The organism is Spirochaetota bacterium (genome assembly GCA_035477215.1).
In the GTDB taxonomy this organism is placed as follows: domain Bacteria; phylum Spirochaetota; class UBA4802; order UBA4802; family UBA5368; genus MVZN01.
Genome location: DATIKU010000037.1, coordinates 1 through 56,943, shown reverse-complemented (window position 1 = coordinate 56,943; position 56,943 = coordinate 1). Strand labels below are relative to the sequence as shown.

Annotated in this window: 58 protein-coding genes; 37 read left to right on the top strand and 21 right to left on the bottom strand. The window is 58.0% G+C overall.

Annotated elements, in window-relative coordinates; all coding sequences use genetic code 11:
* Positions 1-54: 54 nt before the first annotated feature.
* The 17 genes from VLM75_08980 (at position 55) to VLM75_08900 (ending at position 16,043) form a co-directional block, all read left to right on the top strand.
* Complete coding sequence (locus VLM75_08980; GenBank protein HSV97053.1) at positions 55-3,243, top strand: chemotaxis protein CheW; 3,189 nt, start codon at positions 55-57, stop codon at positions 3,241-3,243.
* 7 nt (positions 3,244-3,250) lie between these two features.
* On the top strand, positions 3,251-4,303 hold the full coding sequence (locus tag VLM75_08975) for a chemotaxis response regulator protein-glutamate methylesterase (GenBank protein ID HSV97052.1): 1,053 nt from the start codon (positions 3,251-3,253) through the stop codon (positions 4,301-4,303).
* A gap of 128 nt (positions 4,304-4,431) precedes the next feature.
* On the top strand, positions 4,432-4,791 hold the full coding sequence (locus tag VLM75_08970) for a response regulator (protein ID HSV97051.1): 360 nt from the start codon (positions 4,432-4,434) through the stop codon (positions 4,789-4,791).
* A 51-nt stretch (positions 4,792-4,842) separates the two neighbouring features.
* The gene (locus tag VLM75_08965; protein ID HSV97050.1) at positions 4,843-5,664 is read left to right on the top strand and encodes a segregation/condensation protein A; all 822 of its coding nucleotides are present in this window, start codon (positions 4,843-4,845) and stop codon (positions 5,662-5,664) included.
* Between the two features lie 128 nt (positions 5,665-5,792).
* Positions 5,793-6,332 (top strand): SMC-Scp complex subunit ScpB, encoded by a 540-nt coding sequence (gene scpB, locus VLM75_08960; protein ID HSV97049.1) that lies wholly within the window; start codon positions 5,793-5,795, stop codon positions 6,330-6,332.
* Positions 6,333-6,336: 4 nt separating this feature from the next.
* On the top strand, positions 6,337-7,383 hold the full coding sequence (gene pheA, locus VLM75_08955) for a prephenate dehydratase (protein ID HSV97048.1): 1,047 nt from the start codon (positions 6,337-6,339) through the stop codon (positions 7,381-7,383).
* Between the two features lie 48 nt (positions 7,384-7,431).
* On the top strand, positions 7,432-8,448 hold the full coding sequence (gene aroF / locus VLM75_08950) for a 3-deoxy-7-phosphoheptulonate synthase (GenBank protein ID HSV97047.1): 1,017 nt from the start codon (positions 7,432-7,434) through the stop codon (positions 8,446-8,448).
* Positions 8,448-9,302, top strand: a complete 855-nt coding sequence (locus VLM75_08945; GenBank protein HSV97046.1) for a prephenate dehydrogenase — start codon at positions 8,448-8,450, stop codon at positions 9,300-9,302. The genes aroF and VLM75_08945 overlap by 1 nt, the downstream gene beginning before the upstream one ends.
* Positions 9,302-10,009, top strand: a complete 708-nt coding sequence (gene cmk / locus VLM75_08940; protein ID HSV97045.1) for a (d)CMP kinase — start codon at positions 9,302-9,304, stop codon at positions 10,007-10,009. The genes VLM75_08945 and cmk overlap by 1 nt, the downstream gene beginning before the upstream one ends.
* Before the next feature lie 125 nt (positions 10,010-10,134).
* Entirely contained in the window at positions 10,135-11,805 is a 1,671-nt protein-coding gene (locus VLM75_08935) for a S1 RNA-binding domain-containing protein (GenBank protein ID HSV97044.1), read from the top strand.
* Between the two features lie 11 nt (positions 11,806-11,816).
* Entirely contained in the window at positions 11,817-12,521 is a 705-nt protein-coding gene (locus VLM75_08930; GenBank protein HSV97043.1) for a tetratricopeptide repeat protein, read from the top strand.
* Positions 12,522-12,694: 173 nt separating this feature from the next.
* On the top strand, positions 12,695-12,895 hold the full coding sequence (rpmF, locus tag VLM75_08925; GenBank protein ID HSV97042.1) for a 50S ribosomal protein L32: 201 nt from the start codon (positions 12,695-12,697) through the stop codon (positions 12,893-12,895).
* 242 nt (positions 12,896-13,137) lie between these two features.
* Positions 13,138-13,374, top strand: coding sequence for an acyl carrier protein (locus VLM75_08920; GenBank protein HSV97041.1), 237 nt, complete (start codon positions 13,138-13,140; stop codon positions 13,372-13,374).
* Between the two features lie 35 nt (positions 13,375-13,409).
* Complete coding sequence (gene rnc, locus VLM75_08915) at positions 13,410-14,156, top strand: ribonuclease III (protein HSV97040.1); 747 nt, start codon at positions 13,410-13,412, stop codon at positions 14,154-14,156.
* Positions 14,153-14,608, top strand: coding sequence for an NUDIX hydrolase (locus tag VLM75_08910; GenBank protein ID HSV97039.1), 456 nt, complete (start codon positions 14,153-14,155; stop codon positions 14,606-14,608). Before rnc ends, VLM75_08910 begins: the two co-directional genes overlap by 4 nt.
* The gene (aroB, locus tag VLM75_08905) at positions 14,593-15,690 is read left to right on the top strand and encodes a 3-dehydroquinate synthase (protein ID HSV97038.1); all 1,098 of its coding nucleotides are present in this window, start codon (positions 14,593-14,595) and stop codon (positions 15,688-15,690) included. The genes VLM75_08910 and aroB overlap by 16 nt, the downstream gene beginning before the upstream one ends.
* 2 nt (positions 15,691-15,692) lie before the next feature.
* A complete protein-coding gene (locus tag VLM75_08900; GenBank protein HSV97037.1) occupies positions 15,693-16,043 on the top strand; it encodes an STAS domain-containing protein in 351 nt (116 codons plus the stop codon).
* A gap of 5 nt (positions 16,044-16,048) precedes the next feature.
* Here the strand turns inward: VLM75_08900 and VLM75_08895 are convergent, their stop codons facing one another.
* From VLM75_08895 to VLM75_08885, 3 genes are read right to left on the bottom strand one after another with little or no spacing between them, the layout of a single operon-like run.
* Positions 16,049-16,810 carry an ABC transporter ATP-binding protein gene (locus tag VLM75_08895; GenBank protein ID HSV97036.1) on the bottom strand — a complete coding sequence of 254 codons (762 nt, stop codon included), beginning with the start codon at positions 16,808-16,810 and terminating at the stop codon, positions 16,049-16,051.
* Positions 16,803-17,708 (bottom strand): iron chelate uptake ABC transporter family permease subunit, encoded by a 906-nt coding sequence (locus VLM75_08890; protein HSV97035.1) that lies wholly within the window; start codon positions 17,706-17,708, stop codon positions 16,803-16,805. The genes VLM75_08895 and VLM75_08890 overlap by 8 nt, the downstream gene beginning before the upstream one ends.
* A complete protein-coding gene (locus VLM75_08885; GenBank protein ID HSV97034.1) occupies positions 17,692-19,152 on the bottom strand; it encodes a tetratricopeptide repeat protein in 1,461 nt (486 codons plus the stop codon). Before VLM75_08885 ends, VLM75_08890 begins: the two co-directional genes overlap by 17 nt.
* A gap of 152 nt (positions 19,153-19,304) precedes the next feature.
* Between VLM75_08885 and murJ the strand changes: the two genes are divergently transcribed.
* Positions 19,305-20,852, top strand: a complete 1,548-nt coding sequence (gene murJ / locus VLM75_08880; protein ID HSV97033.1) for a murein biosynthesis integral membrane protein MurJ — start codon at positions 19,305-19,307, stop codon at positions 20,850-20,852.
* A gap of 16 nt (positions 20,853-20,868) precedes the next feature.
* Here murJ and VLM75_08875 read toward each other — a convergent pair whose 3' ends face one another.
* The 5 genes from VLM75_08875 to VLM75_08855 form a co-directional block, all read right to left on the bottom strand.
* Entirely contained in the window at positions 20,869-21,666 is a 798-nt protein-coding gene (locus tag VLM75_08875) for a transglutaminase-like domain-containing protein (protein ID HSV97032.1), read from the bottom strand.
* A complete protein-coding gene (locus VLM75_08870; GenBank protein ID HSV97031.1) occupies positions 21,663-22,352 on the bottom strand; it encodes a hypothetical protein in 690 nt (229 codons plus the stop codon). Before VLM75_08870 ends, VLM75_08875 begins: the two co-directional genes overlap by 4 nt.
* Before the next feature lie 53 nt (positions 22,353-22,405).
* Positions 22,406-22,846 (bottom strand): hypothetical protein, encoded by a 441-nt coding sequence (locus VLM75_08865; GenBank protein HSV97030.1) that lies wholly within the window; start codon positions 22,844-22,846, stop codon positions 22,406-22,408.
* Between the two features lie 7 nt (positions 22,847-22,853).
* The gene (gene gltX / locus VLM75_08860) at positions 22,854-24,296 is read right to left on the bottom strand and encodes a glutamate--tRNA ligase (protein ID HSV97029.1); all 1,443 of its coding nucleotides are present in this window, start codon (positions 24,294-24,296) and stop codon (positions 22,854-22,856) included.
* Positions 24,297-24,385: 89 nt separating this feature from the next.
* Positions 24,386-24,619, bottom strand: a complete 234-nt coding sequence (locus VLM75_08855; protein ID HSV97028.1) for a YgiT-type zinc finger protein — start codon at positions 24,617-24,619, stop codon at positions 24,386-24,388.
* A 668-nt stretch (positions 24,620-25,287) separates the two neighbouring features.
* Between VLM75_08855 and VLM75_08850 the strand changes: the two genes are divergently transcribed.
* Positions 25,288-26,481, top strand: coding sequence for a hypothetical protein (locus VLM75_08850; GenBank protein ID HSV97027.1), 1,194 nt, complete (start codon positions 25,288-25,290; stop codon positions 26,479-26,481).
* Positions 26,482-26,874: 393 nt separating this feature from the next.
* On the opposite strand, the gene VLM75_08845 is transcribed toward VLM75_08850, so the two are convergent.
* The 3 genes from VLM75_08845 to VLM75_08835 all read right to left on the bottom strand — a co-directional run bounded on the left by VLM75_08845 (position 26,875) and on the right by VLM75_08835 (position 31,407).
* Positions 26,875-27,465, bottom strand: a complete 591-nt coding sequence (locus VLM75_08845) for a transposase (GenBank protein HSV97026.1) — start codon at positions 27,463-27,465, stop codon at positions 26,875-26,877.
* A 220-nt stretch (positions 27,466-27,685) separates the two neighbouring features.
* Positions 27,686-30,346 (bottom strand): c-type cytochrome, encoded by a 2,661-nt coding sequence (locus tag VLM75_08840; protein ID HSV97025.1) that lies wholly within the window; start codon positions 30,344-30,346, stop codon positions 27,686-27,688.
* Positions 30,343-31,407: a hypothetical protein gene (locus VLM75_08835; GenBank protein HSV97024.1), complete on the bottom strand. Its 1,065-nt coding sequence runs from the start codon at positions 31,405-31,407 to the stop codon at positions 30,343-30,345. The genes VLM75_08840 and VLM75_08835 overlap by 4 nt, the downstream gene beginning before the upstream one ends.
* Before the next feature lie 334 nt (positions 31,408-31,741).
* On the opposite strand from VLM75_08835, the gene VLM75_08830 reads away from it, so the two are divergent.
* From VLM75_08830 to VLM75_08760, 15 genes are all read left to right on the top strand, one after another.
* A complete protein-coding gene (locus tag VLM75_08830) occupies positions 31,742-33,913 on the top strand; it encodes a PAS domain S-box protein (GenBank protein HSV97023.1) in 2,172 nt (723 codons plus the stop codon).
* The gene (locus VLM75_08825; GenBank protein HSV97022.1) at positions 33,906-34,568 is read left to right on the top strand and encodes a response regulator transcription factor; all 663 of its coding nucleotides are present in this window, start codon (positions 33,906-33,908) and stop codon (positions 34,566-34,568) included. The genes VLM75_08830 and VLM75_08825 overlap by 8 nt, the downstream gene beginning before the upstream one ends.
* A 225-nt stretch (positions 34,569-34,793) precedes the next feature.
* Positions 34,794-35,210, top strand: coding sequence for a response regulator (locus VLM75_08820; GenBank protein ID HSV97021.1), 417 nt, complete (start codon positions 34,794-34,796; stop codon positions 35,208-35,210).
* 37 nt (positions 35,211-35,247) lie between these two features.
* Positions 35,248-35,622 (top strand): response regulator, encoded by a 375-nt coding sequence (locus tag VLM75_08815; GenBank protein ID HSV97020.1) that lies wholly within the window; start codon positions 35,248-35,250, stop codon positions 35,620-35,622.
* Positions 35,623-35,646: 24 nt separating this feature from the next.
* Positions 35,647-36,030, top strand: a complete 384-nt coding sequence (locus VLM75_08810) for an STAS domain-containing protein (protein ID HSV97019.1) — start codon at positions 35,647-35,649, stop codon at positions 36,028-36,030.
* Positions 36,031-36,039: 9 nt separating this feature from the next.
* The gene (locus VLM75_08805) at positions 36,040-36,654 is read left to right on the top strand and encodes a CheR family methyltransferase (GenBank protein HSV97018.1); all 615 of its coding nucleotides are present in this window, start codon (positions 36,040-36,042) and stop codon (positions 36,652-36,654) included.
* On the top strand, positions 36,651-37,265 hold the full coding sequence (locus VLM75_08800) for an MBL fold metallo-hydrolase (protein HSV97017.1): 615 nt from the start codon (positions 36,651-36,653) through the stop codon (positions 37,263-37,265). The genes VLM75_08805 and VLM75_08800 overlap by 4 nt, the downstream gene beginning before the upstream one ends.
* 62 nt (positions 37,266-37,327) lie before the next feature.
* Entirely contained in the window at positions 37,328-39,511 is a 2,184-nt protein-coding gene (locus VLM75_08795) for a methyl-accepting chemotaxis protein (GenBank protein ID HSV97016.1), read from the top strand.
* Between the two features lie 81 nt (positions 39,512-39,592).
* Complete coding sequence (locus tag VLM75_08790) at positions 39,593-41,776, top strand: chemotaxis protein CheA (protein HSV97015.1); 2,184 nt, start codon at positions 39,593-39,595, stop codon at positions 41,774-41,776.
* Positions 41,777-41,784: 8 nt separating this feature from the next.
* The gene (locus tag VLM75_08785) at positions 41,785-42,309 is read left to right on the top strand and encodes a chemotaxis protein CheW (protein HSV97014.1); all 525 of its coding nucleotides are present in this window, start codon (positions 41,785-41,787) and stop codon (positions 42,307-42,309) included.
* A 34-nt stretch (positions 42,310-42,343) separates the two neighbouring features.
* Positions 42,344-43,186 (top strand): CheR family methyltransferase, encoded by an 843-nt coding sequence (locus tag VLM75_08780; GenBank protein HSV97013.1) that lies wholly within the window; start codon positions 42,344-42,346, stop codon positions 43,184-43,186.
* Positions 43,183-43,668, top strand: a complete 486-nt coding sequence (locus tag VLM75_08775; GenBank protein ID HSV97012.1) for a chemotaxis protein CheD — start codon at positions 43,183-43,185, stop codon at positions 43,666-43,668. The genes VLM75_08780 and VLM75_08775 overlap by 4 nt, the downstream gene beginning before the upstream one ends.
* Positions 43,647-44,711, top strand: a complete 1,065-nt coding sequence (locus VLM75_08770; protein ID HSV97011.1) for a chemotaxis response regulator protein-glutamate methylesterase — start codon at positions 43,647-43,649, stop codon at positions 44,709-44,711. The genes VLM75_08775 and VLM75_08770 overlap by 22 nt, the downstream gene beginning before the upstream one ends.
* A 12-nt stretch (positions 44,712-44,723) precedes the next feature.
* A complete protein-coding gene (locus VLM75_08765) occupies positions 44,724-46,541 on the top strand; it encodes a hypothetical protein (protein HSV97010.1) in 1,818 nt (605 codons plus the stop codon).
* 10 nt (positions 46,542-46,551) lie between these two features.
* A complete protein-coding gene (locus VLM75_08760; GenBank protein HSV97009.1) occupies positions 46,552-47,040 on the top strand; it encodes a chemotaxis protein CheW in 489 nt (162 codons plus the stop codon).
* Positions 47,041-47,052: 12 nt separating this feature from the next.
* Here VLM75_08760 and VLM75_08755 read toward each other — a convergent pair whose 3' ends face one another.
* The 3 genes from VLM75_08755 to VLM75_08745 all read right to left on the bottom strand — a co-directional run bounded on the left by VLM75_08755 (position 47,053) and on the right by VLM75_08745 (position 50,324).
* Positions 47,053-47,547, bottom strand: coding sequence for a response regulator (locus VLM75_08755; protein HSV97008.1), 495 nt, complete (start codon positions 47,545-47,547; stop codon positions 47,053-47,055).
* Positions 47,548-47,683: 136 nt separating this feature from the next.
* Entirely contained in the window at positions 47,684-48,937 is a 1,254-nt protein-coding gene (locus tag VLM75_08750) for an HDOD domain-containing protein (GenBank protein ID HSV97007.1), read from the bottom strand.
* A gap of 76 nt (positions 48,938-49,013) precedes the next feature.
* Positions 49,014-50,324 carry a fibronectin type III domain-containing protein gene (locus tag VLM75_08745; GenBank protein ID HSV97006.1) on the bottom strand — a complete coding sequence of 437 codons (1,311 nt, stop codon included), beginning with the start codon at positions 50,322-50,324 and terminating at the stop codon, positions 49,014-49,016.
* Between the two features lie 518 nt (positions 50,325-50,842).
* Between VLM75_08745 and VLM75_08740 the strand changes: the two genes are divergently transcribed.
* Positions 50,843-52,198 carry a glutamate-1-semialdehyde 2,1-aminomutase gene (locus tag VLM75_08740; protein HSV97005.1) on the top strand — a complete coding sequence of 452 codons (1,356 nt, stop codon included), beginning with the start codon at positions 50,843-50,845 and terminating at the stop codon, positions 52,196-52,198.
* 27 nt (positions 52,199-52,225) lie between these two features.
* Here VLM75_08740 and VLM75_08735 read toward each other — a convergent pair whose 3' ends face one another.
* The 5 genes from VLM75_08735 to VLM75_08715 form a co-directional block, all read right to left on the bottom strand.
* Entirely contained in the window at positions 52,226-52,441 is a 216-nt protein-coding gene (locus VLM75_08735) for a type II toxin-antitoxin system HicB family antitoxin (GenBank protein ID HSV97004.1), read from the bottom strand.
* A 55-nt stretch (positions 52,442-52,496) separates the two neighbouring features.
* Positions 52,497-52,940 (bottom strand): PIN domain-containing protein, encoded by a 444-nt coding sequence (locus tag VLM75_08730; protein ID HSV97003.1) that lies wholly within the window; start codon positions 52,938-52,940, stop codon positions 52,497-52,499.
* Complete coding sequence (locus VLM75_08725; protein HSV97002.1) at positions 52,931-53,140, bottom strand: hypothetical protein; 210 nt, start codon at positions 53,138-53,140, stop codon at positions 52,931-52,933. The genes VLM75_08730 and VLM75_08725 overlap by 10 nt, the downstream gene beginning before the upstream one ends.
* 259 nt (positions 53,141-53,399) lie before the next feature.
* Positions 53,400-54,272, bottom strand: coding sequence for a hypothetical protein (locus VLM75_08720; GenBank protein HSV97001.1), 873 nt, complete (start codon positions 54,270-54,272; stop codon positions 53,400-53,402).
* Positions 54,273-54,476: 204 nt separating this feature from the next.
* Positions 54,477-55,400: a porin OmpL1 gene (locus VLM75_08715; protein ID HSV97000.1), complete on the bottom strand. Its 924-nt coding sequence runs from the start codon at positions 55,398-55,400 to the stop codon at positions 54,477-54,479.
* Between the two features lie 538 nt (positions 55,401-55,938).
* Between VLM75_08715 and VLM75_08710 the strand changes: the two genes are divergently transcribed.
* Positions 55,939-56,166 (top strand): type II toxin-antitoxin system HicB family antitoxin, encoded by a 228-nt coding sequence (locus VLM75_08710; protein ID HSV96999.1) that lies wholly within the window; start codon positions 55,939-55,941, stop codon positions 56,164-56,166.
* Positions 56,166-56,405, top strand: coding sequence for a type II toxin-antitoxin system HicA family toxin (locus tag VLM75_08705; protein ID HSV96998.1), 240 nt, complete (start codon positions 56,166-56,168; stop codon positions 56,403-56,405). The genes VLM75_08710 and VLM75_08705 overlap by 1 nt, the downstream gene beginning before the upstream one ends.
* Positions 56,406-56,471: 66 nt before the next feature.
* On the opposite strand, the gene VLM75_08700 is transcribed toward VLM75_08705, so the two are convergent.
* Together VLM75_08700 and VLM75_08695 are read right to left on the bottom strand one after the other, a co-directional pair.
* The gene (locus tag VLM75_08700) at positions 56,472-56,750 is read right to left on the bottom strand and encodes a PIN domain-containing protein (protein HSV96997.1); all 279 of its coding nucleotides are present in this window, start codon (positions 56,748-56,750) and stop codon (positions 56,472-56,474) included.
* Positions 56,741-56,943: hypothetical protein (locus VLM75_08695; GenBank protein ID HSV96996.1), on the bottom strand; the 203-nt coding region annotated here is incomplete at its 5' end. The genes VLM75_08695 and VLM75_08700, both read right to left, overlap by 10 nt.

Sequence of the window (56,943 nt, the reverse complement as noted above, 5' to 3'; positions counted from 1 at the left end):
ATTCGTGACGTCGGAGGGAGCGGACGATTCTACAATAATGTGCGGGGTGTGGCCATGGCGTTTTCCCTGGGTGAATATCAGGACATTTTCCTTGAAGAAGCTGACGAACAGCTTCAGGAGCTCAACCAGAACCTTCTTGAGCTCGAAAAGAATCCCGACAACAACGACATAATCAATAATATTTTCAGAGCGGCGCACTCGCTGAAGAGTTCGGCGGCATTTGTCGGCCTTAACGATCTGAGCGATCTGGCCCACAAGATGGAAAACCTGCTGCAGGGGATCCGTGACCGGACCATGCAGGTGACGCCGACGATCGTGGACGTACTGTTCAGTTGTTTCGACGTTATAAGCTCGGTCATTGATACGGTCGGTTCGGGGGAAAAGCCCGACCATGACCTTTCGGAGATCATCGCGCGGATCAGGGAGATCGGCGCGGGTGTGGCGGCGGCATCGCCCGCGGAACGCCCGGCAAAAGCCGGGCCCGAGATCGGGAACATTCCAAAGACGACGCTCACCGCCGCGCAGATGCGGCAGGTTAAGGACGGGCTTGAGAACGGCATATCGTGCTGTGAGGTGATCGTTTTCGTCGATCCGTCCGCGCAGATGAAGTGGATCAAGGCGCAGCTTATCCAGGCCAATCTCGAGAAGATAGCCGCGATCGTTGCGATGATGCCGTCGCTGGACGTGCTTCGCGAAAACAACGAAAATGATATATTCAAGATGGTGATCCTTACGACGGTAACGGTGGAAGACGTTCGCAGGGCCTGTGAGATCGACCAGGTTGCGCGTATAGATCTTAAAAAGATAAGCCTTAGCCAAAAGAACGACAAGATGGTGCTGAAGTTCCATGAGAAAGAGACTCTTTTCAGCGAGGAGTCGAAAGGGAGAGAAACCCCGGCCGATTATCTCGCCGAAAAGGAAGCCGACGATGATGAAGAGGAAGAATACAAGATAGATACGATCCGGAGAAAGGACGAGCGCAAGACCGCCGCCATCAGGATCGTTAAGGTATCGGTGGACAAGCTCGACCTGCTGTTGAACAACGTGGGAGAGCTGGTCATCGCCAACTCCGGTTTCTTCCGCCTCCATGAAGAGATGCGCAAGGCGAATTTAGACAAGTCCGTCACCAACGAATTCAAGAACCGCATGGACCAGATGTCCCGGATCGCGAAAGACCTGCAGGGCGGCATCATGAAGACGAGGATGGTGCCCGTGGGCCAGGTGTTCTCACGGTTCAACCGCCTTGTGCGCGACCTCGCCAGGGAGTTCGGGAAGCTGGTGGCGCTGCAGATAAAGGGCGAAGAGACCGAGCTCGACAAGAAGGTCATTGACGCCATCGGCGAGCCGCTGATGCATCTTATCCGCAACGCGATCGATCACGGGGTGGAAACCGCCGAGGAGCGCAGAAAGCTCGGCAAACCCGACGTCGCGACGGTGGCGCTTAACGCCCACCAGTCCGGGAACCAGATATTTGTGGAAGTGAGCGACGACGGTCGGGGACTGAATGCCAGCCGGATCAAAAAAAAGGTGCTCGCAAAGGGGCTCGCATCGCCGGAGATGCTGGCGAACATGGACAACGAGGAAATTTATAATTTCATCTACAATCCGGGTTTTTCGACCACCGACGTGGTGACCGATATCTCGGGGCGCGGCGTCGGCATGAACGTCGTAAAGGAGATCGTCTCCGAGCTGAACGGCAACGTGACCATCGAGACCGAGCCCGGTATGGGGACCCGATTTTTGCTTTCCTTCCCCCTGACACTGGCCATCATTCCCGCGATCATGGTCAGGGTTCGTCACGAGCTGTATGCCATTCCCCTTTCGGACGTTATCGAGACCATAAAGATTTCGTACGCCGATATAACTACGATCGAGGGGCACGAAGTCATCAATCTCAGGGGAGAGATCCTTTCGCTTCTGCGGCTGAACGAGTTCGTCGGGACCGAAAGCGGTATCGAGGACGACCGCAAGGTGCCGGTGGTCATTGTGGGCTACGGCACCAGAAAGATCGGTCTCATCGTCGACCATCTCGAAGGCAAACAGGAGATAGTGATCAAGTCGCTGGAACAGAACTACGCCAACGTCGAGGGGCTATCCGGAGCGTCCATACTGGGTGACGGAAGCATCTGCCTCATACTCGATATCGCATCCATGATCAACAGGGTGATTACGGATCAGGACCGGCTTTCCCGGATGCAGCGTCAGCGCGCCATGGAGAAGAAGTCGGCGCAGGTTGTTGAAATCAAAGAGATCACCGACCTGCAGCGTTCCGCCGCGGAGCGAAGGGAGAGGGATTTTCAGAAGACCGTCGCGAAAAATGAGACGGCATCCCCCGCGCCTCAGGCAAAGGAGATTCCCTCGCGACCGGAGGCCGCCCGGACCGAGAAGGCCCCGGTCGAAAAGATAAAGGAAGATATCATATTCGAGCGCCGGGATACGATTCCGACCGCGCCGTCGAAGGCTGGTTCGGCTTACGCACCGGCGAAAAGCACCGCGCCGGCCGGGGAAACCGCTAAGGCCGGGGAAGACGAATCGGCGATTGATGCGAAGGTGCGTGATGCTCTCAGATCGTTCAAAGACGAGTTAAAAAACAGTATACGGGCCACCGTCGAGAGCGGTGAGCCCGACGGCCATATCAAGAAGTCGCTGGGAATCACCTGGGAGGACATGGAGCGCGTGCAGGTGCTCGCCAACGTGGGCATCACCAACGCCGCGGAATCGCTATCGAAGATCCTCGGCAAGCAGATCGACCTTTCCATCCCCACGGTCGAGCTCCTTCCCGTGGAAAAGGTCCCGGAGAATTTTGGCGAAGTGGACAACATCTATATCGGCGTCTACATGCCCCTGGTGGGGGACATTAAAGGTACGATACTTTTCGGCCTGGCGGAGGAGGCCGGTTTTGAGCTCATCGACATGCTGTATGGAATCGAAAGCGGCAAAACGCGCGAGCTCGACGAGGACGGCGAATCGGCCCTCAAGGAGGTGACGAACATCGTGGGGTCGTCCGTGGTCAACGTCATCTCCGAAAAGACGGCGATAGCGATAAAGCCCACGGTGCCGACCATCGTGCATGATTTCATGCAGTCGATACTGGATTCGATCCTGGTCCTGCACAATATCTCCAACGATTACGTGCTGGTGATGGACACGGAGTTTTACTACCGGAACGACAGGGTCATCGGGAAGCTCATGGTGCTCCCCGAGACGGAGTCGCTGAAGAAGATTGTGGAAAAGTTGAGATAAGGGGCCCATGCCGGAAAAGATAAAAGTTCTGGTGGTGGACGATTCTGCGCTGGTAAGAAAGATCGTTTCGGATATATTGCGGAAGGACCCTGATATAGAGGTCGTTGGGACGGCGAATAACGGCAAGACCGCCATCTTCAAAAACCAGACGCTGAACCCGGACGTCATTACGCTCGACATCGAGATGCCCATTATGGACGGTCTCGAGGCCCTGCGCCGAATTGTCGAGACCAATCCAAAGCCGGTCATCATGATGAGCGTGCTGACCCAGCACGGGGCGGAGGCCACCTTTCGGGCGCTTGAATACGGAGCGGTGGATTTTATCCCGAAGCCCTCAACCGCTATTTCGATTTCGGTGGACGAAATTTCCGACCTTCTCATAAGAAAGGTCAAATCGGTCCATAAGTCAAAAATCAAGCTTCATCCGGGCGGACATCTCGAGCGCCGGGAGCCGGAAGCTCGGAAAACGGAAGGCCGGCGCCCCAGGGAGCCGGTAAACAGGGTGGTGGCCATAGGCACATCGACCGGAGGCCCGTCGGCGCTCCTGCAGGTTTTTCAGAAACTGCCGACCGATTTCGGCTCGCCCGTGCTGGTGGTGCAGCACATGCCCGAGGGATTCACGCGCGCCTTCGCCGAACGGCTCAATGTGAATTCCGGCTTGAACGTCAAAGAGGCCGAGGACGGAGACAGGGTGCGTCCGGGTTTTGGGTATATAGCGCCGGGGCATTCGCATATGCGGATAGATAAAAGCACCGGCGGGGGGGTGTTGCGGGTATTCAGGGGCGAGAAGGTTTCCGGGCACCGCCCGTCGATCGACGTTCTGTTCGATTCGGTCGCAGAATCCTACGGAAGCGATTCCGTGGCGGTGATAATGACGGGAATGGGAAGGGACGGCGCCGACGGTATATCCAGTATCAAGAAAAAGGGCGGATACACCATCGCCCAGGACGAAGATACATCGGTAGTTTACGGAATGAACAGGGTTGCGGTGCAGGCCGGGGTGATCGACGAGGTGGCTTCGCTGTACCGGATCGCCGAAACGATCATGGAACACGCCTGAGCGGTATGGCGGAGGACGGAATAAATTCCACCGGTATCGTAAATTTTTCTTGAACACTTGAGCTGTCGTTTGTAGACTGCGATGTCGGGAGTATAGTGGACGCTAATGCCTTGATATGGAGTGGGGAAATGGCTACGATCCTTATTGTTGATGACGCGAAATTCATGAGGACGCTCGTGAAGGACGCCCTGGTGCCAAGGGGACATGAGGTTATAGGCGAGGCGGAAAACGGCAATCAGGCGGTCGAGCTCTATAAAAAGATGAAACCCGATCTGGTTACCATGGACATCACGATGAGGGAAAAGGATGGAATCCAGGCCGCGGAGGAGATCCTGACCCTTGATCCGAAGGCCAGAATTATAATGGTAACGGCGCTGGGCCAGGAAAATCTTCTTACGCGGGCGATAAAGATCGGCGTGAAGGATTTTGTCGTTAAGCCATTTCCTCCCGAAAGACTCCAAAAGGCCGCCGAAAAGGCCCTGGCCTGAACCAATAAACCGGCGCGCCTCCGCGGCGGCCGGACCCCCGCTTGACGAAGCATGCAGCACAGGGCGGAGAGGAGGCTCTCCGCCCGTCATTACGAAGAGGTGACGGTTTTTCCCTTCATGCAGGAAAACGAAAGAGAGTCCATCCCAGGGAAGGACGATGGCCGTCCGGTCATACATATCGAAAACTTCGATGGCCCGCTCGATCTCCTCTGGGGCCTGATCAAGAAGGCCCGGATCGAAATTACGGACGTATCGATCTCGAGCATTACCGAACAGTACATAGCCTATCTCAAGCTTATGGAGCAGATGAACATCCAGGTGGCGTCCGATTTTATCGTTATGGCGTCGGAACTGCTTTATTACAAGTCCAGGGCGCTTCTGCCGGGCGGGGAACTGGAGGACGAGTATTTCGTGCCGCCGCTGCCGCCCGAGCTGGTGCAGCGGCTGCTGGAGTTTAAGAAATTCCAGGACGCCTCCAGGAGTTTTCGGCGCATGTTCGAGCTTCAGGCCGACGCCTACTCTCGCGTCAATCCCGTTGAAACCGGGGGGGGCGAGTTGATCGAGGTATCGCTTTTCGATCTTCTGAGCGCTTTCGCCGAGGTGATGGATTCGACGCGGGAGATCGAGCGGAAGGAAATTGTATTTGACGAAATACTGGTGAGCGACAGAATCGCGCTCATTACCGAATTGCTGAAAGAGAAAGAGCAGGTTCTCTTCGCGGAGATATTTAATCGGAAGCCGTCTCGGGTCGAGATCGTGGTGACCTTCCTTGCCGTGCTCGAGATGGCTAAAACCAGAAAGCTGAAGATAATGCAGCACCGGGTGTTCGGAGATATCCGCCTGCTGCGCGCGGAAGCGGAACAACCGGCGTAGGCCGAACCGGATGTAATATGGGCGACAGTGACGAGCTGACCGATAACCTGAACGCGGAAGCGCCGGCCGAGACCGGGCCGGGCGACGTTGCGGCCGAACAGACGGACGAAGACCGGGATACAGCGCCGCTGGAAGAGCTCGACCTTGCCGCTCTCTTCGAGGCGCTGTTGTTCCTTTCGAACGAGCCGCTGCCGCTCTCCTTTTTCGTGAAAAACCTCGGCATTGACGCCCAGCAGGCGAAGATAATACTGGACTCGCTGGTGGACGAGTACGAGGAGCGGGATGGCGGAATAAAGCTTTTCGAAATTTCGAACGGCTACCATTTCATGACCAGCAGACGCTACTCCGCTCAGATTCGACGGATTATGGGCTATGCCAGGCGAGAGGGGCTTTCGAAGGGAATGCTGGAGACGCTTTCCATCATCGCGTACAAGCAGCCGATCGTACTCGCCGAGGTCGAGGAGCTCCGTGGCGTTTCGTCCCGCATGATGGTTGCGAACCTAATGAAAAAAAACCTCATCAAGCCGGTCGGGAGAAGGGAACTGCCGGGGCGGCCGCTGTGCTACGGCACCACCGACGAGTTCCTGCGATACTTCGGCCTCAACCGTCTGTCCGACCTTCCGAAGCTTTCCGAGATTAAGGAATTTTCCTTTGAGAACGAGGAATAGGGCGATGAACAAGCGTATAATGGAACTCGATAAAAAAATCGTGGAGCTCCTCGCCGAACGCTGTAAAATCCAGATCGAGGAGCTGAAAAAACTCCCGCCGGGAGAAAACCTCTTCTCCGCGGCGCGGGTGAAAGAGCTCGCCTCCTTCCTCGAGTCGCTCGACGCGGGACCGCTCTCGCGTGATCTTGTAAAAAAAATATTCGGCGACCTGTTGGCCTTCTCGGTGAGCGCCGTAAAGCCAACGGTGGTGGCCTACCTGGGACCGGAGGGAACTTTTACGCATTCGGCCATGCTGGAGGTCTTCGGCGTTTCGGCGGCGGGCATTCCCGTAAAAAGCATACACGATGTTTTCGTGGAGGTGGAAACGGGCCGCGCGGATTACGGCGTAGTACCGGTCGAGAACAGTACCGAGGGAGCGGTGACCTACACGCTCGATGAGCTGATGGAAACCGAGCTGAAGATCACCGCGGAGAAGTACCTTCGCGTGTCGTACAGCCTGGTGTCGGTCTCGAAGGACATTAAAAGCGTAAAAAAGCTCTACTCGCACCCGCAGTCCTTCGGCCAGTGCAAGGAATGGCTCAGGAAGAACCTGCCCGACGCCGAAATGCACAACGTGAGCTCGACATCACTCGCCGCGGAAACCGCGTCGTGGGACAAGTTCGCGGCGGCCGTTACCTCGCACGCCTCGGCGGAGATCTACGGGCTGAACGTTCTCGCCACGAACATCGAGGATTCGCGCCAGAACTACACGCGCTTTTTCGTCATCGGCGAGCACGACAATCCTCCCTCGGGGAAGGACAAAACATCGATTATCTGCGCGGTGCGCGACAAACCGGGCGCTCTCTACGATCTCCTGAGACCCTTCAACGAGACGGGAATAAACATGACTAAGATCGAATCGCGCCCGGACAAGAAAAAGATGTGGGAGTACAATTTTTTCATTGACTTCATCGGTCACAGAGATAGTACGATCACAAGGAGCGCGGTCGAGAAGATGAAGGAAGACCTCATTTTTCTGAAAATCCTCGGTTCCTATCCGGCGGAGAAGTAGCGACGTCCTCCCTGTGCATTCAACACCCCTCGGTAACCGGAGTTCATCATGCTAATAGTACTTAAGCCCAACGTCAGTCAGGAAGAAATCGATCATATCGTAGACAAGATACGATCGCTCAAACTCGAGCCGCATGTGTCCACCGGCGTTCAGCGGACCATTATTACCGTCATCGGCGACGAGGACATAATACGGGAGCAGCCGCTCGAGGCGCTCGCGGGTGTGGAGTCGGTAAAGACCATCCTGAAGCCGTACAAACTCGTATCGAGCGAAACACAGCCGGATCGCAGCGTCATCCGCGTTAACGGCATCGACATAGGCGGGAAAAATATAGTGATCATCGCCGGGCCCTGCTCGGTCGAGGGCGAGCGCGAAGTGGTTGAGCACGCGCAGATGGTGAAGGAATCGGGAGGGCACATCTTCCGGGCGGGGGCGTTCAAGCCGCGCACCTCTCCCTATTCCTTCCAGGGTTTCGGCGTCCAGGGGCTCAAGTTTCTGGCGAAGGCCAAGGCCGAAACGGGCCTCCCCATTGTTACCGAGGTGATAGACCCGCGCGATGTGGGCGTGGTTGCCGAGTACGTCGACATTCTGCAGATAGGAACCAGGAATATGCAGAATTTCAATTTACTGAAAGAGGTCGGCAGGATCGACAAACCGGTGCTGTTAAAGCGCGGCATGAGCGCCACGGTGAATGAGTTTTTAATGTCGGCGGAATATATTCTCTCGAAGGGGAACAGGAAGGTTGTGCTCTGTCCCCGCGGCATCCGCACCTTCGAGGACATAACGCGCAACACGCTCGACGCCGGGGTGGTGCCAGTAATCAAGGCGCTCAGCCACCTGCCGGTACTCTGCGATCCGAGCCACGCCATGGGGCTTAAAGACTATGTGCCCGCGGCCGCGTACGCGTTTATCGCGGCGGGAGCCGACGGGGTCATGATTGAGGCCCATCCCCGCCCCGAAGACGCGCATTCCGACGGCCAGCAGACCATCGACGCAAAGACCCTCATCGCGGTGATTGACAGGATTCGTAAAATCGCGAGGGCGCTGGACAGGGAGCTGCCCTGATGTTTCGTCGTGTGGCGGTGCTGGGCCTGGGGTTGTTGGGCGGTTCGCTCTGCCGGGCCCTTAAAGAGATCGATTCTTCCATTGACATCACCGCGTTCGCGCGCAACGTTTCACGGCTTTCTTCGGCGCTCGCTGACGGCACGATAGGCCGCGCGCTTCCCATGGATGCGCTCTCTCCCGCGGGGATGGATCTGGTGGTTATCGCATCCCCCGTGCTTTCGTCAATCGATTCGCTTAAAAGGCTCCTCGACCATCCGGACCTCGGCAACTGCGTTGTCATCGACGTCGGCAGCGTGAAGGGACCGCTTGTCGGGCTTGCGGCCGTGCATCCGCAGGGCGGCGGCTTCGTGGGCTGTCATCCCATGGCCGGGTCGGAGAAATCGGGCTACGAGCACTCGAGCGCTTCGCTGTACCGCGGGGCCTCGGTCATCATCACCCCCCACGAAAAAAACGGTGAAACGATCATCGAGGCCGTGGAGCGTTTCTGGAGATCGGTCGGTTCGCGCACCGTCCGCTGTGACGCGAAGACCCACGACAGACTAATCGCACTGACGAGCCATGTACCGCACCTGGTCGCCTGCGCCGTCGCCGATCTCGCCGCGGACGCGTCCGCCGGTACGGATGCCACACCGTTTATCGGCAGCGGTTTCCGGGACCTCACGCGCATCGCCATGGGCTCGCCGGACATGTGGGCGGACATTGTGGCGGCGAACGGCGCGAACATCGCCGGTGGGATCGACGATCTCATTAAGAAGTTGGAGTATGTTCGACGTTTTATCACGGAGGGGGGGCATGACGTGGACGGTCGGCGCTTCCTTGAGCGCGCGGGAGCTTTCAGAAGGAGCATCGGGTGATGGGCGAAAAACGGATCGTTGTGGCGGTGGATGGGCCCGCCGGTTCGGGTAAGAGCAGCGTCTCGCGGGAGGCCGCCCGCCGGCTGGGTCTTCGCTACATCGATTCGGGAGCCATCTACCGCGCGGTGACGCACTTTCTGCTGGGCCGTCCGGGAAACCTCGAAAAGGGTAAGAGCTACGCCGCCTTTCTGGACGGCCTGGAGCTATCCCAGCGCTTCGGTCCCGACGGGAGCGTGCACACCCTGGTGAACGGCGAGGACGTCTCGCGCGCGATACGGGACGAACTGATCGCGCGGAACATCGGGACCGTTTCCGACGACCCCGGTATCAGGAATTTTGTGAACGACCTTTTGCGCTCGTGGAGCAGGAGCGGGTCGATCATCATGGACGGGCGTGACATCGGGACCGTGGTGTTCCCGGACGCCGCGGTGAAAATATTTCTTGACGCTTCGGCCGAGGTGAGGTCATTGAGGAGGGCCGCCGAATATCGTGAAATGGGAAAAACTGTTGACGTAAACGAGATTAGAAACCAGATTATCCGCAGGGATCAGGAAGACACCGAGAGGCCCTTCGGACGCCTTGCAAGGGCGGAAGGTTCTTTTTATATCGATACCTCTTTGATGGATAAAGAAGAGGTCATCAAGCGGATAATTGAGCTTATAGCGGAGGTCGGCGCTCCGGGAGTGGTGGACGGCCGGCCGGAATGAGACCGCGAACGCAGCAGCGACTCACGACGCCCCGAAACATTTGATCGCAGGCAGGTATAATTCCCGTAATTCAGTGTCTTTGCTTGAACAGATTGGCTCTCAATCTTGTGCTCAGGGTGCAGTGTATGGAAAACGAAAACGAAAAAATCGACGACGGCTTTTCGATGGAAAGCATCGCAAACAGCGCGCTGGATGAGTTGCAGCCGAATAAGCTCATGCAGGGCGAGGTGGTTACCATCGACAGCGAATTCGTCTATGTCAACGTGGGGACCAAGTCCGACGGCCGGGTGCGGATTCAGGAGTTTGCCGAGCCGCCCGCGGTCGGCGCTACGATCGACATCGTGCTCGCGGAACGGCGTATGGTCGACGGGATGTACATGTTTTCCAATACCGCGGCCGTCAAGGAAAAGGGCTGGCGCAGGCTCCAGGAACTCAGAAATTCGGGTCAGGAATACCTGACCGGAGCGATAGCGGCGGTCGGTGAGAAGGGGCTTACGGTCGATTGCGGCGGCATCAGCGCCTTCCTTCCCTTTTCGCATGCTGCGGATCTACGGTCCCCCAAGACAGCGGTCCCCGGCGAGCTGTACACCTTCAAGGTCAAGAGCATCGATCCAAAGAAGCGCTCCGTGCTTGTTTCACGGCGGGAATACCTCGACGAAGCCAGGGAGAAGTTCTGGGCGGACATAGTTGATAAATACAAGGTCGGCGACAGGATAACAGGCAAGGTAACCCGTTTCGTCGAGTTCGGCGCGTTTGTGGACATCGGCGGGGTGGAAGGGCTGCTCCATAAAAACGACATTTCGTGGAAGAGAGCGTACAAAAAAAAGAACATTCTGCATGTCGGTGAGGAGCGGGAGTTCGTTATCCTCGACATTAAAAAGGATGAAGGCAAAATTTCGCTGGGCCTCAGGCAGCTCGTTGAGGACCCGTGGCTCTCGATAGGTGAAAAGTTTAAAATAGGCGCCACGATAGAAGGCCGGGTGGTGACGCTGACGGGCCAGGGCGTGTTCGTGGAGGTCGAAGACGGAGTGGAGGGCTTCCTCAGCGCTTCGGAGGTTTCCTGGACGAGAAAAACAGTGCTCATCAAGGATACATTTAAAAAGGGACAGGCCGTAACGGTAAGGATACTCGGGATCGACAGCGAAGAGCGCAGGCTGGTGCTGGGCATGAAGCAGCTCGCGGACAATCCGTGGGATGCCATCGATGAGCGCTTTCCGGTCGGCACCGTGCTGAAGGCCCCGGTACGCAAGGTCGTGAGTTTCGGCATCTTTGTTGAAATCGAAGAGGGCATAGACGGACTGGTGCATCTTTCGGACATGAGCTGGGAAGACAACGTGAAAGACCCCGCGAAGCTCTTCAAGGCGGGCGACGAGGTCGAGGTGAAGATACTCGATATCAAGAAAAAGGAGATGAGGATCTCCTGCGGCATCAAACAGCTCACCCGTTCTCCCTGGCAGGCCGTCAAGGAGAAGTTTCCGCCGCGCAGCAAGGTCGAGGGCGTGGTTTCGGGGGTTGTGCCCTTCGGTCTTTTCGTACGGTTGAGCGAAGACGTAGAGGGGCTGGTGCACATCTCCGAGGTTTCGCGCAGGAAGATCGATAATCTTGAAGAGAAATTTAAAGTTGGCGACCAGGTCCGCGCCGTGGTGCTGGGCGTCGACGTGGATAAAAAACGGCTTTCGCTCAGTATGAAGCACTTCGAGGTTATGAACGAGAAGGAGGAACTCAGCAAGATCCTCAACAACTCCGCCCCGGCAAGGGTCACGATCGGCGATATGATCAAAATGAAACAGGGATAATACTAAGCCATATGGAGACCAGGGACATAGAGATACGCAGAAACGTCGTTGAGCGGGCCCTTATGGCCGTCAAGGAGTTCGCGAAGGAGAATCTGCGACTGGTGGTGTACTGCGTGACCGGTCTGCTCGCCGCGGCAGTGCTCTTTTCGGCGGGGTACCTGTATTATGAATACCGCGAAGCGGACGAGCTGGCGCGCTTCGAGAAAATACTGGACGACTACCGGAACCTCCAGGTCGAAGGCGAGGCGGAGCGGACAGCAGCGCTCGAAAAAACGGCCGCCGAGATCATTGCCGCGTCGGACTCATCGTACTGGGGGTACGTGCGGCGAAACGGCCATTACGTGGCTGCGGGCCTCTATTATGACGCGCGAATGTACGAGAAGGCGCTGGCGTCATACCTTAAATTCGTCGAACGGTCACCCAGCTCATTTTTCGCGCCGCTCGGCCTTCAGCAGGCTGCACGCTCGCATGAGGCGATGGGCCGGAACAAGGAGGCCATAGCGGTCTACGAGCGTCTCGAGAAAGACTATGCCGACAGCGCGGTGGCCGATCAGATTCTGTATGACGCGGGCAGGTTGTACCAGATGGAGGGCGACCTTTTCAAGTCGAGGGAAAGCTTTAACAGGCTGATGACCCTGTTCCCGAAGTCACCGTTCTCCCGGAAGGCGCGCGAGCGATTGATGCTCCTCGGTCTGGTCGAGGCGAAAAAAGGCTGAGCCCGCCTCGCGGCGGCAGGCACAATGGAATAATATTGCCCGCTTGCCCGGATTTAGGTGTTGACATAACCGGGGGGCGATTGTAAAGACGACTAACTTTCTGGCTGTGATATCCCTTCAGAAAAGCGCTGGTGGCGTTGGTTTCTGATAACAAGGTAATATGGAGTTGAACCGTGGCTGTTCCAAAGAGAAGGAAATCCAAGTCTAAAACGCGTATGAGAAGATCGCACGACGCGATCGGTGTTCCCAATTTGAGGCCGTGCTCGCGTTGCGGCGCCTATGTCGCCCCTCACAGGGTATGCCCCGAATGCGGTCACTACAAGGATACTCTGGTTGTCGAGCCCAGAGTGAAAGTCAAGGATAAAAAGAAATAGCTGCCGTGCATTCGGGTGTGCCGGTGCGGTTTTCCGATCGGTAACGGTCCGGGAAGATCGCCGCTGGCCGTCGGCCTGAGATTATGGCTTGACAGGCGCCATCCGGTGCCTATAATTGCTGACAATCCGCCGGCGTGCGGAGCCGGGTAAGTCCGAGGCTGTCTGTTTTTCAATCATGTTCTCTCTGGACTTGTTCGTGAAGATTCTCGAACGAGGGAGGGTCGGATTCAGGAGGGGCTGTTATGGCGGTTGATTTCGAAAAGATACGCAAAATCATCGTTGATCAGCTTGGTGTCGACGAGTCTGAAGTGACCGAAGACGCGTCGTTCGTCGATGATCTCGGAGCGGATTCGCTCGATACCGTCGAGCTGGTGATGGCCCTTGAAGAGGAGTTCGGCATAGAAATTCCGGACGAGGACGCGGAGAAGATCATTACGGTCGGCGACGCGGTAAAATATATCGATTCCAAGCTCAAGTAGCCCGGGAAAATCCAGGCGGGCTCAACTGGTCGCGCATGATCGAGGATGATAAACACACCGACAACAAAAAGAAAAACCGCCTGCGACAGATCAACAAGCTCCAGAGCATTCTAAAAATAAAATTCAGAAACAAAAGCCTGTTGAACCGGGCGCTTACCCACCGTTCGTACCTCAATGAAGCGGGGCCGGGAGCGAGGGACAATGAGCGCCTCGAATACCTGGGCGATTCCGTGCTCGCGCTGGTAGTCAACGAGTACCTCTTCAAGCGATTCGAAAAATATCCCGAGGGTGATCTGGCGAAGATTAAATCGGCCGTGGTTTCCGAAGCGACGCTGTTCAAAGTGTCGCACGGCCTTAACCTGGGGAGCTTCCTGCTCATGGGCAGGGGCGAGGAACTCAGCGGCGGGCGGACCAGGCCATCGATCCTTGCCAACTCGCTCGAGGCGGTCATAGGGGCGCTGTTTCTCGATTCGGGGCTCAAGGACTGCAAGAAGCTGGTGCTGTCGCTGCTTAAAAGCGACATCGAGCGCATCGACAGCATGGAGACCTACCGCGACCCCAAAACGGCACTCCAGGAATACGTCCAGAAGAAGTACCGCGGGCGGCCGCAATACGAAATCATCGAAGAGAGCGGCCCCGACCACCAGAAGCAGTTTACCGTGCGCCTCGTTGTCGACGGGAAAGGTGTTACGGAGGGGACCGGCGCGAGTAAACGCAGCGCCGAGATGGAAGCCGCCCGCAAGGCCCTCGATATGATACAGGGAGGCGGACACGCGTTTTGATATTTCAAAAGCTAAACACCCGTGTACGGGTCGCAGGAGTGCTCATGGAGGACGGGAGGCTGCTCCTCATTGCGCATAAAAAGAAAAAGGACGTGTACTGGCTTCTGCCGGGGGGAGGGGTGGGTTACGGGGAATCCCTCGCCGAGGCGTTGAAGCGCGAGCTGCGCGAGGAATTGTCGATCGAGGCCGCGGTGGGCGACATCGCCTTGGTCTGTGACTCGATCGGCCCCGGACTCGAACGCCATATAGTCAATATCTGCTTTTTCTGCACGCGCGAAAGCGGTGATTTTTCACTTGGAAAAGAGAGGCGACTGCACGATTTCAACTTCTTCGACGCCGCGGGCCTTGACGACATCACCATTTTCCCTCCCATGCGGGGCGAACTTAAAAGCGTGCTTGCCGGCAGCGTCGACAGCCGCACCTATATCGGGAAACGATGGATGGAACTGTAAAAAGGGCCGCGGTCAAAACACCGGGCGGCGTGTACGACGTAGTGGTGGGCGCGGGTACGCTTCCGCTTGTCGAGGAAATGCGCGGCCTGCTTGAGCGCGACACCTTCGCCCTGATCGTCAACAAGACCGTGCTGGGCCTCCACGGCGATTATATCCGCCGCTGTTTCGGCGGTTTCCGGAATTTCGACACGTACGTCATGCCCGACGGGGAGGAGCATAAGGGCTACCGGCACGCGGAGCAAGCCTTCGACTGGCTTCTCGAAAGCGGGGTCTCGCGCCGTTCGACCATTATCGGTATCGGCGGCGGGGTTACGGGCGATTTCGCCGGGTATCTCGCGGCGCTTTTCATGCGCGGGATTTCAATCATCCACGTGCCCACCACCCTGCTCGCGATGGTCGATTCGAGCGTGGGGGGCAAGGTGGCGGTGAACCTCTCGGCTGGAAAAAACATCGTCGGCGCCTTCCATCAGCCCGAAATCGTGCTCGCCGACGTGGATTTTCTGCGGACGCTTCCAGACAATGAACTGCGCAACGGGCTTGTCGAGGCGGTTAAGCACGCCTTTATCGGAGAGGAAAGCCTCTACGCGCTTTTCGAGTCAAACGACTTCGACTCGATTAAAAGCCCGGAAAAACTAGCCGAGGTCGTATACCTTTCGGTGCGCTTCAAGTCGTCGATTGTGGAGCGGGACGAGCGCGAGGGGGGCGTGCGCGCCATACTGAATTTCGGGCACACGGTGGGACACGCGATCGAGTCGTTTCTGGAATACCGGGGCATCTCACACGGCGAGGCGGTCTCGCTGGGCATGGCGGCCGAGCTTGAGCTGTCGGTACGCGCGGGCCTTCTGGACCGCGCGCACGCAGGGCGGTGCGCGCGGCTTCTCGAGCGCTACGGTCTGTGCACCAGGCGTGACGGGCTGGATGCCGACGGGCTTATGTGTCACATGAAATTCGATAAAAAGACGTCGGGCGGCACGGCGCACTTTGCGCTGCTTGCCGGCGCCGGTGTGCCGGTGTATGACCGGACGGTGCCGGACGAACTCGTGCGCGGCGTTCTGGTCGACGTGCTCGCGGCGGGGAGGTGAACATGGGCCCCAGGCTGGAATACTCCATAGAAGAGCGCGACGCCGCGAGGGTGGTGCACCTGACCGGAAGCGTCACCGGCACGAACAGGGCGGCATTCGAGGCCCTGATAGATGACATCACCACGAAGGGCAACTGCGTTATTAACCTGAGCGCCGTTTCGATGTTGAGCACCTCGGGAATCACCGCCCTCGGCGACGTGAGCCTGAGCGCGCGGAAGAAGGGAAAGCGCGTGGTGCTGATGGGAATGCATCCCTCTATCATCCGAACCATGGAACAGCTGGACATGTACGATTACTTCATCTTCGTCGACAGCGTCGAAGAAGGCCTGCTGAAGATCCGCCATTACACCTGAGCCACTCAGGTGCCCGGGAAGAAGTGCACCTCGGGCCTGCCGTTGTAGATGTTCCTCGAAACGAGTACCTCGGTTTTGAAGTACCTGCGTATAATGTCCGCATCGAGCGACTCCGGCGGGATGTCCCCGACCACGGCGCCGCCCTCCATTACAAGTATGCGGTCGGCTGTCTGCGCCGCAAAGCTCAGGTCGCCCGACGCAAAAACAACGGTCCTGTCGCCGCTCATGGTATACCGCGCAAGGGCCCGCTGGACTATCCCCATGGAGTGTATGCCGAGGCCGGCGACGGGATCGTCCATAAGCAGCAGTTCGGAATCGCGCAGCATGCTTAATGCGATGAGCGCGCGACGCAGTGCGTCGGAGGGGAGCGTACCGAGCACCCGCGCGCGGTATTCTCCGAGATCGAACGCCTCGATGGCTGAATCGGCCGCCTGGAGGTGGTGTTCGCCGTACGGGTACAGGAAGCGCTTCATGTGCGCGCGCGCGAGCAGGAGAAAATCGTAGAGTGTGTCGCCGATGTCGGCCGGCGCACTGCCGTCGAAATACGAGATGTACAGCGGATACTCTTTTCGTGTGATGCCGCAAAGCGGGCGCCCGGCAATCCGTATATCGCCTGGCGGGGAAAAACGACGGGCCACCGCCGCGAGAAGGAGGGACTTTCCCGAACCGGACGGCCCTATAATAGCGGTAATCGAGCCCGCTTCGAACTCGAGCGAGATCGGCGTTTCCGGGCCCATGGGCAGGCGCACACCCCGGAGTTCAAGCATGCGGGAATATCCTCCTTCTGTTTTTATGGAAAAAGAACGCGCCCGTTACGACAAACCAGAGTGGCGCGATGACGATCGATCCAGTCAGCGACGAGGCCAGCAGAAGAATCTGTGAGAAACAGAGATGCTGCGCGAGCGTTGAGAGGTCGCGCGCAAGGCCGATTTTTGTTCCGCGGGGCGTCGGGCCGATGAACGCGAAGCCGCCGAACCAGCCTGCGGAGAGCACGGTGATGGAGGTGAGGATTCCCCGGGCGCAGTGGAGTGCGGTACGAGCACGCTCGTGATTAAGGCCGGCCCCCTCGAAGTATGACCGGCCCAGTGAAAGGAGCGCGAGTTCGGGGGCGGCCCTTCGCATGAGGAGATGGATCGCGACGAGCGCCGGGATGGCGGCTGCGGGAACGCCGACAGCACCGATTGATGTGCCCGCGGGGCCCGATAACAGGCCGGAGAGCGCGTCCGCGTCGAAGCGCGGATCGGCGCTCAGCATAAAGAGCGCCGGCACGGCGAAGAGTGCGTTGAGCGCGATTCCCGCAAGGACCGTGTCCCTGGGGCCGAGCGCGAGGAAGCGGCGCGTATAGAATTCGTAAAGCACGGCGAGGAAAGGCACCAGACAGAAGACAACGATGGACGAGTAAAAAAAGCGCGTAACGATAATGACACCCAGGCTGAGGAAAGCGGCGCTTCCCGAGTGCAGGTAGTCGGGCGCGGGGGGCGGTCCCGCGGCATCGATTCGCCCCAGGAGAAAGCAGGCATAGCCGCCCGCGGCGTACCAGAGGGGTGCGGCGGGGCTTTTACCAACGGCAAGTACGGTACAGACGGCGGCCGTTGCGGCCGCGAGGGCGAACGCGAAAGCCGTCAACTCGAAGGGAAAGGCCGCGCTTTCAGTTTCTGGTCTCACCGGATTTCGCTTTGGCCTCTTCCTCGATCTGGGCGAGAATTTTTGAAAGCGCGGGCTCTTTGCTCGCTTTCGTCCTGTACGTTTCGATTGACACCAGACCGGTGAGGATGTCCCGCGCGCGCTCGGTGCGGCCGGTCTTCGCGTAGAGCAGACAGAGGATATAGCGGTCCTCGTCGCCGCCCGGCGATAGGCGATCGTAGCGACGGATGGCTTCCTCGTAATCGCCGAGGTGGTAGCTCGCCCGTGCGCGCATTAGGTTCTGCTCGTGCGTACGCGCCCCTTCGGGAAGGGCGTTCATAATTTTATCGGCACGCGCGTAGTTTCTGGCCTGGAAATGGTGTTTCGCCAGGATATCGAAAGCGCGGTGATATTTCTGCGGTTTGTCGCTTTCGCCCTCGGTCAGGTCGAAGAGGCGGTCGAATTCCGCCGTGTGGCGCGCGTCGCCAAGGCGGTAATGGATGCTGCCGGTCTGGAAGATGACCTCGGTGTCGTCGGGGTCGAGTTTATGGGCCTTCTGGAGCGTTGCGAGCGCTTCGCGGTAGTTTTCCTCGCGGATGTTGATCGCCGAGAGCATGAGGAGCGCATCGCGCGAGGCGGCGTTGAGCTTGAGCGCCGAGGCGAGGTGCTCCTTGGCCTTTTCGAAATTCCGGGTATTGTACTGGGCCGTTGCGCTCTTAATGTAAACCTGGTACCGCGAGTTTTTATCGAGAAAACTGGTCTCCATGGCGCGCTCTAAATGGAAGGCCGCGTCGCGGTAGGCCTCGCGTTGGAAGTAGATGTCGCCCATGAGAAGGTGCACCTCTCCGTAAAAGGGGATGTGGTCGGCCACACGGGCGAAGTGGCGGAGCGCCTCTCCGCTTGAGCCTTTCCTTAGTTCCGCGAGGCCAAGCTCGAACTGCGGGGCGAGGAAGGACGACTCGCGGGATAGCGCTTCCCTGAAAGCGGACTCGGCCTCGTCGAAGCTTTCGGCCTTTTTAAGCTCGATACCGCGGTTGTACGACTGCTTGGCTTCTTCGTTATCGGTCCACAGGAACTTGTTGATGACCGATTCGACCTTGGTCTTGGCGCCGCCGTCGCCCGTGCGATCATAGAGCTCGCGGCAGAACCTCACCATGCCCATGTAATCGCCCGTCTGCTCGGTGAGCACGATGACGTTCCAGTAGGCGAGATTGTAATATTTGCGGTTAATGCGGCCCTTGACCGCAAGCTGGTAGTACTCGACCGCCTTTTCGAAGTTCTTATCGTTCTTTTCGATCTCACCGAGGAAGTAGTAGGCGTTGCCGTCGTTACTGGCCTCCACGGCCTTCAGGAACATCTCGCGTGCTTTGGCGTAATTGCGGTATACGTAGTAGCGGCTTCCCTGCTCGAAATAGCCGGCATGGGCGTCGACGGCGAGTAAAAGGGCGAGCAGGAGAAGCGCCGCGGAAAACAGGTTCTTTTTCATGTCAGCGTGATAAAACTCCGATTATACAAAGATAGCACGGCGCGCGCGGCCTTTTGTCAAGAGATTTCCTCCGCGACTCCATTTGCGCCTAATTATCATTTGACTTAATTCGCCCCGGCCGCTATGCAGGCGCCATTATGGCCGCGCAATCCATGCTCAGATCTGCGGGCGTCGTCATGCTCTCCACCCTCACCAGCCGCGTTATGGGCTTCGTGCGCGACATGATCGTCGCCGCCTTTTTCGGTGCATCGGCCTCGCTCGACGGCTTTTTTATCGCCTTCCGTATACCGAACCTGCTCAGGAGGCTGGTGGGCGAGGGGGCGCTTACCATCTCCTTCATACCGGTATACACCGGATACCTGGTCAACAGGGGCGACAGGGAGGCTCTGGAACTGGCGCAGAAGACGCTCTCCATATTGCTGGTGGTGCTTGCCTCTCTCTGCGCCCTTGGAGTGGCTTTTTCTCCTGAGATTGTTCGGCTTTTCGCCTACGGCTTCACCGACGAGGCGGCGCTCGCGCTCACCACCGACCTGAACCGGATCATGTTTCCCTACCTCTTTTTCGTTGGGCTGGTCGCCTTCGCGATGGGGGTGCTGAACTCGCACGGTTATTTTTTCGCGCCGTCGTTTTCGCCCGTGCTGTTGAACTTGGGCTTTATAATCGGAGCGCTCTTTTTCAGAAACCTGTTCGATGAGCCGCTCCACGGACTGGCCTGGGGTGTGATTCTTGGCGGCGTTCTGCAGACGATACTTCAGATCCCCTATCTGCTGAAGTCGGGATTTCGCTTGCGCTTTTCAATCGACTTCAAACACCCGGGCATTCGCTCAATATTCAGGCTTATCGCACCGGCGGTTTTCGGCATAGCGATATACCAGATCAATATCTTCATGAGCACGGTGCTGGCGTCCATGCTGGCCCCGGGTAGCATCTCGTACCTCTACTACTCGGACCGGCTTACCGAGATTGTGCTGGGGATATTCGTCTTCTCAATCGGTAATGTCATTCTCCCCGAGATGTCGCGCGTTTCGGCGAGGGACGACCTTGAGGCACTCAAGAGCATCTACGTGCGCTCGGTGCGCGCGGCGCTCTTTCTGGCCGTGCCGGCGGCGGTGGCGCTCATGGCGGCGGGCCTGCCGATCGTTTCGGTGCTCTTTATGCGCGGGGCTTTCACCGCGTATCATGCCGAGATGACGGCGCGCGCCCTGTTCTACGCGAGTATCGGCATCGCATCGGTCGCGGTGCTTCGCATAACCACGCCCACCTTCTATTCTCTTAAAGATACCAGGACCCCGGTCGTGACCTCGGCCGTCTCGTTCGTTCTCAATATTGGCCTGGGCTATGTGCTCATGCAGACGGCGCTCGCGCACGCGGGACTGTCTCTTGCCAATTCCATCTCGGGGACGGTGCAGGTGGGGCTGCTCCTCTGGTGGCTTTTCCGTAAAATCGGAGCGGTCGCCGCGCGGCCGCTTGTACTGCCGATTTTGAAATACTGTCTCGCGAGCGGCGCGATGGTCGGCGTTATATTGCTTGTCGCCGGCGGAGTGGATTGGACCAACGATCCGTTCCTGTACCGTGCGGGCTTCCTGGCGCTGTGTGTGGGCTCGGGCGGCGCTGTTTACCTGCTTGTATGCCTGGCGCTGGGCGTGGAGGAGATGCGCTATATTATGGATAAAATGCGGCGCGTTGCGGGAAAGCGCTGAAAAACGCACCGGGAAATCAGGGTTTGCGCTCCACGGAGAGGTTTTTTATCGCCGCAACCGCCCTGAGGTACGACAGGGGCGTCGGCGTTTTGAGATGATGATACGAAAAGGCCACGTAGCGATTGGTCTGCTTTTCGCCCGGCCGCGTGGGGTCGACCAGTACCCACCGGGCGTTCCGGTGCGCCTCCGCCCACATGTGAAAAACGAAGACGTTTCGCGCCCCCTCGAAGCTCTCACTGTATACCATCCCGACCACCGCGCGCGCCGGTACGCCGAGCGAACGCAGAAGCGCCACGGCGAGTACCGCGTGTTCGGTGCAGTCGCCTGCACGGCCGAGGGCGACCTCGCGCGCAGGGATGATGGGTATTCCGGGTCTTTTATCGGTAATGTGTGCGTGGACGAGGCGCTCGACGGCGTCGATTGTGTCGGCCCTGCCCTTGAGGCGGGCGGCAAGCGCGCGAATGGCGGGATCGTCCAGGTTTAACAGCGCCGTGTCATCGACGTTGCCGGCCCCTGGCGGATTCGCCCCGGCGACTCCCGCCTGTAGTAAAAGCTCCATCTTTCCTCCGCGGCTCTGGCGCGCTGTCACGCGCTGGAATGGGGTGTCGGGCAGGGAGAAGGCCGGGTCGGTCGAGGACAGCAGGTAGCGGCTTACGCGTTCCCCCGGGATGCGCGCCGTGTCGCCGCGCGCGGGTACGGAGAACATGGCGGGATCGAGCGCGGTCGAGTCGGTGGCCCAGAGCGGCGCAAGGACAAGGGCTAAAGCAGCGCAGAACCCTCCCGCGCCGCGGGCAATGTACGCGAAGAATCTCATTCGAGGATGAGCTCGATGGTGAGGTTCATCATCTGCACGACCGCCTTCACCATCACCCCCTTTTCGTCGAGGTACGAGTCGGCGCTCTTGATGACGTCGATAGACTGGCTGACATGAAGGAGCCTGCGCTTTGTTCCCGCGACGTCGACGATCTCCCGTCCAAGCACGCGCGTGGTTACGGGGACCAGCGCGTCGAGCTCGATGGACGGATCGTAGATGGCGCCTTTTATCTCGAGGCCCTCGCGGAAGCGGCCCTCGATGAGTTTCGCCGCAAAGAAGTTTCCATCGAGCACGAAGTCGCCATCCAGGGTGACGAGCGTTTTACGACCGCCCGAGCGGATTTCGACGTTTCTGCCGCGGAAGAGGGCTGTCGTTTCGATACTCTTCCACCCTGATGGGATTTTAATCCGGTTGCTGGTTTCGAGTTTTACCGGGGCGAACTCCGTGGTTTCGGTGACGACCTGCCTGGAAACATTGTGCATTCCGGCGATGTTCATGTTGAGCTCGGAAGTGATGACGTAGGTTTCGCCCTCCCTGCGGTTGGAGATGACGGCGTTTCCGGCGCGCGCGCCGTTGATGAAAAGCGCGTAGTTCCAGCTTCCCGTTGGTATGGTTTCGGGAACGCCGCCGCATCCGAAGCAGAACGCGAGAATAGCGGTTAAAAACGCACGGTTTGTCGGTATCATTGTGCCCTCCAGATCGAGATGTGGGTATGGCGCGATCCGCAAGGCGCGCGCCTTTACGGATCGTAGAGTCCCCTTTCGTCGCGCTCCACGTCGATCGTCTTTCCATTTCGCAGAACGGTTTCGCCGGTAACGGCAAGCTCGCCGACCGGGCTTACCCGTACTCCGTCGATGGTGATGCTCATGGTGGTGACGGGACGGCTCGGCGAGCTGAAAAGATAGCCTCCCCGCGCCGCATAGACCGGCACGGCAAGGCCGTCGGCGAGAGGCAGGGACTCCTCGATTATGAGAAATCCCAGTCCCGTATGGTCCGCGACCTCCCGCACCGCGGCGAGGATGCCGCCGGCCGTATCGGCAAGCGCGTGCGGGGCGAACATCTGGACTATACCCCGCAGAAGTGCGGATGATGCCTCCTCGCTGAGGCACGGCCCCCCGATGGCGCCGGAGAGATACAGGGTATCGCCCGCGCGGGCGCCGTCTTCGCTCACTATCAGCACGGCTTCCTCAGAGCGCAAACCGGCCGTGGATGTATTCGATGCGCTTTCTGCACTTGTCGTAACCGATGAGCGGCACCATTACGTCGAGCTCGGGCCCGTGGAGCGAGCCGGTGAGCATGGCGCGTACGGGCATGAAAAGTTTTTTGCCCTTCATACCGGTGTTCTTTTTGATCAGGCCGACCAGTTCGGCGGCGTAGGTGTTTTCGTTGAGCTCGCCGGTGATGAGGCGGTATGCCTCGGCGACGACGGCCTTCGAGTCGGCCTCTTCGAGCATGGCGATCGCCCCTTCGTCGGGCTCCATGATTTCGTCGAGGAAGAGCGCAAAGTGGCGCGGGACGTCGGAGAGCACCTCGCAGTTGCCCCGCACGGCGTCGATAACGCGCTCGAGCCATGACCGGTCGAGCCCCGCGACGTCGTACCCGGCGTCCAGGAGATGCGGTATGAAGAGATCGGTGATTTTGCCGAGGTCGAAGGCGCGGATGTACATGCCGTTCATCCAGCGCAATTTCTGAAAGTCAAAGACGGCGGCGCTGCGCGCGAGGTTTCCCATCTCGATCTGGCGGGCCATCTCTTCGATGCCGAGAATCTCCTCGCCGGACTCGGCGGCCCAGCCGAGCATGGCCAGGTAATTGACGAGCGCCTCGGCCAGATACCCTTCGCGCCGGTACACCTCGACCGAGGTGATGCCGTGGCGCTTGCTGAGCTTGGAGCGGTCGCTCCCGAGCACAAGCGACATATGCGCGTATTCGGGCACGGGGAGCCCCAGTGCCCGCGCGATGAGCACCTGTTTGGGGGTGTTCGGGAGATGGTCCTCGCCGCGGACTACGTGCGTGATCTCCATGAGGGTGTCGTCGATGATGACGATGTAATTGTACACCGGCACGCCGTCGGAGCGCACGATGATGAAGTCGCCGCCGATGTTGCCGCTCTCGAAGACGACCCGCCCCTTGATGTGGTCGTTTATGACGATGGTTTCATCCTCCGGCACGAGAAAGCGCACGGTGGGCTTTCGACCCTGTGCCTCGAGCGCGGCCTTCTCGGCGTCGCCGAGGTTCCGGCACTTTCCGGGATATACGAAGGTGCGCCCCGCCTCGGAGGCCTCGCGGCGCATGGACTCGAGCTCATCCTGGCTGCAGTAGCAGCAATAGGCCTTTTTTTCGGCGAGCAGAAGGTCCGTGTATTTTTGATAGATGTCGAAGCGCTCGGACTGCCGGTAGGGGCCGAAGTCGCCGCCGACGTCGGGGCCCTCGCCCCAGCGGATGCCGAGCCAGCGCAGGTCGTCGAGTATGGACGTTTCAGACTCGCGCGTGCTTCGCTCCATGTCGGTGTCCTCGATGCGGAGCACGTAGGCGGCGTCGTACTTCCGCGCAAGGAGGTAATTGAGCACGGCTGTGCGCGCGTTTCCGATATGCAGGTAGCCCGTGGGGCTGGGGGCGAATCTGAGTCTCATTGGGTTCTCCTTGGACTGCGTGTATCCGGAGTGGCCGGCCGGTGCCGGCAGGCGTATCCATCACGCCAGCGCTTTTCCGCCGTTAACGTTCAGTAATCGTACAGGTTGACCGACGGCCTTCCGGTGATGACTTGTGCGGCGTCGCGCTCGAGCCGGTTTTCGATTTTTTTGATGCGGTCCACGGTCTCCTCCGTGAAGAGCACGCGGCCGCAGCGCGTACACTGAAAGGCGGGGATCTCTTCCAGCATCAGGTAAAAATTATCGCGGCTCACGCTGTAGCAGCTTTTTCCCTCGATCAGCGCACCGCCGCAGCCGCATTCCATTGCATTGCTCCGTTTCAATCTTCGTGACGCGTTTGCGCCCCGGAAAGCTATATGTCGCGCCGGGAGAGTCGCGCGTAAAGTAAAATTTTAGCGCGGGGCGTGGATTTGCGGTAAATTTCGGCCCGCGGACGGGGATGCGCACGCGGGCGTATTTATGCGCCCGGTATGGGGGTGGAAGGGGTCAGAGCATGTGCGGGATGGGTTGGCCTGCCGGGGGTCGGAGTGGGGTCAGAGCATGCGGTAACATCGCGGCGAAACAGTATGCCATGATTTCATATGCTGGTTAAAATTTGTACTATCATACCATCATACCATCAGGAAAAAAGCGTTCGGTTCGTGCTTTACGCCGGCACTTTTAACATAAATTTCACCCGATCTTGATAGGAATTTCACATTGACATGCGAATTTGCCGTTCGTAGACTCGCAGCCAGCCTGTGCGTCTACCGGCCGGCGGCCGGTATTTCCACGCGGCCCCGCTTCTCTCCCGCAATGAAACGGGAGTGCGGCGGGATCCGGAGCGGTATGCGGCGTTCCGACCGAATAATGGATGTATCGCGAAACCCGGTAATGCCGTAAATTTCCGGCCCAGGGCGGGAAAGCGATGCGCATTCTCCGGTTGCGCGAAGAATCCAATCATTTACTAAAATCGTTTCAGGAGGAATTACACATGAAGTCACGCAAAGTATTAGCGCTTCTGGTTGCGGCCGTATTCGCGTTTGCCGGCGCAGCATTTGCGCAGGACGCACCCAAGGCCGAGGAGCCCAAGCCCGTCGTTGACGTGAGCGGTGTATTGTTTCTCGATTACGCGTATTACGTGAAGAGCGACTCGGGGCAGGAGAAGGCCGACAACATGCGCCTCACCCGCGCCTATCTCACCTTCGTCAAGAAGTTCGACGATGCGTGGAGCGCCAGGGTGACGGTTGACGGCGCAGGTCTTGGTACGATCAATGAGTATGCTGGAAAAGATAATGATGCCGATGACCAGTTTGACGAGCTTACTGCTTCGGAGAAAGCCAATAACATCATGTTCGTCAAGTTCGCCTACGTCGAGATGAAGCAGAATTTCGATCCGGTCGAGCTTAAGATCCAGTATGGTATCGTGGGAACGCCGGTTATCAGCATCATCGATAGCACGCATGGCGCGCGCTTCATCTACAACAACTATATCGATAAGAGCGGCGATCTTCTTGGTAAAACAGGTGACACCGCCGGTCTGAAGAGCCATTCGCTTGACGTCAGCTCGGCCGACATGGGCGTCAAGGCCGACCTCAGCGTCATGAAGATGGTCACCCTCACCGGCATGTACTCCAACGGCGACGGATTCAGGTACACCGAGGACCAGAAGCTGACCGACAAGGCCTACTGGGGCATGATCAGCATCACCCCGCTCAAGGGACTCTTCATAAACGGGTACTACCACACCCGTGACATCGTTGCTGTCGGTGCAGACGACGATGAAGTTACCTACTATGGTGGCGGCCTTGCATGGAGCGACAAGTCTTTTAAAATTGGTGCGAACTACTTAATAGGCGAGCGGGATTCTGAGAATGTAAATCAGAAGGCTGATTACACCGTCTATGAAATCTGGGCGAACATCAACCTGGCCGAAGCGGTCGGCGTTCCGGTGCTTCTCTACGGCAAGTATGCTGTTGGTGCAACCGAGAGTGATGCCGCAACTGGAGGTTTTATTCAGGATGTCGATGGTACCACCTACTATGCCGGTCTCGGGTACCAGTTCAACAAGGCCGTCCAGGCGATGGTCGTGTATCAGGCCCAGAAGCTTGAAGCGAAGCTTGTTGGCGGTGGAAAGGAAACGGCCAGGGACAACACCCTGTGGGTGAAGACGGAAGTTAAGTTCTAAGCTTTCATTCCTGTCTGTACGTACGGAAGAGCGCGGCGTTTGCCGCGCTCTTTTTTGTAGGGGCCGAGGGGGTGCTTTTAGTAGGGCTCTGACCCCTGGTGAGCTGCATAATGGTCAGAGCATGAAAATGGCTCTGACCCTAATATTCCCCTTTTCGAACTTCTTTTGCAACGTGCGTCATATCAGTGATTTTTGTAGCTATTTGCTCTCTACATAAAACCGATCCAGTCGCTTTTCTCTTAAACGAAGTGCTAAGATTCCAGGAAAGAATGTTCGGTAGAATAAAACGCGCACGGTACTGACAGTATCCGTAAATGTAAACGGAATAAGTCTGCCGGTCGGAGCAGAGGCCCGGTTCGACCGGATTCGTTATGATTGGCTGTCGTCGGTAAGTTAAAAAAGCAGCGCCAATCGCCGACGGTACGCTTCCTCGTAATAGAGAAATGCCTTCACCCGGTCCGCGAAAATATCGCCCAGCGCGAGAAAATATTCATGAAACGTTATCTTCAAAGGCGAATTGTACTCTTCTTCGAGATAGCTCCTGATGCTGCCATATGGATAGACGCGCGGATTGGATGCCAGGTTTTTCCTCACCGGATTGAAGGCAAGATACCAGAGCAACCATAACAGGTACACCATGGGTTTGTCCGACAGCTCGATCACGGTGTCCTTGAACCGCTCATTCCAGAACGGGCCGCATCTTCCGCGCGCCCGGTTGTAGTTTTCGGCAAAGCGCGCTTTAATGTACTGGATTATTGTCGAGATGGATGCCTCGTTCTCCCTTGTTTGAATGATAAAATGAAAATGATTATCCATGATCTGATAGGCGACAAGGTCGAAGCTGTATGTTTCCTGTGTTTTTCGCAATACCCGTATCAACAGGTTGGAGGCGAAGGGGGTGCGCAGGAGCGTTTTCTTCTCAATACAGCGACAGAATACGTGGTGCGTGACGCCGGGAGTCGTTATTCGTTTGGGACGCGGCATGATGACCTCCATGGCAAGGTGGTATTCACTGAATAAACGTTTGGTGTTGAGGAAAAGTTAAAAGATTTTTGCGCAGGTGCGAAAAAAAGGCTCTGACCCCTTGGAGAGGTTTCCGCTGGCCACAGACGCTTCCTCCGGGGAATTGTACCCTATGGTCATGCTCTGACCCTGGTCCACGAGGAGACAGGCTCTGACCCCTTGCCCCCTCTACCGGCGGTACTCACTGCGGCATCACGCGGCGTACCGAGCGGAGCATATTCTCGTGGTGTACCTCGTACTCTTTCTTTTCCTTGTGGCACACCTCGCACGAACGGTTGGCGCCGATGGTATACGGCATTTTACCGTACTGGAGCGGCTGGATGTTGTCGCGGCGCGCGTTGTAGGGATTGCGTGCGGGATATTCCGCGTGCGGCGAATTGTGGCATGCGATACAGCGCAGGCTCCCGGTGTTGTCGGTGCGCTTCCGGTAGAGTTCGGAGGCATCGGCGGTCCATGTGTTGAACGCGGACGGTTTGGACGCCGGCTTTTTAAAATCGACGTGACAGGTCAGGCAGTCGGGTTCGTTGATCCAGGGCTTTCGCGGATTTATTTCGGCCTTCGTTTTGACCGCCGTGGGTTCGAGGTGCCTGAGGAGCATTTTTGCGGTCCGTTTGCTTTCCTCGGCCCTGAGGAGCGAGATGGCGTGATCGGTCATCTCTCCGTGACAGTTGACACAGGTGATGCCCGCCGAAGCATGCACGCCGCGGGCGAAGCGCGTGGCTCCCGTGAGATGCGTCGGGTGGCAGAGGCCGCAGGCATCGGCGCCGCGCACGGGTATATAGCCGGCGTGCAGGCCGTGGACAGCCGCCGAAAGGTTCAGGCGTTTGCCGTCGCCGGAAGCCCCGATCGCGGGATCGGCGTGGCATGACTGGCAGAGACGCGGCTTTCCCTTCGCGGCGCGGGCGAGGAGGTCGGTGCCCTTGCCCCGGTCGTGACGGCGCAGTATGTCCTTCGCCGTGTCGTCGGCGATTCCGGAAATATTTTTCCAGCGCCAGGGGCCGCCGTGGCAGTTTCGGCAGCCCATCTCGGTCGAGACCGGCGCCACCGCTTTTGTGGCGGCCAGCACCTTGCCACTTACGGTGCTCTTCGCCTGAACCGCAATGAGTGGATAAGGGTTGAACACGCCCGTGTCGGCGTAGGGAAGCACCGGCATCTTTTCAGCGACGAACGACACGCTCTCGGCGTTATGCGTGAATGTGCCGGCAAGTCCTTTGCCCGTCAGTCCGGTGCCGGGCTGTAGTTTCTTCCCGAAATAATTTTCTGCAAAATCCCAGAAACGCACGTGGTTCGACGGGCGTTCGAATCCCGCCTCGACCGCATAGGAAATGGCCACGTTTTCGCTCACCACCTCGGGGGTCGATCCCCGTTTGATGAGCAGGGCCTCGAGGGTGCTCGCCGGCGGCAGGATGACAAACCAGGGATCACTGTCGGACACGCAGTGCATGCCGAGGTCGCTCCATGCAAGGAGCACATAGTCGTCGTTTTTCGGATCGAAGGGCGGTATGGCGGCGTCGGCGAGCGGGAGTATGTTCACCGGTTCAGGGCGCGCGTCGAGCGTGCCGCCGTTGAGGCCCTTGACGATATACGCGGCCAGGGCCTCCTTCTCGGCCTGCGTGCCGACGAACCGCGGCATGTACGGTTTGGCCTTGCCCTGGCCGGTGAGCTGGGAGCGCATGCCAAGGTAGGTGAACGAACGGGTTTTCGGGATGATGTCGTTTCGTATGCCGCCCGTTGTGTGGCAGGGGTAGCACTGCATGCGGTAGATCTCGCGTCCCGCTTCCATCGTGTTATCCGCGGTAAGGGCGCGCACGGTCGACCAGCGCGCGTTGGGAAGGACCCCTTCGCGGTTGAGGCGCTCTTCATCCTGCACGAGGATCGAGGTGGAATACATGTAGCCGCTGATGACGTACGGCTTGCGGCTGATCTCCCGCACATACTCGAATCCCCCCATCCATGACAGGCCGATGAGGACCAAAAGCGCGGTGATCGTTTTCTGAACGGTCCGGCCGCTCTTCAGCGAAAGGGCGAGCCCCGCGGCGAAGATGAGGACCGATGCGACGAGGAGCGTGCGGACGAAGGTATCCATCTCGGGATTGACTATGAAGGCGGTGTAGCGCGTGTCGGCGGGAAGCGCGTAGAAGTACCATGCGCCGGAGAGCGCAAGACCGATCATGGGATAAAGCAGCCACTTCGTGCAGTAGCGCATCATCCGAGTGCGAAACTCGCTCTCCTCCATCCGAACGGCCGTCACATGGCCGAAGAGCCCGGCGAACATGAACGCGATGAACGAGCGGAAGACGGTGGAGGGGATGAAGCCGGGGTTGAGGAAACCGTCCCAGAAGTCGCCAGTCGCCGGCCAGTCGCCGGGTGTGAGCATGAAGCTAATGATGCCGTTGACGACGAGAAGGCTCATCCATGCGAAGACGAAATAGAGGAATGCCATCTTGAGACGCAGGTGGCGCTTCATGGCGTCGAAGTAATGATGATAGATAAGGAGCGCCGCGATCTCGCCCAGGAAGAATGTCCACTCGATGCCCCAGGCGAAGACGAAGTTGTGGATGAGCGTGGAGGTGGCGGCGGGACTGACAAGACCGATGATGAACCAGATGCCGACGCCCGACACGCCGCCGAAGATCATCGTGAGCAGAAGGAAAAACCGGTTGTGCCTTCTCAGATACTCTTCGAGAGGGGCGCTCCCCTCGCGGAGGGCCTTGCGCTCGGTCAACCAGATGAACAGTCCCCCTCCGACCGCGAAGTGCGCGATATAGACGTGCAGTATGGAGATGAGGGCGATGAGCGAGCCGCCGCTTAAAAAACCGGTTTCCCATGTCGGATAGTTCACCGCCCTTTCCTCCCCTCTTCCGAGACCGGCAGCATTCCGATCATGCGCCACAGCGCGTATGTCATGCCGATGACCGCGACAAGAAAGAGCGTCATCACACCGTATTGCGGTTCGAGGTGGAGCCTGGCCGGGTCGGAGAATTCCCTGATATACGCGCTCCGGAGGTTGGCCCTGTTGACGACCATAAGGAAGATTATCGCGACCAGGGCCGCGGTTGCGGGGATGACGCGGCCGCGCAGCGCGAAAACGATGGATGCGATGGCGAGGACAACGCCGAGCGCGAGTATAATCGTAAAGATCGTGTCACCGCCGAGGAACAGAAGCATGGCTTTTTCCGGAAGGGACGCCAGGAACCAGAGCCCGGCGAAGACCTGTACGAACGTTGCGAAGGCGAATATGCGCAGGCCCTTCCGGACATCCCGGCCGACGGCCACACCCGCCGCGCGCCGGGCCATAAGCGCGCTGAAAAGCCCCGCAACGGCCACCGAGGCGATGAGAAAGTGCAGGTAGCGCGGTATTATCGTCGGATCGCCCAGGTTAAGGATTGTACCGGCGCGGTTTGCGAAAAATGCCTTCCAGACCTGCGGCTGGAGCATGAGCGTCATATTATTGACGAAGATGAACGCGATGTAAAGGAGCGCCAGGGTCGAGAAGGCGAGTGCGGCGCTCCTGAGGGCGCCGCGGCCGTCGCCACCGGTATGGATGTAGGCGCCGTAGTAAGCGACGATGAGAAGCGGGATGATAGAAATCCAGAAGGCGGCCATGAGGATAGAGCTGGTGTACAGCAGATGCCCGTAGAGCACCTGCGTAAAAAGGAGCGGCGCCACACCGAAGTTGATGCCGAGCGCCAGCGCCGTCGTGATTCCGTGCGGAATGTACGGCGATGTGTTTTCTCCGCGGAAACGCGCCGCAATGCGCGATCCGATCGCGATGAGGCTTCCGCCAACGACAATGTTGATAAATATAAAATGCACCGAAAGCGCGATGATGCCGAGCGACTCGAATAGCCACCACGGCGCGGATATCGCTTCGGCCGCGGGGATGAACGATGGTGCTTCCATGACGCGCTCCTTGTCGCTTATGGGCCGGGGCGTCCCGCCGGGGAAGACGGCCTCCGCCCTTCAATGTTTCATCGAATTATGAATAGTCAATACAATTTCAACCGCGCCCCGGCCATGAAATGATTTGACAGACCGCGTCCCGGGGGGTACACTTCGAAAGAAGCGGAAAATTTCCGCGTTATCCGTGCCGCCTGCCCGTGCCATGCGGGTTATACGGATGCGCGGGATCGCGGTTGTACGCAGTAAACAGGTCGTCGGCTCCCGCGGGGAATTTGATGGTATCTCTTATGCGCGGGAAGCCATGCGGGCCCCCGGGGAACGGGGAGGCGGGCGGATGCCGGAGGCGATGGTGCATACGGCGAACATGGAAGGGGCGGGCGTTATCATCGTGGAGGACGAGTCCATCATCGCGATGGACATCGCGGCGGTCCTTGCACAGCGGGGGTACCGTGTGCTCGCGACGGTTGCCGATGCGGACGAGGCGGTTGCGAAAACGGGCGAGCTCTCTCCCGATATCGTCCTGATGGATATCGTACTCGATAACGGTCAGAGCGGAATCGACGCGGCGCGCCGCATCAATGATCTGTATGATATTCCGGTCCTTTATGTTACCTCCCACGCTGATGAAAACACGGTGCGCCGCGCGCGGGCTGCAGGGCCTTATGGCTACATCCTCAAACCGGTCAGCGACGCGGAGCTCCTCATCTCGATCGAGATGGTCCTCTATCGTCACTCCCTGGACCGCAGACTGCGCGCAAGCGAGGAGAAATACCGCAGGCTGTTCGATAACATCCGCGACGTCTTCTTCCAGACCGATACGAACGGCACCATCGTGCTGATTTCCCCTTCGGTCGAACGGGTCGCCGGATTCCCCCCCGGGGAGCTTCTGGGCAGGGACGTCGCCACGCTGTACGTGAACCGCGACCGCCGCGCCGCGGCCCTCTGTATTCTCGGCGGGCAGGGGTATCTGGAAAACTTCGAGGCGCAGTTGCGAAAGAAAGACGGCGACATTTTCTGGGCGTCGATCAGCGAGCAGGTGGTTCGGGACGCCTCCGGCCGGGATACGGGCAGTGAAGGTTCGATCCGCGACATCACGGAGCAAAAGACCGCGGAGATCCGGATCGATGAAATAAGCCGGCAGCAGAAGGCGCTGCTTGACAATATCCCGGACATGGCGTGGTTGAAGGACTCATCGGGCAGCTACATAGCGGTGAACCATGCCTTCGAGGAAGCGAGCGGATTTCCCAGGGATGAGGTTATCGGCAAGAACGATCTCGATATATGGCCCGCGGAATACGCGGTGAAGTTTCTAAGAGACGATGCGGAGGTCATTCGCTCGGGAAGGAAGCTACTCATAGAAGAAAGAATCACCGGCCGCTCGGGCCGGGAGGTGTGGATCGAGACGGTTAAGATGCCGATTCGTAACGAACGCAATGAGGTATACGGCACCGTCGGGATCGCGCGCGACATCATGGAGCGCAGGCAGGCCGAGGAGGCCCTGCGCGAGGGCGAGCGGACGCTGCGGACCCTCATCAACGCCAATCCCGAGGCGCTCTTCCTGGTCGACGTGAAGGGGAACATCCTCGCCGCCAATAAGACGCTGGCGAAGGACCTGGGGAGAAAGCTCGATGAGCTCGCCGGCCACTGTGTGTACGACTTCATGCCGCCCGATATCGCCGAGCTGTTCAGGGGGCGGATTGAGGAGTCCCTGCGAACCGCGTGTCCGGTGCATTTCGAGCACGGAGGGGCGGAAAGCTTTTTCGATGATTACGTTTATCCGATAGAGGACCGCGACGGCTCGGTTTCCCGGCTGGCGGTTTTCGTTAAAGACATCACCGAACACCGGAGGGCGGGCGAGGAGATCAAGCGGCTGTCGCGGGAGATCATGATCTCGCAGGAACAGGAGCGGCAGAAGGTCGCGCGCGACCTGCACGACGGCGTGGGCCAGACCATCATCGCGGCCAAGCTCAATTTCTGCGCCTTTCAGAAAGACCGCCGGAAGTACGGCGATCGTTTCGAAATGGGCCTGCAGTTCATCGACAAGGCGAGCCAGGAGCTGGGGGAGGTCTATATGGGGCTTTACCCCTCGATCCTGAGCGACCTGGGGCTCGAGGCCGCAATTCGCTGGTATGCCAAGAACTATCTGGAGGCCAGCGGCATCACGACGAGCCTGAATCTCTCCGCCGGCAAGCTGTCGCACGACATCGAGGTCAACCTGTACCGCATGACACAGGAGATTGTTTCCAACATCATACGACATTCCGGTGCGGGGAGCGTCAACATAGAGCTTTCGCGTCCCGGAACGGGCGGTGCCGTGGTCCTTGCGGTGGAGGACGACGGCGTCGGTTTCGACCCGGCGCGGGTGGATGAGTTGAAAAAAGGCTTCGGCCTCTCGAATCTGCGTCAGCGCGCGGAGGCGCTCGGCGGAGAGGCGGGGTTCTGTTCCGGCCCGGGCCGGAGCACCAGGATAGCGATATGGATTCCGCTGAGGCAGGCCCATGAATAAAACGAAAATTTTTTTAGCCGACGATCATGCCATTCTGCGCGAGGGGCTCAGGTATATCCTGGGCAGCGTGACCGGTTATGAGATTGTGGGTGAATCCGGAGACGGGCGCGAGGCGCTCGGGATGATCGAAAAGCTGAAGCCCGATATAGCCATCGTCGATATCTCGATGCCGGGCATGACCGGTATCGAGATCGCCCGGCAGGTCAGGAAATACACGCCGTCCGTCAGTATTATCATCCTCTCGCGGCACGATAATGAGGAATACGTGAACGAGCTTTTAAAGCTCGGCGTGAACGGATACGTTCTTAAAGACAACGCCGGCGACGACCTGCTGCGCGCGGTGGCCGAGGTTTCGAAGGGAAATATTTATCTGAGCCCCAGGATAACGCGAAAAATAGTGACGGATTACCTGGCACCGGGTGCGCGGGAGGCCGCGAGGAGGCCCGATTCGCAGTTCACCGCGCTTTCAACGAGGGAGCGGGAGATACTCAAGCTCATAGCCGAGGGCCGGTCCAACGCCGAGATCGCGTCCACGCTCTGGATATCCGACAAGACCGTCAAGGTGCACCGTTCGAATATGATGAAGAAGCTCGACCTCCACAAGGTGGCCGACCTGGTGAAGTACGCGGTGAAAAGCGGGCTCGTGGAGCCCTGAGCCTTCCCTCGTTATGTCTCTAATTCTTTTACCGTAGACTCCCTATATCTTTTACCGTCCCGATGTAGGCATTCCCCCCTCTGACAATAGTCCCGGGTCCCGATGAGTTTACACACCCCGCCGTATTGCGTTTTGACGCTCCTGCACTATTGTACCATCGGGAAAGGTCCGTTCGAGCGCCTTTCCGATAAAAATGGAGCGGGAAACCGGTTCCCGAACAACGCAATGCCTGTATCGAAGACGGAAAAAGTATTGATAGTCGAACCCAACGACGATCTGAGAAAGACCCTGGTCGCGACGCTGTCCGAGTATTTCGCGCGCGACCATATATATGTAAGCGAAAACGGCGTCAACGCGCTATGGCAGGCGACGGACATATTTCCGGACTACGTCATCATGAACTACAACAAGATGAACGTTCAGCCGGACGAGCTTCTGCGCCGTCTGAAGTTTTCGCTTCGGAAATTTCAGGGGATCATCCTCTACGCCTCGGAGTCCGAGGAATACGAAAAGGAGCTGCGGAGGAAGCTTTCGCAGGGCGGAGAGTTCGAGGGGATTATCGCCGTCAACCTGGACGATCTCATAGACAGGGTACAGCGGATGTTCAGCGAACGCAGCAGGGAGGGCCGTACGGGCGGCTGAGCCGCATGGAATCATACCATTATTGAGAGGTGGGATCATGAGCAAGACAGTATTGATCATCGACGATTCCGAGAGCGTACGGCAGCTCCTGGCGTTCTCGCTGAAGGAGAGCGGCTACGACGTTATCGAGGCGGATAACGGGAAGACCGCCCTTTCCAAACTCTCGGGCGGAAAGATCCATCTTATCATCTGCGACGTCAACATGCCTGAGATGGACGGGATCGCTTTCGTCAAGGCGCTTAAAAACAACGAGTCCTATGCCGCCTACAGGTTTACGCCCGTCATCATGCTGACGACGGAATCCGGCGAGGACAAAAAAGCCGAAGGGAAGGATGCGGGAGTCAAGGCCTGGATGGTGAAGCCCTTTACGCCCGACCGGCTGCTTTCGGCCGTACAGAAGCTCATGGCATAAGCACGGAACGGGGAGCGTGAGAATATGGACGAGAAAGTAAAGATAAAAGCGGGCCGAAAAAGAAACAATCACGTCGCCGTCAGCGTCGAGGGAGAGGCGGGCATCTACACCGTGTCCCCGTTGAAAGAACAGCTGCTGAAACAGTTGAAATCGGTGCGATCAATGGAAGTCGATCTTTCGGACGTCAGCGAGATGGACACGGCCGGTTTCCAGTTATTCGTGGCGCTCAAACGCGAGGCGGTTAAAAGCGGGAAGTCCCTATCGCTCGTCGGGCACAGCCCCGCGGTGCTCAGGGTGTTCGACCTTTACGGCGCGATCGGATTTTTCGGGGACAAGATCAAGGTCCCGGCTTCGCAACGGAACAATTACGCGTTCAGGTACGGGCTTAAATCGAGGAGACAGGCATAGGCGACGGAGATGGCTTTTACGTATTTTTTCAGGGACATGCACGTGCTGGAGCTGGCGGTCAAGCACCTGGTCCCATACGCCTCGGGACGGAGCAGGGTGAGGATATGGGACGCCGGATGCGCCATGGGGCCCGAGCCGTACTCGCTTGCGATCCTGCTCGCCGAGGGCATGGGCCGGTTCGGCTTCAGGAATGTTTCGATCATCGCCAGCGATATCGATGAGAGCGGCGGCTTTGATAAAATTATCGCCGAAGGAATCTATCCCGAGGAGCCGCTGTCGCGCATACCGGAGGACATCTTTAAAAAATATTTCCAGCCGAATGGCCGCCCGGGTTTTTTCCGGATTGAGGAGAATACTAAAAAGTGCGTGAATTTCCAGCGCCACGATCTCCTTTCACTCGAGCCGGTCGGGGACGACTTCAGCCTTATCATCTGCAAGAACGTACTTCTCCATTTCCTGCCGGCCGAGCGCGTGGAGGTCATACGGATGTTCCATCGGGCGCTTGCGCCCGGGGGTCTGTTCGTCACCGAGCAAACGCAGAAGATGCCGGAGGAAGCGGCACATTTGTTCGAGCAGGTCGTGTCCGACGGGCAGATACACAGAAAAATCGAGGGAAGACAGTGAAGGTCATCCAGCTTAAAAGCAATCCGGACCTTTATTCGTGCAACGCCTATCTGGTGCTGGGGTCGTGGAACACCCTTGCCGACGTCAACACGCTGGTGGATATCGGACAGGACGGGTATATCGTCGACGAGATCGAAAACGTTTCGACCGGTGTCGGTAAAAAAAAGATCCAGCAGGTCGTGATCACGCATAATCATTTCGACCACGGGGCGGGATTGCGGGATATCAAGGAGCGCTTCGACCCGGTTGTGTACGCGTTTTCACCTGTCGACGGAGTGGACAGGCTGCTGGAGAACGGACAGAGGCTTAGGATGGGAGACGCGGAATTTGAGGTGATCCATATTGCCGGCCATTCCAACGACTCGGTATTCCTTTATTGCGAAGCCGAACGCGTGCTCTTTTCCGGTGACACTCCGGTGAATATCCACTCGTCGGAGGGGTCCTATACCCCCGAATTCACCGCGGTCATGGAGCGCGTCTGCGCGCTTAGGGTCGAGACCATCTACTCCGGGCACGACAGACCGATAACGGTCGGCGCGCAGTCGGTTCTGTGCCGATCGCTCGAAAATATTCGCCGCGGCGCGGGGAATCGCGCATCCCGCAACGCATAAGGGGTACCAGGAAACAAAATGACGATTTTATACTGAATAAAAAGCTTACCGAGGAGGGACAGATGCTTAAAAACATGAAACTGGGTACGAAGATCATTTCGGGATTCCTCGTGCTCACGGTGATTGCCGTGCTGGTCGGGGCGATCGGAATCAGCAACATCCTGCGCATCAGTAGTGCGGGGCAGGCAATGTATGATGAGAATGTCGTCGGCCTGGAATCAGTTTCCAAATTGGAGGCGCACGTGCTCGCCATGGAGATACTCGTAATGGAGGCGATCTACGAAAAATTCCTCCTCAATCGCGACGTCAGCCAGCGCCTGGCGGACATAGCCGAGGAGGATAAAAAATGGGAGGCCGCGCTGGAGAAATACGAGTCCATCGTTATTGCGGCCGGAGACAGGGAGATTGTTGTCGAGTTCAAGACCGAGATCATCAAATACGCCCAGGTTCGCGACGAGCTCCTCGGATTCGTAAGGGACAACAACCGAGACGACGCGGTACGGGTGCTCGGCGAGGCGGGGGGCCAGGGCGCGAAACTTCTACCCCTGCTGGAAAAACTCTTTCAAAACAAGGTGAAAGAAGCGATGGAAAGGGCGACTAACAACGGCGAACTGGCTCGTAATTCGGCCATTGTAACCCTCCTGATTTGCGTGCTGGCGGTCGCCATAGCGCTCGGACTCGGCCTGTTCCTGTATAAAAATATCGCCCGGATCCTTTTAACCCTGCTCTCCGAAACGAAGCGCCTGACCGACGCGGCCGCAGGCGGCAAGCTCGATACCAGGGCCGATCCCGAAAAGATTAATTTCGAATTCAGGCCCATCGTTATCGGGGTGAACGCGACGCTTGACGCGGTCATCGGACCGCTGAACGTGGCGGCCGAATACGTGGACCGGATATCAAAGGGGGATATCCCGGCGAAGATAACCGATTCATACAACGGCGACTTCAATGAGATTAAAAACAACATTAACATGCTCATCGAGAGCCTTAACGATTTCGTCGCCGAAATGAAAAAAATGGACGATCAGCACAAGATGGGAGAGATAGATTACTCCCTTGATCCCTCAAAATTCTCGGGCGTCTATCGCGTGATGGCAGGGGGCTTCGTGGGTACGACGAAGTTCCACGTAGAGGCCATTCTGGCCATGCTCGATATCCTGAAATCGTACGCCGAGGGCAATTTCGAACCGGTGCTCAGGAAATTCCCCGGAAAGGCCGCGATCGCGAATGAACGCTTCGACCGGCTTCGAAATTCCATGAACGAGGTCGCCGACGTGTCCGAGGCGATCGCCGGAGGGAGTCTCGACGTGGATGTCAAGGTGCGATCCGAGCGGGACCGCCTGATGCAGGCGCTGCGCAAGATGGTGGAGGCATTGACCGGGGTGGTCGTCGACGTCAAGGGCGCGTCCGACAGCGTTGCGTCGAGCTCGAACGAGTTCCAGTCGACGGCGCAGCAGATGTCAAGCGGCGCGACCGAGCAGGCCGCGGCGGCCGAGGAGGTTTCATCGAGCATAGAAGAGATGAGCGCGAACATCCGGCAGAACCTTGAAAACGCACAGGCCACGGAGGGCATTGCGACGAAGGCGGCCTCTGACGCGAAGGAGGGAGGAGCGGCGGTGACGGAGGCGGTGCGCGCGATGCAGGAGATAGCCTCGAAGATCACGATCATCGAGGACATCGCATATCAGACCAATCTACTCGCGCTGAACGCGACGATAGAGGCGGCGCGTGCGGGCGAGCATGGCAAGGGCTTCGCCGTGGTGGCGACCGAGGTACGGAAGCTCGCCGAGCGCAGCCAGGAGGCCGCGGCGGAGATCACCAAGATCTCGGGAACGAGCGTGCGCGTGGCCGAACGGGCGGGCGAGCTCCTCGCGAAGCTTGTGCCGGACATTCAGAAGACGGCGGACCTCGTTCAGGACATCAACGCGGCGTCGAAGGAGCAGTTTGTCGGCGCCGAGCAGATCAACAGGGCGATACAGCAGCTCGACCAGGTGATTCAGCAGAACGCCGGGGCGTCCGAGGAGATGGCGGCGAGCGCCGAGTCGCTCTTCGCGCAGTCCAAACAGCTGCAGGACACCATCGAGTTTTTCAAGATCGACGACGGTCGAAAGGCAACCAGGGGGGCGGCGCTTCGACCGGCCCTTCACACGGGAAAAACGGTGAAAAAACAGGCCGCTGCCCCTCAAGCGAAGGCCCATGCCGCGCATGAGGGCGACGTGGAGCATGACGACTATGAGAAGTTTTAGCGCGTCGCGCGCCGGGGCCATGCGGCGCGGCGGCCGCATGGCGGTATCGGGTTTAATTGGGACTCGCATTGGGGGGAGGCTATGAATCTTGATAGTATGAAACAGACCTACTTTACCGAATCGAGGGAGATGCTCGCCGAGATGGAGTACCTGCTCCTCGAGATCGAGAAGGCCCCGGAGGACGAAGAGCTGGTCAACGCGCTCTTCCGGGCGGTTCACACCATCAAGGGTTCGTCCGGCATGTTCGGCGTGAGATCGGTCGAAAGCTTTACGCACGTCGCCGAAAACGTACTGGACCGCGTCAGAAAGAAGGAGGTGGCTCTCGATGTCGAGCTCTCCGCGGCGCTTCTTGCGTGCCACGACCACATAACGGCGCTCCTCGATCTCCACCAGCAGGGAGCCGACGACCCGCTCGACGGGGAAACGGAGAAACGGGGCGCGGCTCTCATCGCACGGCTTGGACGCTATACCCTCGACGCGAAAACGGCGGATACTTCCGTCGATGAAATGAAGCGAAAGGAAGCGGCTGAAGCGGCGGCAGGAAACGGCCGGGAGGGGAACGTCAACTGGCACATCTCGCTTCGGTTCAACAGGAGTGTTTACCGAAACGGGCTGGATCCTTTCCCTTTCATTAATTATCTGCGCGGCATGGGGGAGGTCGTTAACCTCGTCACGGTGATCGATGGCATGCCGCCCATCGACTTGATGGATCCGGAGCAGTGCTACCTCGGTTTCGAGATAGACCTGAACGCGGAAACCACAAAGGAGACCATCGAAAGCGCGTTCGAGTTTGTGCGCGATGACTGCCAGATACGGATCATCCCGCCGAAAAGCGGCATCGATCTGTATAAAAAACTCATTCAGGACCTTCCGGAAAATCCGATGAACATCGGCGAGATACTGACGCAGAGCGGCACCATCACAAAAAGCGAGCTCGCCGCGGTGCTGGCCATTCAGAGCGGGGCGGCGGTCGAAGAGAAGGAGCCTCTCCGTATCGGGGAGATAATTGTGGAGCAGAAGATCGCTTCAAGGGAAGTAGTCGAGGCGGCGCTCGAGAAACAGAAACAGAACCGCGCCATGGAGGAAAAGAACAAGCGCTCCATGAGGATAGACGGCGAGCGGCTCGACCAGCTGATCAATTTCGTCGGCGAGCTCGTCACCGCGGGCGAAAACGTAAAGCAGCTTGCCGCGCAGAACGGCGACGGCGAGCTTATGGAGTCGGCGGACCGCATGTCGCGCCTGATCGAGGAGATCCGCGAGGGCGCCATGAACATGAGGATGGTGCAGATCGGCGAGACCTTCCGCAAGTTCGAGCGCGTGGTACGCGACCTCGGCCGCGAACAGGGCAAGGAGATCGACCTGGCGATCAGCGGAGCGGACGCCGAGCTCGACAAGACCATTACCGAGAAGATAAGCGATCCGCTCATGCACCTCGTTCGCAACGCTATCGACCATGGCATAGCGCCGCCCGAGGTCCGTCGCTCGCAGGGGCGTCCGCCACGCGGCGTCATACGCCTGCACGCCTACCACGAAACCGGAAGCATCGTGATCGAGGTCAGCGACGATGGGGGCGGTCTCAACCGCGAGCGGATCAGGGCGAGGGCGGTAGAGAGAGGGCTTATAACCGCCGGGCAGCATCTGTCTGAAAACGAAATGCTGCAACTCATTTTCAAACCGGGATTTTCAACCGCGGAGAATGTCACCAATATTTCAGGGCGCGGGGTCGGAATGGACGTCGTTAAGCGAAATATAGAGTCTCTGAGGGGCGTGGTAGAGGTGGAGAGTGGGGACGGTGCGGGGACCACGGTGAGGATACAGCTTCCGCTTACGATCGCGATTATCGACGGATTCATGTTCAGGGTCGGGGAGCTCACCTATGTCGTTCCGCTCGACACGGTGGTGGAGTGCGTTGAATTCGTCAGGGAGGATTTCGAGGGGATGAAGGGTGGAAGTTTCATGAACCTCCGCGGATCGGTCCTGCCGTTCCTCAGCCTTCGGGAATTTTTCAGGGAGGAGGGGGAGCCCCCGGCGCGCGGCAACGTGATAGTCGTTGAGTACGCGCGAAGAAAAGCGGGGCTTGTGGTCGACAAGCTGGTCGGAAAATTCCAGACGGTCATCAAACCCATGGGAAAGGTATTCAGCGGCATGCACTGGCTGAGCGGATCCACGATAATGGGTACCGGCGGGGTGGCCTATATCATCGACGTCCCCAGGATGATCATGAAGATCGAGTCGATCGTCGAGAAAGAAGGCGCGATAGCGTGAGGTGAAACATGGATGAGATGAATATGGCGGATAATGCGCGCAAGTATCTGACCTTCCTGATCGGGAGCGAGAAATACGGTGTCGATATCGTCAACGTAAAGGAGATCATCGAGTACGATCAGGTGACACGCGTGCCGATAGCGCCGCCGGCGGTGCGCGGCGTGCTGAACCTCCGGGGCAGCGTTGTGCCGATCATCGACCTCTCGGCGAGGTTCTACGGGTATCAGAGCACCATCACAAGGCTGTCGTGCATAGTGGTGGTCGAGATCGAGCACCAGGAGGAGCGCATCCCGATGGGGCTCCTCATCGACGCGCTGCGCGAGGTGGTCGACATTAAGCCCGCAAACACCGAACAGACGCCGGGCTTCGGGGCGAAAATCCGCACCGAGTTTATACAGGGAATAGGGAAGACCCACGGCAGGTTTGTCATATTGCTCAATCTCGACCGTGTGCTCGACATTGCGGATATACAGGCCGAGGGAGATGTTCCCGTCCGGGCGAAAGCGACGTCGGGGGCGGCGGGCGGCGCATGATCGCCGCGTCAGCGACAGGAGAAGGTGCGATGCGATGAACGGACTGATTCCTCTTTCAGAATCGTCGGTGCCCGGGTGGCGCCCCTTGAGCAACGCGGAGTTCGCGCGTTTCAGAGACCTGTTGTACCGGGAGATGGGTATACATCTGTCCGACGAGAAAAAATCGCTGGTCGCCGGCAGACTGATGAAACGGCTGCGCCACTACCGGCTTTCGAACTACGCGGACTATCTCGAGATGGCGCATAATACCGGAAACGACGATGAGCTCCGCGTTTTATTAAACCTGCTGACAACCAACGAAACGCATTTTTTCAGGGAGGCGGACCATTTCGCGTTCCTTTCCGGGAGGGTGTTGCCCGCCCGCAATGACGGCGGCACGTTCAGGGCCTGGAGCGCGGCCTGCTCCACGGGAGAGGAGGCGTACAGTATCGCGATGGTGCTGGACAATGCCCTCGCGGGGCGCCCGTGGGAAGTGCTCGGGTCGGACGCCAATGACGATGTCGTCAGAAAGGCGAGCAGGGGCGTTTACCCGATCGAGAGCATCAAGGATATACCCGAGGCCTTCCGTAAAAAGTACTGCATGCGGGGGGTGCGGTCCCAGGAGGGCAGGCTTATGATCGACAAGGCCCTTCAATGCGGTATTGATTTCAGGACCATCAACCTCAACAGGGCGCTTCCCCCGATCGGACAGTTCGACGCGGTGTTTTTAAGAAACGTCATGATCTATTTCAATAACGCCACGAGAAGGGAGGTGCTTGGGCGAATTTATCCGTTGATAAAACAGGGCGGGTATCTTATGATCGGACACACGGAGAGCCTGGTCGAATCGGAGGGAAAGTACGTAAAAGAGGCGCCGTCGGTTTACCGAAAACCATGAAGTTGCCTCCCGCCCCCGATTACGTGCTCGAGATATTTCTTCAGCCGGGCGAGTTGTACTGGAGCGATGCCTATACCCGCATACGGACCGTGCTGGGATCCTGTGTCGCTCTTTGCCTGTGGCACCCGAAAAAACGTATCGGCGGGATGTGCCATTACATCCTGTCACATAAAAATGAGCCTTCGAAGAGCGGGCTTGACCCGCGCTATGGCAGCGACGCCGTGGAGCTTGTTCTAAAGGAAATACGCCAGGCGGGCACAACGCCGGGCGAGTACCATGTCAAGATGTTCGGAGGCGCGAACATGTTCCCCGATATCGAGGGCAGAAGGCTCGATATCGGCGCGAAGAACGTAACGGCGGGAGAGGGGCTTCTGCAGAGGCACGGTTTCCATATTCGCAGGGCGCGGATAGGCGGAACGCGGCCGCATAACATAATATTCGATCTCTGGAGCGGTAACGTATGGGTAAAAAGGGAGGAATAAGGGTCCACATCGTCGACGACTCGGCGCTCCTGAGACAGGCGCTTACCGAGATACTGAGTTCGGACCCGGAGATAAACGTTATCGGCGCCTCGTCGGACCCGGTGTTCGCCGAAAACCATTTCAACCGGGAGTGGCCGGACGTCATCATTCTCGACGTCGAGATGCCCCGCAAGGACGGCATAACCTTTTTGCAGGAAATAATGGCCCGGCGTCCCACGCCGGTGATCATATTCACCGCGCACGGAAAGACGGCCATGCAGGCCATGGCCGCCGGCGCCGTGGATGTGCTTTCCAAGCCGTCGCTCGAGCTCAAGAAATTTCTATACGACTCGGTAACCATGCTGACCGATGCGGTCAAGTCGGCAGCGCAGGCGAAGGTTGCGAAAATGCCGGTACGGCCGGGCGCCGACATAAAGATCAAGCCCAAGCTGACCGCCGACAGCGTCCTGACTCCATGGGACGGAAGGACCATCTCGCGCACGAAAGACCGCGTGGTGGCCATCGGGGCCTCGACCGGCGGGACGCAGGCCATCGAATATGTGCTGACGGCGCTTCCGAAACAGTCACCGGGTATCGTGATCGTACAGCATATGCCCGAAGGGTTCACGCAGGCCTTCTCGGAGCGCCTGGATGAAATCTGCGCGATAGAGGTAAAGGAGGCCGCGCACGGCGATATGGTCCGCCTGGGCCAGGCGCTTATAGCCCCGGGCGGGCACCACGTGCTGCTAAACCGCAGGGACGACGAGTATTACGTGACGGTAAACGACGGCCCGCTGGTGAGCCGCCACCGTCCCTCGGTCGACGTGTTGTTTCGCTCGGCCGCTAAGAACGCTGGGGCAAATACGCTGGGCATCATCATGACCGGCATGGGCGACGATGGGGCGGCGGGAATGCTCGAGATGCGTAACGCGGGCGCGCATACCATCGCCCAGGACGAAAAGAGCTGCGTGGTTTTCGGCATGCCGAAAGAAGCGATAAAGCGCGGCGGGGCCGAACAGGTGCTGCCCCTCGAGAAAATTCCAGAAGCGATAATGAGGGCATAAAGGATGGCACCCGTGATCGCCAACAACCTTAAGGAAGGGCCTCCCGCGGGTGTCCGCCCGGTCGGTGACATCATAGACGCGGTCAGCGCGGAGTTCCTTCATCTGCGCGACAACGCGAAGAACATACTCGGCGTTACGCGTGAATTCCTGATACGCGCGGCCCTGAGGCTTCGCGATTTCAGGTCGGTGGTGTTTCCCCATATAAAATATTTTTACGCCATCGGGGAAGAAGGCGAAGAGGATACGTTTATCCGGAAGGTGGTCAACACACAAAAGCGGGAGATGGAAAGTGTAATCGCCCGCTCACTGGAGATACTGCGCGGAAATGAGTCAATAAGTGACAATGTGATGGCGGGTATCGAACGCAGCTTCGAGATACCCCGGAGAGTGGAGGAGATTATCGATATCATCGAGGCCATTGAAATTCACTCGGTGAACACGATGATCATCTCCAAGAAAACCGGCGCAGAGGGAGAGGCGCTGGCGAGGATCTCGTACGAGATGGGAAACCTCTCCCGCGACGCGAACGAGATATCAACGAGGTTCGCCGGGCTGATCAAAGACCTCAACGACGCATTCAGCGATTTCGGTGCCGCCAGGAGCGAACAGGCCGGGGCGTATGAAAAGTATCTTTCACGGTTCGGTGCCGAGAGCGGAAGCGTTTTCAACCGGATTGCGGGCGGGCTCGAGAAAGCGGCCGGCGACGTGATACAGATGGTCGCCTCGATGGACGGAGTGGACGATTCGATACGCGGCGTCATCGACCACCTGAGCATGGAGGACGTACTGAGGCAGGATATTGAAAAAATCATTTACCTTACGGAGGAGATGGCTTCGGGGTACGACCGCTACCTTCGCGCGGCCCGCGAGAGCGCGGGAAGCGCCCGGCTTACGAACATGGCCCTGGTGATGATCCGCGAAAAAATCGGCAGCATCACGCGTCATCTCGATCTTATAATGGAACAGGCGGCCGCGGGTTTCTCCGGTATACGGAAGATAATTGAGGGTGCGGACTACGGCGGCGAAGGAGACAGCCTTACGATCCCTCAGAGCCTCAAGGGGATGGACGATATTTACGACAGCATGGAGAAAACAAGGAAGCGTTATATCGACGAAATAGAAAAGATAATAGGCGGCAGGCGGGGACTCTACGATCAGGCCGGGCGCGTGCTTTCAATCGTATTCGGGTTCGGGCTTTTCTTCGATCAGATAGGTGCCGTCGCCCGCCGGTTCGAGATCATCACCATGATCACGCGCATCGAGCTCGCCCGTCACCACCGTCTGCGGAGCGCGCTGGAAGGCACACTCTCCGAAGTGAGCTCGCTGCCCAAGGAGATCAAGCGTATCGTCGACGGCCTCAACAGCCTTCACGGCGGAATAATGGAAGCGATGCAGGCCGACATGGAAAAATACCGTGAAAGCTTCGACATGGAGGAGCGGCGCCTCCGCGAGGGAATCGAATCGATCGCCAGGGTCGCCGCAAGCGTCGCCGAATCGCGCAGCAATTACCGGAAGGTGCTTGAACAGATCGGGGAGAAAAGCGGCCACTTCATCGAATTCATAGGCCAGCAGGAGGAGCGGTCCGCCCTGCTGCGCATCACAAGGCGCACCCTGGGCGATATCGTGCGGGACGTTCGGGAACTTCTGCGGGATCCATCGTCGGGTTTTGAAGAGGACCGCGCCGTCTTCGGGGGCGATACGGAATGGATTAAACGCAGCGTCGCCGACGCCGGCGAGGAAGGCGATTACAAGAGGATGATGCTGCTCTCGTTTCTGGACGAAATGCGCGAGGGAGCGGAGCGAGAGGAAGGAAGCACGATATTTTTTTAGGAGAGGGCATATGCAAACAACCGGGACCGGCGCACGGAGCGAACGTGTCGAGGAGATGCAGTACATAACCTTCAGCCTGGCCGACGCGATATACGGGATCGAGGTGCTGAAGGCCCAGGAGATAGTGGGCATGCAGAAGATCACGCACGTGCCGCATTCAATGAAATTCATGAAGGGGGTCATCAACCTCCGCGGCATGGTGATACCCCTGATCGACCTGCGCCTGAAGTTCGGCCTTCCCGAAAAGCCCTATGACAAGATGAACGTCATCATGGTGGTGCAGGTAAAGACCAGGCTTATCGGCATCATTGTCGATTCGGTGTCCGATGTGGTGAGCCTCCGCGGCGATAACATTCAGGACACCGTGCACTTCAGTGTGAATATAGAAACCGATTATATAAGCGGCATCGCCGAGGACCATGAGAAACTGATCATTATTATAGACGCCGACAAGGTTTTTACCGACGAGGAGTTGAAGCTGCTCGATATAAAGCGGTAAAAGGGAGGCGGATCAGCGCGCGTCAGACACGTCTATTAAGGGACGCGGGACATCGGCACCGAGTGTTTGCGAGAGCGTATGCCCGAGGTCCTCGATCCGGTACGGTTTGAAAAGGATGTTGCTGAAACCGTATTCGCGGTAATTGGACATAATGGGATCGTTCGAGTAACCGCTCGAAACGATGACCCTTACGTCGGGCATTATCTGGCGCAGGGCGATGACAGTGCTCTTGCCTCCCAGGCCTCCCCTTATGGTGAGGTCCATGATCACGGCGTCGAAGGGGGAGCCTTTCTCCAGCGCGTCGGCGAAGAGTTCGACGGCCTCCATACCGTGCCTGGCGCAGGAAACCGCGTAGCCGAGCAATTCGAGCATCCTTCCGGTTACGCGTAAAATGCTCTCCTCGTCGTCCATGAGGAGCACCGACCGGCTCGCGCCGGCGGTTGGCGCCGCCAAATCGCTTCCGGCGTCCTCGCGAAATTCCGCCGGCTTTTTATTCTGTTTCTCCATAGCCATCATCTGGGTGTATAAGCTCTGCAAACGGGAGCGCGGCCCAAGTGAGGGCTGCTCGCCCGGACTACATGGCAATCTATCACCCGCGTGGTGTTTTTCCATGTAAAGTTGTCGCAAAGTGGCTCTTTACGGGCTATTCGATGAAAATTCGCGACGCCCATTCGATTGAAGAGTGAAAAATCGGGGGAAACTCGTCCTCGCCCAGTCCCAGCCTCTCTTTCAGGGGGCCAAGCGAATCCCAGTCGCCCCTTTCGAAGGAGATCGCCGTCTCGAGGGCGGTGCGGTAAACGTTCTCGCCGCCGAGGAGCGCCGTTTTGATACCCTCAGACAGCGGAAGGTCGTTCAGGATATCCTCCATGGGCTGGTCGATGAACGCGTCGATCATCGAAAACATTCCGGTCAGGAAGAGGTCCGAGGATTTTTCCTTCATGCCGATCTTCGGCGCGATGAGCTCGCAGAAGCGCGCCCTGCTCATGGACGCGAGCACCAGTTCCTCGGGCTTGTCATCGCCCATGCTGCTGAGGGCGATCAGCGACACCCATTTCCTGAATTCCTTGAGCCCGAGCAGGCTGATCGCCTGCTTTATGGACTGGATCTTCGTCGCGAAGCCGAATGCCGCCGAATTGATGAATCGCAGCAGTTTATAGGTGATGGAAACGTCGTGCTTGATGATGTCCTCGAGTTCGCCGAAATCGGCGTCGATCTTATGGACCTCCCTGAGTATCTGCAGATAGTTCAGCTTGTAGCCGGGGACGTCCTTGCCGGAGACGATCTCGGGACGCGCGAAAAAATATCCCTGGAAATAGGTAAAACCCATCGCGAAGGCCCCGTCGAACTCCTTCCGGGTCTCGACCTTCTCCGCGAGGAACCGTATCTTCCCGTGTCCGAGCCGGCTGATGAGTTCTTGGCGCTCCCGTACGCCCGATATCCGGAAGTCCAGCTTGATGATGTCGGCCATGTCGACGAAGCGCTGCAGTTCGGGCTTGAAAATGAAATCGTCCAGTACGATCGTGTACCCGGCCTTCTTGAGCCGTCTGCACGCGGCGATGACCTCGTCGTCGGGAGTGATCGTTTCGAGAATCTCCACGGCGAGCTTTTCGCGCGGGAATATCGTCGCGACCTCCCCCAGGATGAGGTTGCGGGTGAAGTTGACGAAGGCCATCCTGCCGCCGGTGAGGGAGTCGAGTCCCAGCAGGAGGAAGCTGTTCATGATGGTTTTCGACGAGGCGAGGTCGCCGTCGGACTGGTCGTAGAATTCGCTGAAGCCCGAGCGGAAAAGCAGTTCGTAGGCGTAAAGCTTCAGGCTTCTGTCGAAGATCGGCTGGCGCGCCACGTAGACGCCGCGGATTTTTTGCGTCGATTCTATCGGTATGTTTTTGCCCGCCATCCAGTCTCCTTCCGGGTGTATCTTTTCATCCGCCTGATCCGCAGTTTATCGTGAACTCCGAAATGGTTCAACAATTTTACCACGTGCCGCCCTGTCCGGCCTTCTCCATTTTTTCCCGTAATTCCTTTACGTCCGTGTCGAACATGATGGTCCTTTCGCGCCAGTTGCGGTCGTTTTTGTGGTATTGCATCGAGACGGCGATCGCCTCCAGGCGCGGCACGAACACGACCGTGCCGTCCGGCAGCTCCCTCTCGCGTTCTCCGGCGGGAACGCAGTAGAAGAGCGAGTTGCCGAGCAGGCGCTCGAAGAGCTCGTCGCCGGCCTTCTCCCGGAAGCGGAAAAGCCGCTTCGAGCGGAATTCGACGCTGTATGCCTCGCCCGGCCCGGTGAACTCGATCGCGGCGCTGGCGGCGTCTGCCGTATAGCCGTCGAATCCGCGCAGCACCATCACGTCGCCCCGCTTGATATAGTTTCTGGCGACTAACAGGATGAGGTTGAGTTTCACCGGGTGGCGGTACAGCGGTTTCAGCATCTCCTCGTCGCGAGCGGCCTTTTCGCGCTCGGCGTCGCTTGCATAACGCGGCGGCGCGGCCGTTTTCTGCTTCAGCACCCGGTCGATATCCAGGCCCGCGGGCAGCGCGGCCTTCCGGTGGCCGGCCTGTGCCTCGCTATGATCGGTAAGCGTTTGCGCGTACGAGCCCCGCACCCGATACCAGTACCGCATGCCGGGAAGCGCGCCCGCATCCAGAAACTCCGTGACCGCGACCTCGGCAATACGGGTGAAATCGCCGTCCCGGCGCGGCGACCGGTATACGACATACCGCTCGCCTTCGGCCGGTTTCGCCGAGGCCCACGAGAGGCGCACACCTTCGGCCTGTTCGCCGTCGCCGGCCGTAAGGGCCGCGATCCAGTCCAGCCGCCCGGCGAGGTGCAGCGCGACGCGCCCGGCCAGTATCGCCGCGGCGTCGGCGGCCCCGGTAAATGAGCCGGCCGTCTCCCCGCTGTGGTACTCGATCGAGGAAGACGCCATGTCAAGTACGCGCGCGGAGGCCGTATGCCGCCCGTCATGGGCTTCCAGTGTAAAGAGCACGACCTTCTCCGCGCCCGTACCGCGCAGCAGCCCCGCAAGCTTCGAAGACGGATCGCGTTCCTCGCGGACAAGCCGCCCCGCGGCGTTTTCGAGCGCCGCGGTATCGACGAGCCTTATTCCTTCATCCGCGGCGAAAACGGTGCGGAAGGCCTTCTCCGCGCTCTCCATTGTGCCGGTCTCGACGGCCTTCGATTGCGCGCTGACGATCGCTACGGTGATTTTATCGGACGATAATACCGGACCGCCGGCTCCGGTAATGATGAGCGCTGCTGTCAGAAGGAGCGGGTATCTCTTCATCGGGCGATATCTCCGGGGTTAAAAATTCAAGATTGTACCTGCTATTGCCATCATGCGGATTTAACCCTATAACTGCCCCAGATGCAAGTGCAAAATCAACGCCCAGCTCAATCTCGTTCTGTTCGCTTTGCGGCCGCGGTCCCTGATGGCGCGGTGTGCCCAGTGCCGCGACCACATTTATTGCTTGAACTGCCGGCGCGGTACCGGTACGGTGATTCACGAGTGGCGCTGTAAAGTTGAACGGGCAAGTTCATCATTCATTCCGAGCCCCGGTTCGCCAGGAATGCGCCATGCGGGAAATCTTTAGAGTTGTTGCTTTGCCAAGTACATTGCGAGCCCCGGCCGTATCGGGGAGTGGCAATCTCGTAAAGCTTTTGGTTTTTTTAATAAAACCTGTTGTCTTTCGAGATCGCCACGTCGGCCGGCGGCCACCTCGCGATGGCATTGATGTCAGTTACGCAATACGTCTTTTAATCTTTAAATCTTAAATCTTGAATCGACAATCGGTAACCATGAAAATCGAAAAATCCGTTTCCCTGTACAAACGCGCGTGCGAACTGATGCCCGGGGGCGTGAGCTCGCCGGTGCGCGCGTTCAAATCCGTCGGCGGAAATCCGCTGTTTATGAAAAAAGGCGCGGGCGCGCACGTTTTCGACGAGGACGGCAACGACTATATCGATTACTGCATGTCGTGGGGGCCGCTCATTCTGGGCCATGCCGACGGGGATGTCGTCGCCGCCGTAGTGGACGCGGCGCACAGCGGCACCAGCTTCGGCACGCCCAACCGCCACGAAGTCGAGCTCGCGGAGATGGTCGTGGCGCGTTTTTCCTCGATAGAGAAAGTCCGTTTCGTGAGCTCGGGCACCGAGGCGGTGATGAGCGCGGTGCGGCTGGCGCGCGGATACACGGGACGCGACAAGATAATCAAGTGCGACGGCTGTTACCACGGTCACGCCGACCACCTGCTGGTTGCCGGGGGCTCGGGCCTGGCGACCTTCGGCACGCCCGACTCGGCCGGCGTGACGGCCGACAACGCGCGCGACACGGTCGTGGTGCCGTACAACGACCTCGACCGCCTGGAGGACGCGCTTAAAAAACACGCGGGCTCGGTCGCCGCGGTGATCATGGAGCCGGTCCCCTGCAATTACGGGCTCATCCCGCCGTATGAAAGCCATGAGTACGCCGTTAGGGACGACAGGGCCGCCGGTGCGATCGGGCGCGTGGACCGTAAGCGTAAAAATTACCTGCACGCGGTGCGCGCGCTCTGCGATACGTACAGCGCGCTCCTCATCTTCGACGAGGTCATAACGGGCTTCCGCCTGGCGCGCGGCGGCGCGCAGGAATACTTCGACGTGCGCGCCGACATCACCACGCTCGGCAAGATAATCGGCGGCGGGCTTCCGGTGGGTGCTTACGGCGCGTCGAAGGAGATTATGGCGAAGGTCGCCCCCGACGGGCCCGTGTACCAGGCGGGCACGCTCTCGGGCAATCCGCTCGCCATGCGCGCCGGCATCGCCACGCTCGCCAGGCTCGAAAAAATCGACGCCTACAGGCTGCTCGACAAAAAGGCCGAAACCTTCCGTGCGCTCCTCTCGCCGCTTGCCGAAAAATACGCGGGGAAACTCCTCGCGCTCCAGATGGGCTCGATCTTCGCGCTCTACTTCACCGACCGGCGCTCCATCACCACGGTCGACCAGGTGCGCGCCTGCGACATGAAGGCCTTCGGCCGCTTCCACGGCGAGATGCTCGCCCGCGGCGTGTACCTTTCGCCGTCGGGCTACGAGGTGGGTTTTCTCTCCACGGCGCATTCCGACGAGGACCTTGCGCGCACGGCCATGGCGATGGAGGAGGCGCTGGGGGTGGTGTTGCGGTGAATTCGTGTGTGCCCCCCGAAGGCGCCATCATACCGGCACGACGATATATTCCCCAATGGCCGAGGCGGGCGGGATGGGAAGACGGTCTTGTTTCAGTCCCTCTATGTGCATTTCAACGGCCTGGTGCATGTTTATTTCGGCTTCTTCGACGGTGTCTCCGGTAGCAACGCAGCCAGGGAGGTCGGGAGCGAAGGCCGAGTAGTTGTCGCCGGCTTTTTCGATAACGATGAGAATCCTCCGCATGAGTTACTCCTCCGTGTTCTTTAATCCCGAAAGGCGCGGATTCACCGGTGCCGATTCACAAAAACTCGCTTAACACGATTACCTCGATATCTTCCACCTTTTTTATATGGTTGTCATTGGTGATAAACAACGTAGCGTTGTTTTCAAGCGAAACCGCGATTTGGAGGGCATCGGGTGTTTTAAGTTGATGCCGTGCCCGTAATTCGGCCGCGCGTTCGGCAACGAGCGTATCGATGGGATACATAATAATATTCTTAGAATCCACAAGGACGGTGCGATACTTCTCCGCGATATCGAGCTTGTTCATGCGCAGAGGGTGCGTGAGTACTTCCACAAGGGTTATAACCGACGTCATGAGAACGCACTCTTTATCGGTCGCGGCCACTATCATGCTTTCCATGAACGGACCGTATGCGGGGTTTTCCTCGATAAAATAAATGATCGGCGCGGTGTCGATCATTATTCTCCGGTGGTTATGAATGATGGTATTCAGGTCCATGAATCTCGTTCGCTCGAGACGTATTCCTGGGCATCCATGCCTTTCCAGATGTCGATTCCAACACCCTTGATTTCAAAAATTGAATGGGCCCTTTCAGTTTCATCTGAGCGCAAATCGTTTACAAGACGCATAAGCAGGGCTTTTTTGTCCGCGCCGGGGAGTTGCGATATTTCTTTGTATATTTTTCTGACGCTGTTCATGCTGGGTTCTCCTGTTTCAAAGGTAACGATGATTTATATAGAATCAAGAAAAAAATATACCCCATCCGCCGTTTCGATGGCAAAAATCATTCCACGATCACATAATCCGCGACATGGACGATCTGCGGAACCACCTCGCGTATATCGCGCGGCAACGCGAACGTCATGGGTGCGACGGGAGCGTGTGGGTGGATTTTCCGTGAAGGCGCGTGCCCCCCGAAGGCGCGGATTCGAATCCGCGCCTTCGGGGGGGAAATCGTCAAAACCGCATCACCGCCATGGCGGCCACGCCCTCGACGCGGCCACACGCGCGCCGTTCGCCGGGCTCCGGAGTGCCGGAGCAAACGAGCGGCATGACCGAAAAGCCGAACGAGGCCCCGGCTTTCGTTTCCGAGGCCGCCCGCTCGTTGAAGCTTTTTACCCGGTAGTACGAGTAGATCATATCGGTGGCGGTGAGGAGTACCCAGGCGCCGAATGATATAAAGACGATCTTTTTAGTGGTTTCATCCTCCAGCGAATTGGAGCTGCTTGATGAACTGCCTGTTGATCCATCGCTGCCCATAGAGCCCATGGCCCCGCCGCCGATCAGCGCAAGCGGAAACACCAGCGCCCCCGTTTTCGCGAATACCAGCGTTATTCCCAAATAATCCTTCTTCACAAGAAGACTGCCGCTTCGGATGGGGATTATGGATGTCTGTGCCGCCTCTTTTGGGGTGTAGACGCGCGGGCCGCTGGTTTTAATCGTCACTGTCGGCTGTTTCCCGACGAATTCATGAATGTCCTGTTTTGATATTGCTATTTCGTTCGGTGACGAGAGCGTCATCCTGACGATAAAAGCATCCGTCCGCTCTTCAACCACGTGTGCTGTTATTTCGGTCCCGTCCTTTTTGCGGATGGTGGATGGTTTTTTATAGTCATTGTCGGTCAGTACCCGAAGTATTTCGGTCCGGGGTATTTCGGTTTTCAACTTGTTCGGCGTGGTGATGGTCAGTGATTCCGATGTCTCGGTAGTGACAGTACCCTCGACAATCGAGCCGTCTTTAAGGAAGACAGATTCGGCGAACAGGGGTGACGTGGCCGTCGCGAGTATGATGAGCGCGATGGTGAAAACATTACGAGCGGTATTTTTCATGGAACAGCCTCGGAGTGCTGAAATCGCGCGACCGGTGATCGAAATATACCGCATACAATGCGGTGGCCGTTTTTGCAATCGTTTTATGGATTCCCCCGAAGGCGCGCAAACGTTTGCGCGCCTTCGGGGGAATCCATCCATAAATATTATGAAATAAAAAAAGCGGGGATCGCTCCCCGCTTTTTTTAAACTATGCAATATAAATTACATCCAAGGCGTTCCGATAAAATACTTCGCGCCAAAACGAACGATCTGGCCACCGGGAACGACCGGGTATGCGATCTGGTCGGTTCCAAGGGCAGTTATGGCGCTCGCGGATTTGATCTTCTGGGCATCAGACATTCCGGCAACATACTGGTTTTCGAGTTCGATGAATACGGAAATATTCTCCGCGACCTCGGCATCGAAGCCAATGAGGAAGTTGAATCCAAGGCCTGAATAATCAAATTCGACCTTCTCTTTAACAGCGGGATTGAGCTGTAAGGCACCTATCTGGCCAGCAGTAAGTGTTGCATTGGCTGCACCCATCACACCAAGGATGCCAGCGGGTTGCTTAACTTCAACGCTCCATGTAGCTGATGCGTAGGTAAAGCCAACACCGGCATAGGCATTGAACTTGCCATCGGCTATCGGGAGATTCAGGCCAATTGTTACAGGGATTGCCCATGCGGCATAATCCCACACCTGGGAAGCCTTAGCGTTTGCAGCTCCAACTGCTGTTACTCCATTGTCCCAAGCAACAATACCAGACGTGTTGCTGTACTTCCACGATGTATCACCACCCATGACTTTAAAATTATAATTGAATCCAACGCGGGCGAAGAGCTTGCCGAGGAAGTCATAGCGGGCATTAAGAGCAATGTCCATTGCCGTCATTGCTCCGTTAGCTTCGAGATCTTTAATCATTCCCTTGTTATCCATAACCGTGAGAGCATTTTCGGCCAAAATAACATCAAATGTCGATCCCTGGCGCTCAAGACCATCTTTAAGGACAGTTCCACCAAGACCATTCGGGTCGAATTTCGCGCCGAAACCGATACCGGCGCTGAGGCCGTCTTTCGCCATCGCGGCCGTGCCGAAGCTGACGGCAAGGGCAAGGGCCAGAAGAACTACATACAATTTCTTCATGCGTAAATCCTCCTAATAAAATTTAAAACCTCTTTTGTTGTAACCACCCGGAGGCGGTCGTTTCGTATGTATCTGGAAGGAGGCGGATCGCGAGGAATGTATCGAAGCGCCGCCTTCCAAAAAACTTATATTATTCCCTCCGGACGGTTTTCCCGCCCCCCGGAACGGATAATATACATGGTTGAAGCATGAAGCCGCGGCGAACTGCGTTCGAACGGAGTGTCTCCATGTACCCACTGTAACGGTGAATTTGCGCCTGTCAATCCTTTTTGTACCGGCACCGCGAAAAGATTTTCGCGTCGTCGGATACAACTGACGGCGATAATACGACAAAGGCTCATTTGTGTCAAGGGATTTTTTAAAGGAGCGGTTTACGCTTGACGGGGGTGCGTCTGGCGGGTAGTATTAATTCAACCGGATCGATGTGTGCCGGCGGATCGGAAGCGTCATGAAAATAGAATCCAATGATTTCCCATTGACATGTTCGCCCGCTGATGTAAAGCTTATCAGATAAATAAGTGGAGGTTCGGTTCTAAATATGGATACACACTACAAGATAATCATAGAGAAACATCCCGATGGATTTATCGCCTATCCGATCGGTTTAAAGGGGATCATTGTCGGAGAGGGCGATTCCTACGAAGACGCTCTTGCCGACGTTAAGTCCGCGATCAGGTTTCATATCGAATCATTTGGCGCGCAGGCTTTCGATGCCGATTTTCCCGTGCTCGAAGCGTTCGTGGCCGAAATATCCATCAATGGCTGATGCCAAAATTCCCCGTAGACGCTTCTAAAACCAGGGTAGTAAAGGCCCTTCGGCATCTCGGATTCGAGATGGTTCGCGAGAGGGAGCATATTTCAATGTGCAGGAACAACCCGGATGGATCAAAAACACCGCTGACGATGCCCAACCATTCCACGATTAAAGGCTCTACATTAAGAATGATTTGCACTCAGGCGGGAATTTCCCGTGAGGAATTCATAAAAGCGTTCGATGAGGCGTGAAGGCGCGGATTGTCCGCGTTCTTGACGGGTGTGCGTAAGGAGGCCCGCAAACGTTTGTGCGCCTCCTCAATCGATAAAATCATCGTCCCCCATGCCGGGATAATGATTTCTGTTCAGCGTCCACAATTTCATGCGGTGACGCATCGCGGTGCCGGCGATGAGGGCGTCCGCCAGGGTGACCCCGTGCGAGGGGGCGTAGCGCCGGAGGATATCGCCCGCACCGGCGCCCACGGCCGCGTCAATCTCCTGGACCGGAAACGCGTCGAGGAGTTCTTCGGTCTTCCGGCGTTCCCTGTCTTTCATGCCGGCGCGTACCTCGGCTATCTGGATGGGGGTTATATACATTTCTCCGTCCAGCGCGGCCCCCCCGTTTCGCGCTTGACGCGAACGAACGACACGGGTATCATTAATTCGGTCGGATTGTAGCGGGTCGATGGGGTGGAATCGCCATGGAAATAGATAAAAATACCATGCTCGGAGAATTGAATTCGCTTCTTCGAAATCGTTTCGCGGATGATCTGAAAGATGTGGTCATGTT

Excerpts from the sequence above, each read along its gene's own strand:
- VLM75_08755 (HSV97008.1), bottom strand. The coding sequence starts at position 47,547 with ATGGAGAAACAGAATAAAAAGCCGGCGGAATTTCGCGAGGACGCCGGA.
- VLM75_08970 (HSV97051.1), top strand. The coding sequence starts at position 4,432 with ATGGCTACGATCCTTATTGTTGATGACGCGAAATTCATGAGGACGCTC.
- VLM75_08975 (HSV97052.1), top strand. The coding sequence starts at position 3,251 with ATGCCGGAAAAGATAAAAGTTCTGGTGGTGGACGATTCTGCGCTGGTA.
- VLM75_08830 (HSV97023.1), top strand. The coding sequence starts at position 31,742 with ATGCCGGAGGCGATGGTGCATACGGCGAACATGGAAGGGGCGGGCGTT.
- VLM75_08810 (HSV97019.1), top strand. The coding sequence starts at position 35,647 with ATGGACGAGAAAGTAAAGATAAAAGCGGGCCGAAAAAGAAACAATCAC.
- VLM75_08875 (HSV97032.1), bottom strand. The coding sequence starts at position 21,666 with ATGAGATTCTTCGCGTACATTGCCCGCGGCGCGGGAGGGTTCTGCGCT.
- VLM75_08855 (HSV97028.1), bottom strand. The coding sequence starts at position 24,619 with ATGGAATGCGGCTGCGGCGGTGCGCTGATCGAGGGAAAAAGCTGCTAC.
- VLM75_08730 (HSV97003.1), bottom strand. The coding sequence starts at position 52,940 with ATGGACCTGAATACCATCATTCATAACCACCGGAGAATAATGATCGAC.
- VLM75_08805 (HSV97018.1), top strand. The coding sequence starts at position 36,040 with ATGGCTTTTACGTATTTTTTCAGGGACATGCACGTGCTGGAGCTGGCG.
- VLM75_08825 (HSV97022.1), top strand. The coding sequence starts at position 33,906 with ATGAATAAAACGAAAATTTTTTTAGCCGACGATCATGCCATTCTGCGC.
- VLM75_08850 (HSV97027.1), top strand. The coding sequence starts at position 25,288 with ATGAAGTCACGCAAAGTATTAGCGCTTCTGGTTGCGGCCGTATTCGCG.
- aroB (HSV97038.1), top strand. The coding sequence starts at position 14,593 with ATGGATGGAACTGTAAAAAGGGCCGCGGTCAAAACACCGGGCGGCGTG.
- VLM75_08705 (HSV96998.1), top strand. The coding sequence starts at position 56,166 with ATGCCAAAATTCCCCGTAGACGCTTCTAAAACCAGGGTAGTAAAGGCC.
- VLM75_08945 (HSV97046.1), top strand. The coding sequence starts at position 8,448 with ATGTTTCGTCGTGTGGCGGTGCTGGGCCTGGGGTTGTTGGGCGGTTCG.
- VLM75_08785 (HSV97014.1), top strand. The coding sequence starts at position 41,785 with ATGGATGAGATGAATATGGCGGATAATGCGCGCAAGTATCTGACCTTC.
- VLM75_08845 (HSV97026.1), bottom strand. The coding sequence starts at position 27,465 with ATGCCGCGTCCCAAACGAATAACGACTCCCGGCGTCACGCACCACGTA.
- VLM75_08795 (HSV97016.1), top strand. The coding sequence starts at position 37,328 with ATGCTTAAAAACATGAAACTGGGTACGAAGATCATTTCGGGATTCCTC.
- murJ (HSV97033.1), top strand. The coding sequence starts at position 19,305 with ATGCTCAGATCTGCGGGCGTCGTCATGCTCTCCACCCTCACCAGCCGC.
- gltX (HSV97029.1), bottom strand. The coding sequence starts at position 24,296 with ATGAGACTCAGATTCGCCCCCAGCCCCACGGGCTACCTGCATATCGGA.
- VLM75_08820 (HSV97021.1), top strand. The coding sequence starts at position 34,794 with ATGCCTGTATCGAAGACGGAAAAAGTATTGATAGTCGAACCCAACGAC.
- VLM75_08790 (HSV97015.1), top strand. The coding sequence starts at position 39,593 with ATGAATCTTGATAGTATGAAACAGACCTACTTTACCGAATCGAGGGAG.
- VLM75_08835 (HSV97024.1), bottom strand. The coding sequence starts at position 31,407 with ATGGAAGCACCATCGTTCATCCCCGCGGCCGAAGCGATATCCGCGCCG.
- VLM75_08895 (HSV97036.1), bottom strand. The coding sequence starts at position 16,810 with ATGCTTGAACTCCGGGGTGTGCGCCTGCCCATGGGCCCGGAAACGCCG.
- VLM75_08715 (HSV97000.1), bottom strand. The coding sequence starts at position 55,400 with ATGAAGAAATTGTATGTAGTTCTTCTGGCCCTTGCCCTTGCCGTCAGC.
- VLM75_08760 (HSV97009.1), top strand. The coding sequence starts at position 46,552 with ATGCAAACAACCGGGACCGGCGCACGGAGCGAACGTGTCGAGGAGATG.
- VLM75_08885 (HSV97034.1), bottom strand. The coding sequence starts at position 19,152 with ATGAAAAAGAACCTGTTTTCCGCGGCGCTTCTCCTGCTCGCCCTTTTA.
- VLM75_08710 (HSV96999.1), top strand. The coding sequence starts at position 55,939 with ATGGATACACACTACAAGATAATCATAGAGAAACATCCCGATGGATTT.
- VLM75_08935 (HSV97044.1), top strand. The coding sequence starts at position 10,135 with ATGGAAAACGAAAACGAAAAAATCGACGACGGCTTTTCGATGGAAAGC.
- VLM75_08930 (HSV97043.1), top strand. The coding sequence starts at position 11,817 with ATGGAGACCAGGGACATAGAGATACGCAGAAACGTCGTTGAGCGGGCC.
- VLM75_08735 (HSV97004.1), bottom strand. The coding sequence starts at position 52,441 with ATGCGGAGGATTCTCATCGTTATCGAAAAAGCCGGCGACAACTACTCG.
- VLM75_08815 (HSV97020.1), top strand. The coding sequence starts at position 35,248 with ATGAGCAAGACAGTATTGATCATCGACGATTCCGAGAGCGTACGGCAG.
- VLM75_08965 (HSV97050.1), top strand. The coding sequence starts at position 4,843 with ATGCAGCACAGGGCGGAGAGGAGGCTCTCCGCCCGTCATTACGAAGAG.
- cmk (HSV97045.1), top strand. The coding sequence starts at position 9,302 with ATGGGCGAAAAACGGATCGTTGTGGCGGTGGATGGGCCCGCCGGTTCG.
- pheA (HSV97048.1), top strand. The coding sequence starts at position 6,337 with ATGAACAAGCGTATAATGGAACTCGATAAAAAAATCGTGGAGCTCCTC.
- VLM75_08920 (HSV97041.1), top strand. The coding sequence starts at position 13,138 with ATGGCGGTTGATTTCGAAAAGATACGCAAAATCATCGTTGATCAGCTT.
- aroF (HSV97047.1), top strand. The coding sequence starts at position 7,432 with ATGCTAATAGTACTTAAGCCCAACGTCAGTCAGGAAGAAATCGATCAT.
- VLM75_08720 (HSV97001.1), bottom strand. The coding sequence starts at position 54,272 with ATGAAAAATACCGCTCGTAATGTTTTCACCATCGCGCTCATCATACTC.
- VLM75_08870 (HSV97031.1), bottom strand. The coding sequence starts at position 22,352 with ATGATACCGACAAACCGTGCGTTTTTAACCGCTATTCTCGCGTTCTGC.
- VLM75_08780 (HSV97013.1), top strand. The coding sequence starts at position 42,344 with ATGAACGGACTGATTCCTCTTTCAGAATCGTCGGTGCCCGGGTGGCGC.
- VLM75_08980 (HSV97053.1), top strand. The coding sequence starts at position 55 with ATGGCGTTTTCCCTGGGTGAATATCAGGACATTTTCCTTGAAGAAGCT.
- VLM75_08745 (HSV97006.1), bottom strand. The coding sequence starts at position 50,324 with ATGAAGAGATACCCGCTCCTTCTGACAGCAGCGCTCATCATTACCGGA.
- VLM75_08900 (HSV97037.1), top strand. The coding sequence starts at position 15,693 with ATGGGCCCCAGGCTGGAATACTCCATAGAAGAGCGCGACGCCGCGAGG.
- VLM75_08700 (HSV96997.1), bottom strand. The coding sequence starts at position 56,750 with ATGTATATAACCCCCATCCAGATAGCCGAGGTACGCGCCGGCATGAAA.
- VLM75_08775 (HSV97012.1), top strand. The coding sequence starts at position 43,183 with ATGAAGTTGCCTCCCGCCCCCGATTACGTGCTCGAGATATTTCTTCAG.
- rnc (HSV97040.1), top strand. The coding sequence starts at position 13,410 with ATGATCGAGGATGATAAACACACCGACAACAAAAAGAAAAACCGCCTG.
- VLM75_08725 (HSV97002.1), bottom strand. The coding sequence starts at position 53,140 with ATGAACAGCGTCAGAAAAATATACAAAGAAATATCGCAACTCCCCGGC.
- VLM75_08750 (HSV97007.1), bottom strand. The coding sequence starts at position 48,937 with ATGGCGGGCAAAAACATACCGATAGAATCGACGCAAAAAATCCGCGGC.
- VLM75_08770 (HSV97011.1), top strand. The coding sequence starts at position 43,647 with ATGGGTAAAAAGGGAGGAATAAGGGTCCACATCGTCGACGACTCGGCG.